This window comes from Burkholderia sp. GW821-FHT14F03, from assembly GCF_058803765.1.
Genome location: NZ_JBXAPG010000011.1, coordinates 1 through 57,671, shown reverse-complemented (window position 1 = coordinate 57,671; position 57,671 = coordinate 1). Strand labels below are relative to the sequence as shown.

Sequence of the window (57,671 nt, the reverse complement as noted above, 5' to 3'; positions counted from 1 at the left end):
CTACCTGATCGACGACGACGCGATCATTCGCGATGCGCTGGGCGCGCTGTTCCGTTCGCGCGGGCTCGCGGTGCGCGGTTTCGCCGACGCGGCCCTGTTCCTCGACAGCTGGCGCGACGAGGGGCTCGCCGCCGCGCCCGCGTGCCTGCTGATCGACGTGAGGATGCCCGGCATGAGCGGCTTCGAGCTGTTCGCGCAACTGCGCGACGCGGGCCTGGGCGCGCATCACGCGGTGGTGTTCCTGACCGGCCACGGCGATATCCCGATGGCGGTCGACGCCTTGCGCGCCGGCGCGTACGACTTCCTCGAGAAGCCGTTCTCCGACAACCGGCTGGTCGACCGCGTGGTCGCCGGGCTCGAATACGCGCAGGCGCAGGCGGGGCCGCCCGAGACGACGCCGGACCAGCGCCTGGCGAGCCTGACGCCGCGCGAGCGCGCGATCGCCGGGCAGATCGTGGCCGGCCGCACGAACCGCGAGATCGCCGATGCGCTGGGCATCAGCGTGCGGACGGTGGAGGTGCATCGGGCGCGCGTGTTCGAGAAGCTCGACGTGAAGAACGCGGTCGGGCTCGCGCAGCTGAGCGCGCGCGAGACGCCGGCTTCCTCGGCGTGATGCTTCGATTGCGGATATCGAGGGGGCGGCCGGGTCGACCCGGCCCGGAGCATGCCGCCGTGCGGCTCAGCGCGGCGCGACCGTGAAAGTCAGCAGCACCGCCGCGCTGGTAAGCGGCGCGCCCATGAAATACACCACCGTATAAAGGTTTCCCGCGGCCAGGGTCACGCCGTCGATCGACACGGTGTCGTCGGTCACGTCCTGCGCGATCCGCAGCCGCGCGAGCGGCGCCGGCGCGTTATACGGGCTCGCGCGTCCGCGCCACAGACCGATCCAGTTCTTCTCGGTGGCGGGACGATAGCCGGACAGCGTGTGGTAGCGAAGCGAGATCGTATTGGGCCCTGACGAGACGAGTTCGAGCGACACCGCGTCGACGATGCCCGTCGAGCCGTCGGGCGCGAGCAACGCCGATGCGCACGCATCGCTCACCGCGGGCCCGACGCCATATGCCACGGTATAGGGCAGGCGGCTGATCGATACGCCCGTGAGCACCACGCTTCCCATCTCGCCGTCGGTCGGGATGGCGAGCCGGGCGGCGGGCGCGGCCGTCCACGGCACGACGCTGTTCGGCCAGAGCGCCACGAAGTCGCCGTAGCGCCCGGGCTGGTTCCCCGGGAGCCCGGCGTAGTCGAGCGCGACCGTCGTGCCGGACGACTCCGTGATGACGACGGAACAGCGCGCAACCGTGGGCGCGCCGGGCGTCTGCCCGCCGGCGTGGCCGGCAAGCAGGAGCCCGAGGAGCGGCGGCGTCGCCCACCGGGCCCAGGCGGGCGCCCACGCGCGGCCTCGCGCTAGCGGCACGGCAGCGGCGGAGCCACCTGCCCGATCGGCAACTTCAGCCGGCGCAGCCGCAGCAGCGGCATCGGTTCGTCGGTGAGCGTCGACATCAGCGTCAGGTCCAGCCACAGCGTCCCGCCGCCTGCCGGCAGGTAAGCCGAGAACCACGCGCCGATCGCGTCCGCCCAGGCGCTCGTCATCCCGTCCGGCGCACCCGCGCCCGTTCCCGTCACCTTGCCCCTCAACGGCGCCTGCATCAGCACCGGCAGCACGATGGGTTCGAACGCGTCGTTCAGCGTGTAAGCGTAGGTCGCCTCGACCTGCACCGCGATCTGCGGCTGGGTGTCGTGCGGCAGCAGTGCGGCGAACAACGCGTCCAGGTGCGCCTGCAGGGGTCGCATCTCCGGCTTGCCGGTGGGCACCTTCGAGACGTCCACTTCGGCGGCGGCGTCGTTCGTCGGGTACAGCGGGTTCGCGAAACGAACCTCCGGCGTGGTGTAGACGAACGCATCGGCCGACGGCCTGCCGGGCACCAGTTCGCGGTTGCGTTCGACCCAGACGGTGGACCACGCATCCTGCCGCTCCAGGATGTCGAGCGCGGGGAGCCGTACGGTGCGCTCGGCGATGGCCTGCCCGTCGGCGGCCGTGAGGTACGCGCCGTCGGGCCCCGGGCCGGCCTTGCGTCTGTACACGTAATGGAAGCGGTCGGTCTCGCCGGCGGCCCCGTCGGTGGGCGTCCAGGGTTCGGCCGCGTAGCGCGCCGGATCGACCTCGACCACCGGCGCGCCCATCCCTTCGGGCACGGCGCCTGACAGCGACACCACCAGCGCGCGTTCGGTATCGCCCACCCGGGCCGAGCGTTCCTCGACGATGAACGCGTAGGTGAGCAGCGGGTCGCCCGCGCGCGCGCGCGGCTGCGGCGCGAAGCGCAGGCCGGGGCCGGCGGATTCGTGCGCGCCGCCCGCTGCCCGGACCAGGTCGTCGACGAGCCGGATGAACGACTGCAACGCCACGGCGGCATCGTCGATCTTCTGCTGGTCTTTGGCGGGCTCGACCGTCGCGTCGATGTCGGCGAGGAGGGTTTGCAGATCGCGGCTCACCTGGGGGAAGACGGTAACGAACTCGGCAAGCTGCGCGAATGCGTCGGGGAAGCCCGCCCGCAGCGCCGACCGCTTGCGCAGATTGAACTCGACCGTGCCGGACACGCTGTCTTGCGGGTAGTGGAACGGGAGCGAGTAGGTCAGCGCGTAGTCCCACCGCTTGAGGTCGGACAGCGCCGCCTCGTCGGGATCATGGGTGGGCGTGCCTTCCTGGGCGGTCATGCCGGGGCTTGCCGGGAACGCGCGCAGCACCATCGGCACGGCAAAGCCGCCGAGTTCGGCGGTGAGCGGTTGATCGGAATCGGGGGCGACGAAGCTGAGCCAGGTGGAGGCCTGATAGCCGTCGATGCCGGGAAGCGCGCCGATCTGATGCTCGATCTGGTCGCCCCGATAGGCCATGTCCAGTTCCACGTACGACACCAGTTCGCCGCCCGCGCCGCGCACCGATGCCGGCGCATTCAGCAGGTACGTCAGGTTGCGCGCGGGACCGGTTTGCAGCGTGAGTTTCGGCGCGCTGAAGGTGAGCGTCCTCGCCGGGAGATCCGCGGAACCCGTGGTGACGGTGCGGGTGAGCGGCGCACGGAGCGGCCGCTTCTGCGTATCCCGGAGCTTGCCGACGGTGACCGTCGTTTGCCCCGGCTGCACCGCCCGCGTCAGCGTCAGCGTGACGGTCGCGTCGGCGACCGCGGCCGACACCACGCCGATGCCGTCGCTCAGCGCGTAGTTGGCCGCATCGCCCGCGGCGGCGGGATCGAGCGGATCGCTGAACAGCAGGAGGACGGTGGCGAGCGTATCGATCGCGACGGTGGCGGCTTCGAACGTCGGCCCGAGCCGCACCACCGGCCCGAACAGGCGCGGCGGAAAATCGGCCCCGGCCCCGGCCACGTCGGCCGTGACGTTCGCGTGGAACTCCACGGCCGCGCGCGTCGTGTAAGCGGCCGACAACTGCACCAGCAGTTGCTGATAGAACGCTTCGCGCGCGGCGCTCGGATCGGCCTGCTCGCCCGCGAAGACGGGGATCATCCACAGCTTCGCGAGTCGCGCGAGGCTTTTCTTGCCCGCCAGGATTTTCCGCAGGTAGTCGTCGGACTTCAGTTCGCCGACGATCTGGATCGGCGCGGTGAAGGGCGGCGTGAGCACCTCGTCGACCGCCGCGAACAGTTGCGCGCACCACGTGTCCAGGTCCACGTCCGTGAAGTCGGCGCGCCGCGACGGCGTGGCGCTGATGCCCTTGCCGGTCGCGTAATCGTAGAGGGGCACGTCGGTACGGCTGATGAGCCGATTGCTCGCGGGTTGCGGGGCGAACACGGCCGGCTTGCCCGCATCGGTCACCGCGTACGAGATCGCCTGTCCGGCCGCGAGCCCGAGCCGCACGGCCCAGAGCGCGCCGCCGCCGCCCGTTGCGGGCGACGCGGTGCGGTCCACGCCGGTGGCGACCTTCAGCCGGAAGCGGCCGGCGGCCGACAGCGCCTGCTCGAACCCGGTGGCGAACGTGACGAGTCCCAGCGCGCCGCCGCCCGCGCCGATCGCATCCTGCAGCGGCGCGATCCGCGTGCTGGCGCTGCGTATGCCGTCGGTCGCCTCGAGGCCGGCCAGCACCGCGCCTCCGCTGCGCGCGAGCGTGAACGACGTCCACAGCGGGAACACCTGGGCCGGATTCAGGGCCGCGGGCGGCACGGCCAGATCGAGCGCGAGCGCCGCGGCGGGCGGCGCGCTGCCCGTCCCGAAGCGCGAACGGTCGAGCACGAACGCAAAGATGCTCGCCGCTCCGCCCGTACCGAACAGCCAGTTCGTCAGCCGGTCGACGTCGCCCGATGGAAGCGGCAGGCTGCCGGGCTGCCCGTCGGCGCCGGCAAGCAGCGTCGACTGAACGGAGAACGCGATCCTCGCCGGATCGGTCAACTGATAATAGAGCCGCGTGTAGACGTGCAGATCCTGCGCGGCGTTCTGCTGCACCGTGCTGGTGGACGTGGCGGGATGGTCGGGCCAGTCGAACGCGGCCTGCCCGCTGTAGCGCGTCTCGCCGTTCTTCGCCTTGACGTCGGTGACGACCAGCGTGTGACGCGTGTCCCGCGCGAGCGGCGAGACCGTGAGCGTGACGGTCTTGCCATCGGCCCCGGGCACGGCGGCGATCACCGTCCCCTGCGCCAGCCGCCAGTGCGCGGGCTCGCTCGCCGAGGCGGCGTCGAGCGCATCGGTGAAGACGACGACGACGGTGGTGCCCGCGTTCGCCGTCGCCCGCAGGAGCCCCTGGTAGCGGCCCGGATCGAAGCCCAGCCCGATGCGCAGTCGCGGCGCGCCCGCCTCGCCGCCGGGCGTCACGCGCCAGCTGGCCGCGACCGACGGCCATTGCGAGAGCGCGATGAGCGGGTCGGTGTAGCCGGTGAGGAGCGGGGCGTCGTTGAGCGGCGGCGGGTCGCCGGCCTTCGGGTCCGACAGCCGCGTCGCGAGCACGTTGCCGTAGTAGTCCTGCCACGAGAACGAGACCTGCAGGATGCCGCCCACCCCGAGGTACGGGCTGTCCTTCGCCGGCGGCAGCCCGGCGCGGTCGAACGCCGGAACCTGCTTCGCGAACCGGGCATACGGCAGCGCCTGCCCGAAATTCCATGTCTCGACCTGTTCCACCGGCGTCGCGACGCGCATCTTGTCGTCGCCGTTGGCGGCCAGCGGCCGGGTCGTGGGGCCGGCCGGCAGGCCGGGCGGAAGACTGGCCCGGAAGTCGACGTTGCCGTGCACCTGCTGGTTGAGCAGGCTGAAATTGTTCAGCAGCAACGCGGTGCCATAGGCGGACGAGGCGCCGTCCACCGGCGGCGGCGCGGGGCGCGACGCGGCGAGCGCCTGCACGCCGGGCTGCACGCTGGCGGTGCGCACGCGCGGCCCGCCCGGGATCGCGAGCGCACCGCCGGCCGCAAACAGGCCCGCCGTCAGGCGGTTGTGCGCGCCGAGCGCCGCCACGGGTTCGCCGTACCAACCGGACACGTCGGCGAGCGACGCGGTGTGCGCGTGCGCACCGGCCGTGAGCATCAGATCCGGCACGCGGATCGCGGCCGGGTGCGGCAGCGGATCGGGCAGTCCGCCCCACCGCGGATTGGCCTGGTTCAGCATCGGCACGGTGATCCCGAAGCGCTGCGCCAGATCCCGCAGCGCGATGCCGCCCGGCGGCGCCTGATAGACGCCTTCGCTCACGCGCAGCGTCACGCCCGCGCGGAGCGCGGCGTGCGCGTTGGCCTCGGCGAGCTCGGCCGGATCGCAGAACCATTGCCGCGCCAGGTCCGCGAGCGTCTGCGCGCCGGCCGCGACCGTCGTCGGCACCGGCGCCGCTTCCGCGAACAGCACCGCGTTGCCGCCGTCGAAGCGGTCCGCCGTGGCGACCGCGTTCATGTAGCCGGCGACGCGATCCTGGTCGGACTCATGCGCGGGTTTCGCATACAGGACGACGAGCGTGAGCGCCGCTTCGCCGCGATCGTTGAACAGGTGATCCGGCAGTCCGCGCTGCGCGGCGCGATCGTAGTAGTACAGGAAGAAGCCGCCCGAACGGGTGATGCTGGCTTCCCACAGCAGCCGCACGAATTCGGACGGCGGATTGAGCAGCGTGAGTGCCGGCTGCGCCCGGGCCTGGTCGAGCAGGTCCGCCGTCGCGCGTGCCGCGCCCGGGCGTGTTTCGGTCGACAGGTTGGCCTGCGCGATGCCCAGGGTCACGCTGGCCGCGCCGTCCGTCTGCACGCCCGGGCCCGCGCCTGTCGCGCCGTCGGGCGCGTAGCCCACGCGCAACTGGCCGTAGGCGCCGTCGTTCGCCTGCAACTGGCTCAGCAGGCGCTCCAGCAGCACGATCGCCGCGCCTCCCGCGCCGATCACCTCGTAGGTGGCGGCCGACGCGGGACTCTCCGCCACCGGCGGGATGCGACGCACCGTGAAATCGATCGTCGACGCCCAGCCGTATGCGGCCACCGGGCGCGTATCGGTCGCGCCGGTGGCCTCGTCGTAGCGCGCCACCCGCAGCGCGAAGCGCGGATTCACCGCGCGCACGGCGGGGTCGGGTAGCGCCGCGAGCGCGTCCGGCAGACGCCACAGGCGCAGCGACTGCCCGCCGGCCGGCGGCGCGCCGTACGGCAGCGACGCCGGTTCCGCGCTGAGCCACGGCAACGCCGAGGTGAACGGATAGGTCGCGAGCGCCGCGTGGAACATCTCGCCCGCGCCGAGCGCGTCGAGCGGCACGTCGAGGCGGGTCCGCGCCGCCTGTTCGACCTGCGCGATGCGAACGGCGTCGGCGGAGCCGGGCGTCACGCTCAGGGTGAGGTGGTCGACCGGCGCATGCTGCGCATCGGCGAAGCGCAGCCACGCCGTATCGACGCCGTCGACACGGTCGAAGCGGGCGGCGAACGGATGGGTGTCGAGCGTGGGCAGCGGGATCTGCTGTCCCGTCAGCGCGTAGAGTCCGGCTTGCGGCGGGAGCGTCAGCTGGCCGTCGGGGCCGCGCACCCACATGCCGCGCGCTTGCGGCACGATGGACCAGGTTTTGCCGGCGTCGGTGCGGCCCGACGTGGGGAAGCGCATGCCATGCATCGTGTAGCTGCTCGCCATGCCCGACAGGTGTTGCAGCGCGCCCGTGCGTTGCGCTTCGGCCAGCAGTTCGCCGACCGGGAATTGCGGCAGATGCGGCAGATCCAGCGGCGCGTCGGCCGCGAACAGGCCCACGACGCCGCCGTTGGCGGACTGGTCCGCCAGCACGTCGAGCGTCGCGCCGAAACGCGCCGCCACCCCGGCGAGGGTGTCGCCCGGCCGGGTCGCGTACCGGAACGGCGGCAGGGCGAGCGAGGCGACGGGCGCGAGCAACCCGGTCTGCGTCAGCACGGCGCTCTTCGCCACCAGGTCCGCCAGCCTCACGCCGAGCGCGTTCGCGACGTCGCCGAGCGTGTCGCGCGGCTGGACCACGTAGGCCGTCTTGTCCGGGTACGCGACCTTGGCGCCGGCGAGCAGCACGCTGCGTCCCGCGTTCGCGAGGGCCAGGTCGATCGCGTTGAACGCGCCCGCGTAGACGGGCGCCGCCGCGACGGACGCGAACGTATCGGTCGCGAGCGCGGGGCGGGTCAGGAAGGGGAAGCGCACCTGCGCGCCGTCGGCCAGCAGGCCGTCGGCGGCCAGCACGCTCGAGCCGGCCAGCAGGTCGTTGAACGTGACCGCATAGTGCGCGGCGATGCCGACGAGCGTGTCGCTCGCGACCACCGTATAGGGCGCGTGCGGCGCGAACACGATCGTCGCGCCGCCGCGCAGCAGCGTCGGATCGGCCGCGTTGGCGCCGGCCAGCGCGCTGGCGGAAAAGGCATCGTCGAAGCGCGTGGCGAGCGCGGCGAAGCTCGTCCCCGTGCGGGCCGCGTCGACCGCGACCGTCACGCCAAGCGCCAGCGCCTTCCCCGCGGCGAGCGTGTGCTGCGGATTCGACGCGAAGACGTCGTGCAGGGTGTAGGCGCCGTCGAGCTGTCCCGTGCGGTTGACCCACTGCACGATCCCGTCCACCTGCTCGCTGCCGTTCAGCGGATATTTGTAGTCGCGCAGCGCCTCCTGCGCGGCCTTCACCATCTGGCGGGCCAGCAGCAGGAAGTAGTCGGCGAACATCCATCCCGCCATCGAGAGCGGCGCCTCCGCGGCGCGCATCCGGGGCCGCGCGCCGCCCGCCTTCTGCTCGCGCTCCACCTGCACGGCCAGTTGATCGAACCACGCGCGCAATTCGACGAGCGTGTCCGCGCCGAGCGCGTTATAGCTGCCCAGCGTGTACGACGCGCCCGGATAGTGCGCGCCGTACTCGGGAAGCGTCACGCGCAGCTGCGGCGGCGCGGGAAAGTACGCGGCATCCGCCGTCGCATCCCGATCGGTCGGCGGGACCCGCAGATTGAAGCGGAACTGCGTCGCCAGGAAGGCCTGCACCGCATCGAGCGGTATCGGCGCGGGCCGGTCGTCGGTGCTGACCAGGACGTCGCCGGCCAGCCAGTCGAGCACGGCGGCGGGCACCACGTACCGGTCGACTTCCGCCGCCGTCATGTCGCCGCGCGCCGCGGCGACCACCCAGCGCAGCACCATTTTTGCGAGCGCTTCGAACGAGGTGTCGGGCGCGCTGCCCGACGCCTTGCGTGCGCCCGCGTCGCCGTCCTGGCCGGCGGGCGGCGCGGCCTCGATCAGCAGCAACGCGACCCAGCAAGGCAGCTGGCTCGCCGGTGCGCCTTCGGGCGTCCACTCGTCGCGCGCCGCGGTCAGCCCGGGCGCCAGATAGCCCCACAGGTCCGTGACGGCGCCCGGCTGCAGGCGGCGCCAGTCGAGCGCGGCGCCGCCGAGCCGGACGGGCGGCGACAGCCGGCGCGCCACGGGCGCGCGCAGCATGCCGCGCGCGGACCGGCCGTCGTCGAGCCAGGGCGCGGTGCCGGCGTTCTCGATCGCGAAGGTTTCCTTGAGCCGCATCGAGAACGAAAACGACAGCGTGATCTTGAAGAGCCCCAGGTTGATGCGCACCTTGACCGCGACGTCGACCGACGCGATGACGGTGATCGTGATCGACACGTAGGATTCGTAGGTCAGCTGCAGCAGCAGCTTGACGGTGACGTTGACGTCGGCCTTGACGATGGCGAAGTCCACCGAGCCGTAGATCTTGCCGACGATGCCGACCGTGCCGCGCAGCCAGAAATAGTAGTCGCCCTGCAGCTGGGTGGACGGTTCGCGGCCGGCGTCGGTCAGCCGGTACGGGTTCCACTTGGCGAGCACGCCCTCCAGGATGCCGACGGCCGTGATGCTGAAACCGGCGGACAGGATGCCGTATTCGATCGATTTGCCGAAACCCACCTGCATGCCGAAGCCGAACACGAGCACCGGATTGAAGGTGCCGCGCGGTGAAACCGGCACGCGGTTCGTGCTCGCGCTGGAGAGCTTGCCGAAGTAGAAGCCGGCCGAGCCGATCACCGGGATGCCGGGCGGAATGATGGCCTCGATCGTGAAGGAGCGGGAGAAATTCTCGTTCCACGGAAAGCCGATGTCCGCCTGGAAATCGCCGTTGGTATAGATCGCGATCCCGAACGTGGGCAGGGTGATCGAGTACGCGCCGACGGTGAGATGGCGCATGCGGTCGGGGAGGGTGATCTCCGCCTGGTACACGCCGACCGCATCGCTCACCTGCCGGTACATGATCTGGAAGTCGAGGCCCTTGAACACCTTGGCTGCGGGGCCGTCGAGCGCCACCCGCAGCCCGTACAGATGCGGATCGTTGAACACGGCCTGCAGCGTCAGCGCATAGCCGGGCGCAGCGCCGTTGCCCGCGCCCGATTCGCCGGCATCGATCTTCAGCACGCCGAAGTGGGTGCCGATGAGCCAGGCGCTCTGCGGATCGAAGACCACGGGCGGCACTTCGCCGGGCCTGGGCAGGGGCAGCGTCTCCATGAGGGCGATGGCTTTCTGCACCGTGTCGGCCGCGGCAAAGCCGGGTAGCGTGATGTGCTGTCCCATCGCCAGCAGGCGCAGGTCGAGATACTTGTTGCCGTTCCCCGGCGGCGTGGGCGCCGCGCCCGGCTCGCTCGCGTCCCACGCGAGCGGTTCGTTCGGGTTCGACTGCCAGAAGAACGCGCCCTTGAGCGACACCCTCACGCCACGGTCATCCCCGGTGGACGCGTACTTCACGTCGATGCCGTCGATCCGCGCGAAGCCGAGGTCGATCGGCCCGAGCAGGACGGAGAACGCGACCGTGTTGCGGTTCTGATCATTCTTGTTGAACGTGTACTTGAGCGCGAGGCCCGACAGCGGCACCGCGTTCAGGAGATCCCACGGGGATTCGAGCCCGAACCTCGAGCCGGTCGCCCACGACACCATGGTTTCGATGAGCGAGCCGAGCGTCGTGCTTTCCGTGAAGCGGAGCGTGGCGGTCCAGTCCTGCGTGTCGGGATCGGGACCGCGGACGATGCCTTCCAGCATGCCCCACGTGATGCCGTACTGCCTGACGCCGGGGCGGTAGTCGAACCAGACGGCGAGATCGATGTTGTGCCAGTTCCACTGGGTCTCGACCCGGCCGACATAGCCGCCCTTGGCGGAGGCGTCGGCCTGCGACGGGCTGAGGTAGCCCGCGCGCAGCGAGGCCGAGACGTTCAGGCCGGAAATGAACGGCACGGCCCAGGGCGACGCGGTGCGCCCGCTGATGAGGTAGGCGCGGCTGGCGGTGGGAATCAGGATGCTGAAGTCCGCGATTTCCAGCGACTGCGTGATCTTCCACTCGGCGGGAAGAAACTGGTTGAAGAGCACGGCCAGGTCGAAGGTCGTGCCTTGCTGCTGCAACGCGCCGAAGGTCCACGAGGTCTGCGGATCGTAGCTGGCGGAAACCGTCAGCAGGAACGGATGGTCGGCGCTCCCCAGCGCGATCTGCCCGGACAGGTTGCCCGTCACGCGCCCGGCGTTGCGGCTCGCGTTCAGCGTCAGGCTGCGGATCTCGATCGTCGGCCCCGGGAAGGTCAGCGTCCAGCCGACGTTCAGGTCGCAGCGCATCGTGTATTGGCCGGTGGCGGGCGTCACGCTCGCCTCGAACCCGGTGATCACCGGGATGCCCTGCGGGTCGAGCTTGACCCCGGGCAGGAAGATCGCCAGCAGGTCCGTCAGGCGGATCAGCCCGGATGCAAGCTGGCCGCGCAGCACCAACCCGGGGCCGTTCGCGCCCAGCGTCACCACGCCCGCATCGGGCCCGGAGCCGATCCGGAACGTTCCTTGAACCGACCAGTCGACGCGCCGCGCGGCCAGCGCGGCCGGGTCCTGCACGGTCACCTGCGCGCCGATGTCCTGCATCGTGAGCCCCGGGAGCAGGGACACGCTCTCCTGGGTCGTCGCGGTGATGCCCACGTACTGAATCTTGCCGGCGGCGGCATCGTAGGCGAGCTGCGCCGTGCTCACCCCGAATCCGGCGAGCGCGCCGAACGGCGCCGGCAGCGTGGCCAGCAGGTTCACGCCGCCGGCCATCTGGTAGAACTTCGCGATGCTGGGATAGGGGCGCGGGAAGTGTCCTTCCAGTTCCCAGATCGCGTCGCTGACCGGGAGCTTGAACGCCACCTCGACGCCGGCCGAGTCGAGCGTGCCGCCGACCGCGCCGACCGACGGCAGATCCGCGTCCGTCGTGTACAGCTCCACGAACGGGCGCGAGAAGCGCAGCCAGGGGAGTTCCGGCGGCGACCAGGCATCGTCGTGCGTGAAGCGGCCGTTCCCGACCACCGCGCCCTGCGGCGCGGTGAATGTGTAGACGGTCGCCATCCGAAAGCCGAGCGCGGCCGACGCGCCCCGCACCTCGATCGACACCAGGACGCCGTCGCCGTCGCGCTCCGGCGTGATGGTGCTGGCCTCGATCAGGAGCCGCTTCCCGGCGCCGAGCAGCTCCGTGTAGAAGCGGCGGAAGCTGCCGTCGGAAAACGCGCCGGGGACCAGATTCAGCGCCCCGTCCGCGCCGCGGTTGTCCTGGAGGCGCGCGAGCAGCGCTTCGAGTGCGGCGGAATCGTCCGTGACGGGGGCGTGTGGCCGCGCGTCGAGGGCGCGCGGCGGCATCGGTCCCGACGGCGCGGCGCAGGCGAGCGCCCGTTGCCGCGCGCGCGCCGCCGCCGGCTGCTGCTGGGACACGATGTATTGAAGAAACGCGGCGCCGTAGCGCAGCTTGTCGTTGTTGACGTCCCGGTAGAAATTCCGGATCGTGTCGAAATACCGCCGGTAGGGGCCGTCCGCGCCTTGTGCGGCGTAGTCCCTGATGTAGCCACCGACCTGTTCGGCCGGGTTCTCGGCGGCGCGCGCCGGCCACAGTTCCAGCGGCCAGTTGAGCTGGTTCGCGATGGCTTGAAGCTGGCTCGGCAGCAGCGGAACGAACACCCACGGCATCATCGGCGCGTCGGTGAGGACCTCGCGATACTCCGCGTAATTCACCACGGTGGACGGATACTGCACGCTCGTCGAAGCGGGACGCGCGACATGCAGATAGTTGCCGCCCAGGTTCAGCATGGTGTTGGCGGTATTCTGCCCCTCGAATACGGGAGGCAGGCTGGCGTTCTGCAACAGGTAGTTGAAGAGCGGCTCGGGGATGCTGCCAAGCTGCACGAAGACGACGCGGTCCGGGGCCGCCGCCAGCCACGCTTGCCTGGCCCGGATATCCTCCAGCGTGGGGTTGATCAGCCACGCGAAGCGGCCGGCCGCACCGATGCCTTCGAGGTAGGCGCGGCGAAACGCATGGCCGCGCAGCTGTTGCTGCAGGTCGGCGCGCTCCTTGTCGGTCATCTTCCTGGTCGTGCTTTTGCCGAAGACTTCGACGATCTGTGTCTCGCCTCGCTCCAGTTGCTCCTGCCACCCCAGTTCCACGTCGGTCGGGCCGCCTTTGATCAGCCGGTCGAGCGCGTCGACCGCGGCGGCGTCGAAGGTGTCGCAACTCAGCACGAAGGCCGACGCGGCGCCGGGGCGCGGCAACGCCCCGGCGCGCTGCGACGCGAACACGGCGGTCACGACTTCGAACATCCGCGCTTGCGGCGGCGGGCTGAACTGCAGATTGCCGCTGGTGCGAATACTGTAGACCGGCATGAAGGCCAGCGCGTCCATCGCCGGTGCGGTCGTGAGCCATTGCACGATCTCCGCCGCCCGCTGCTTGGACGGGTCGCCCGCATAGACCGCCCAGTCCGGGACGGGGAACGGGGTGCGGACATAGTAGGCGCGCTGCCGGAAGCTCTGCATGCCGAGCACGCGCTCGTCGGTGAGCGTGATGGGCGAACGGGCGTCGCTCGCGAACTGGATCTGCTCCGAAGCGGGCCAGCGGTAGGGCTGCAGCCGGAGCAGGTAATCGACCCCGATCTTCCGGGCGTAGTTCGGCGAGATAGTCTTGCCCTCTTCGACGACGTCGTCCGCGCCGCCGGTGAAGCCCAGCTGGACCCGGTCGGCGGCGTGCTCGGTCCATTCGATCAGGTCCACCTGGGCATTGCCGACCCGTCCGCGCGGTGCGTTTCCGAGTTCGGGCAGAAGCATGTAAAGCTTCGCCAGCGTATCGTTCGCGCGATTGTAGTAAACCTCGATGAGGCCCGTGTATCCGAAGCCGGGGGGCGCGCCGACGAGCTGGCGCAGGATGCCCACGGTGGAGGTCTGGTGCCCCGAGCCGGGCGTCCCGTCCACCCACATGCGGATGGTCGTGTTGCCGTCGCCGTTCAGCAGCCGGGTGAAGGCCTCCAGCGACTGCGCCATCTGGAAGTCCCAGCGGACATGCTGGCGCAGGTGGGTAAAAAGGTCGCCGAAAAGGGTCATGTCCGTTCGTGTTTCCCGGTGGGATTCAGTGAGGGGCGTGCGCGCAAGGCGCGCGCGGCCGCGGCGTCCTTCTCCTGCTCCTGCGGCTGCTGGTACATGGCGTACCAGCCCAGTCCCGACGCCTTGCCTTCGTTGTTCGGATTGCCGAACAGGTAGAAGCGGGTGGAACCGCTCGGCGGAATCTTGAGCAGTCCCATGAAGCGCAGCGCGATCTCGGTGAGCATCAGGAGGAACGCGTCCTTGCTGCGGTCGTAGGTCAATCGGATCTGGCCGATCGACAATCGCAGCACGTTCTGCAGGCTGATCACCTTGGCGCCGCCGCCGGTGCCGGGCAGGCGGATCCCCAGCATCGCGCGGTGAGCACCGGCGCCGGGGCTGTCCGGCGCCCAGGCGGTCAGCAGCCCCGCGGTCAGCCCGACCGTGCCCGCCAGATTTCCGGGCGTCCCCATGTTCAACTGATAGGACAGTCCATACCACGCGTTTCCGTCGACGCCGGCGAGGGGCGCGTCGGTGACCACGTTCAGGAAGCCGGCGGCGCCGGGCGAGGACTCGGCCGTCCCTTGCGTCAGCCCCTCCAGGCTCAGCGCGAAGTTCACGAACAGGCTGCCCGGACGCGGCGTGCTCGTCTGCATGTCGAAGCGCACCTCGGACGCCGAGAATTCGAGCGTCACGGCCGTCGGATCGGCGACCGGGAAGGTCATCAGCAGTCCGAGGTTCGCGTAGGCGAGCCCTTGCCGCAATTGACCGGGCTGCCCCGCCGGGCTGCCGAAGGAGAAGATGTCGAACGGCTCGTCCTTGCTCGCGCTGTCGCGGTTCGCCCGCACCACGGCGAAATCGAGAAAGCCGGACAACGCGAACCACGACGCGACCTTGCCGCTCGCGCCCGCGTCGCGCGTCGACATCTGCGCGCCGTCCAGCTCGATCTTGTTGAACAGCGGATGGGCGAAATGGAAGGTGCTGGTGGCCGTGGTGCCGAGGCTGTAGACCGCGCGGCCGCCGTTGTCCTGGTAGCGTCCCCGCAGCACGACGGTGGCGTACGGATTGCCGCCGGCGCCCATGCCGGTGACCGGCATGCCCAGAAGCTGCCCCAGCGTCAGCTGCGCGTGGCTCTGGAAGCGCTGGACCGCGGTGTTCTCGAACAGCGCCTTGAGCGTGAGGACGCGGAACTGATAGAGGTTGCCGGGCGCGGGCGGTATCGGCTGCGGCTGCGCGCCCGGGGGCGGCGCGACGTAGTCGGGGTCCACGTAATAGATCAGGCCGAACATCGAGCTGCTCGTCTCCAGCTCGATGGATTTCGCGGTGGGCCGGTTCGCCACCGGGCTGATCTCGATGCCGAGGTGATGCGCGTTGAAGCGGTCGCGCGCCTGTACGCCGGCCACGAGCCCGACCAGGTCGCGCGGGAGCTCGGCGATCTTCATCCGCAGGAACAGGATGCCCGTCCACGCCGGATTGCGTGCGATGGCGTTGAACTTCGCGAAGTACTCGGGCTCGGCCTGGTCGAGCGCGTTCTGGAAGTAGCGCTGCAGCCAGGACGAGAGCGCCGCCAGTTCGCCCGGGTTCGGCTCGCCGACGATCTCGCCGGGCGGCGGCGCGGGATTGGGCGCGCGGTCGGTCGGGGCGGCGAAGACGTCCTTCTGGGTCCACAGCGCGGGGTTGGCGACGAGGCTGCCCGCTGGATCGTCCGGATCCCACAGCGCGCCGCGCCGACCTTTCACGATCATCACGTCGGTGTAGTCGTCGTAGCGGTTGTTCTGCCCCACGTCGGCCTCGAACACCCAGTCGCCGACGTTGATCCGGTTCGAGAACGTCGACGGCGCATTACTCCGGCCGCTGCCGTCCGGGGAGAACGCGCCCAGAGACTTCGCGTTGGCCACCACCAGGAACAGGCTGCTGGTCGCGAAGGCCTGTTGAAGCGCCGCGCCGGGACGGCGGAAGCGCATCTGCAGCAGCGTGGACGACTGGTTCCGGGCGAGCAGGATCTGGTCCCAGCTGCCGTCCGCCTTGACGCTCACGAGCAAGCCGGCCGGCGTCGTCGTGTTGTAGCACGCCGCGTCCGCGGTGCCCGGCAGGTTCAGCGCATGCGCCTTGCTGGCGGCGCACTCAGGCTTCGCGCCGGCGATGCATTGCCGGCGCGCGGGGGAGAGCACCTCGCGCTCGAACTGCGCCATCTGGTCCGCGGAAAACGACGTGATGCCGTTGCCCGGCACGGCGCCCGAGTAGGGGACGATGGGAAACGGGTTCTCGGGCAGCATCACGGCGGGCGTCATCGGGCCGAACAGCGTCTGCTGCCGCAGCGGATGGATCAGCGTGTCGCGTCCATACAGCGCGGCCCCTCGGGGCTGCGCCACGTAGGCGGCCTTGCCCGTCGCGCCCGGACCGCGCACGACGGTCGCCCACGACGTGGTGTAGGTCCTATCCAGCAAGGGCGCGTTCACGTCCACGGGCGGGCCGACGGGCGAGATCTCCGTGAACGGATAGCGCGCGGCGTACGCGGGGGCGCGGGCGGTGAAGCGCAGGCGGTCGCCGGCGTGCGCGCCTTCGACGAACGGCATGAAAGACACGAACTCGGTGCCCTGCAGGCCGCAGATCAGATCGTGCGCGACGCCCGGCGCCGCGCCATCCGTGTGGAGGACGAAATCGCCTTCGGGCGCCAGCTGGAAATCGCGGTTGCCCTTGTCGTTGGGCGCGCCGCGATTGAACAGGAAGCGGGCCGCGTGCGGCTGCGCGTCGAGCGGCCCGGCGACCGGCGCGAGCGAGAGCTGCTGGCCGTGGGCGGTGGCGTAGTGCGACGCCAGCACCGTCGGGGCGCCGTTCTGGTTCTGTCCGGTAAACACCAGCACGCTCCGGTTTGCCTGGGCGGCGATCCTGTTCCACGGATCGCTCGGGTCGTACGAGACCGCGAAGCCCAGCATCTCGCCCGCGTCGGGCAGATAGCCGAACGCCAGGGGCAACCATTCGCCGAGCGCGGTGCGCACCGGATCGTCGTGGGGAATCTGAAACTGGAAGCCCCAGTTCCAGCCGTCGTGCAGGAACTGCCGTTGCAGGAACACGGTAAAGCCGAGGCAGCCTCGCGCCGCGCCGGACAGCGGCAGGCTGCCCGCGGCCACCTGGCTCGCCTGGGTGACGCCGGGCGCCGATGCGCCGCTGAAGAAAATACCGTTCGCGCTGCCCAGTTGCAGCGTGTCGCCGTCCAGCGTCAGCGTCACGCCGGCGCGCACGCTGAGCGTCAACGTGTCGGCGATGGGCGCGTCGAGTCGGTTCGAGACGTAGGCGCCGTTGTCGGAGATGCCCATCAGCGCCGTGCCGGCGGGCGTCGGCGCGTCAGGCTGGGTGAGCCACAGGAATCCTCGATCGGCCGGCGAGCGCGCGATGATCGTGTCCACCGCGCCGATGAAGGCGTCGAGCGCGGCGGCGGCGGCGAGGTCGGGCGGGCTGGCCGAGAAGAGGAAAGAGCCCGGCCGTTGCGTCAGCGCGGGTTCGAGGTCGATGCCCGGCACGGCCGGTAGGGCGGCGGGAAGCAGATAGGCCAGCCAGCCGGTCTCGGTCGATGCCCTGGCGGCGATATACAGCCGGCTTTCCTGGTACTGCGTGAAAAAGCTCATCCTTCCGCTCCCGACGGCAGATCCAGCGTTGAATTCGGGTTCCGGGAGGGCGAGGGGGTCTCCTCGGAGTCGATCGATGCGGGGAAGGGCGTCCGGGCCGCATGGCCCGGACGCGGCTCCTCGCTCAACCCGTGAAGGTCGTGCTGGCGGCGAGCGTGGCCTGCTTCGGATTGCTCTGCGCGTAACCGCCCTTGAAGTAACCCAGGGTGTACATGGTCCCGCGCTGGATGTTCCCGCTGGAGAGATTGAGGCCCCAGGAACCCTGGTTGGCGTTGCTGCCGATCGGCGCGAACCAGGTGGGCGGCAGGGTGTAGAGCACCGATTCCCCTTGCCCTTGCCACAGCCCGACCCAGTCGCCGTCGTTTTGCGGCGTCATGCCGATCGGCGTGGCGTAGCGGAACGAAACCGAGGTCGAGCCGTGGCCGGTGGTCTCGAGCAGCGGCGCCTGCACGGGCTCGACCGGCTTCGCGGGCCCGCCGTTGGACGGCGGGATGAAGATCGCGGCCACGATGTTCTTGACGGTGTTCCCCGTCGCAAAGGCGACCAGATAGGATTCGGCGCTCACGGAGATGCCCATGAACACGTTCGAACCGTTGGGCTGGTTGCCGCTGATGAGTTGCGAGTTGTAGGGCGCGGTGTTGACGGGAATGGCCGCCTGGGACGTTTGCCACAGAAACACGGTGTTGCCGTAGGTGTTCGGCTGATTCCCGGGCATCGAGTCGTAGTGGAAGGTGATCTGCGTCCCGGTGATGTCCTCCGGCTTGATGATGAAGCCGGTGGCCAGGGTGTTTTGCGAAGCGATATGGGTCTCTTTCGGCATGATTTCCTCGTAGTGCGAGAGGTTTTGTGGAACAACTCAAAAATCGAGAGCGAGGCGGGCGTTAAGTGTTTTTATGGGTTCACATTCTATCGATTCACTTTAATCAAAGGATTTGGATTAATCAAAGAGTATTGGTGCGGTATCCAATGGGGCCTACAAGATCTGGTAGGTTTCGACGTGGCGATATTAATCAGGCATGTGCTTAATAACACTGCGCATCCTTGATATTTCTGGATTTATTCTCGATTGACGCGCCGGCCAGGCGGGTTGGGCTGGGGATGATTCTTAATTCGTTTTTGTCATTTTCAGTAATTGGATTTATTTGGCTTCACGTGAGAATTTGTTGTTTGCGAATGAATCTGGTATTTTCAATCCGAATTCTTTCGATTCTGTCGTGCGCGTAAAGACGATTGAAAATATGCGGGATCGATTCACGCGGGCAGGGCTCCGTCGGCATCCCCGCTTCGCGTGCGCTGTGCGACCGGATCAAGGCCCGGCGGACCCGGGACGCCGCGGCGTCGCCCGGGACCGTTGAAAGGCGCAACGCCGAGGCCGCCTCAAAACGACAGGCGCGTCGTTCATCGATGCGCCGGATGCCTCGTCGATCGTGCCGCGGCCGCCGCATTCGACGCCCTGCGTGCAATGACGCGGCGCGCAGCGGGCGCGCGTCGCGCTCGAGCGCGACGACGGCCATAGGCGTGGCCTATGCCCGGCACATGCAATCGGTATTTCCAGCCGCCGCGCGATTCGCCTACAGTGTGTGCCCGAGCGCGCCCGCTTAAGCAAAACCGAAGGCGCGATTCGTGAAAGCGGAGTGCGCGGGACGCGCGCGCGCTCATAGTGCAGGCATATAGCGGATGCGAGGAGACGGACGATGACGGACGGGCAGCGATTCGAGGCGTGGGTGGACCGCACGGAGACCGCGGAAGACGACCTGAGCGCGTTCGGCCCGCACGCGCTCGCCGCCGCGCTCGGCAGCCCGCTGCGCTGCGCGGCGCTGCCGCCGCTGTGGCACTGGCTGTATTTCCTGCCGGTGTCGCCGCTCGCCGAAGCGGGCGCGGACGGCCTGCCGCGCCGGGGCGAATTCCTGCCGCCGATCGACCTGCCGCGCCGGATGTGGGCGGGCGGCCGGCTCAGCTTCGCCGCGCCGCTCGCGCTCGGCGAACGCGCGCGCCGCACCTCGACGATCACCGCGATCGAGGACAAGACGGGCCGCTCGGGCCGCCTCGTGTTCGTCACGGTGCGGCATACGATCGAGGTCGGCGGCGCGCCGCGCCTCGACGAGGAGCAGGATTTCGTCTACCGGGCCGCACCCGCGCCGGGCGAGACCGGCCCCGCGCCCGTCCGCGCGCCCGACGGCGCGCTCTGGCGGCGCACGGTCGAGGCCGATCCGGTGCTGCTGTTCCGCTATTCGGCGCTGACCTTCAACAGCCACCGCATTCATTACGATGCGCCCTATGTGACGCAGGAAGAAGGCTATCCCGCGCTCGTCGTGCACGGCCCGCTGCTCGCCACGCTGCTGGCGGACCTGGTGGGCCGCGAGTGCCCGACACGCCGGCTCGCCGAATTCTCGTATCGCGCGGTGCGGCCGACCTTCGCCGGCCAGCCGTTCACGTTGTGCGGCATACCGTCGGCCGATGGTTCGCAGGTCGAGCTGTGGGCGCAGGATCACGAGGGCTGGCTGACGATGCAGGCGACGGCGGCGCTCGACTGATCGACGCCCGCACGCAGCCATGCGGTTCACCGATGCCACCTTGCCGACCCTTGATCAGGAGCGTGCGCACGCGGCGCGATCCGAGGAGACCCCATGACCGATTGCCTGGAACACCCGAGCCGCGCGCTCGCGCACTTCGCGGCCGGGCTGCGCTTCGACGCGCTTCCCGTCGAGGTGGCCGAACGCGCGGTGAATCTCTACGTCGACTGGCTGGGTTCGGCGCTGGCCGGGCGCGGCGCGCGTCCGGTCGAGACGATCGCGGCGTTCGCGCGCCGCGCAGGCGGCAGCCCGCGGGGGGCCGGCACGGCCGACGTGCTGATCGACCGCACCCGCGCCGCGCCGTATTTCGCCGCGATGATCAATGGCGCGGCCTCGCATTTCGCCGAGCAGGACGACGTGCACAACGGCGCGGTGTTTCATCCGGCCGCCGTGGTGTTTCCCGCCGCGCTCGCGCTCGCCCAGGCGCGCGGCGCGAGCGGCCGTGAATTCATCACGGCCGTGGTGGCGGGCTATGAGGTCGGCATCCGCGTCGGGGAATTCCTGGGGCGCAGTCACTACAAGGTGTTCCACACCACCGGCACCGCGGGCACGCTCGCGGCGGCTGCGGCGGCCGGCCGCCTGCTCGGTCTGTCGGGCGCGCAGATGCTCGATGCGTTCGGCTCCGCCGGCACGCAGGCGAGCGGCCTGTGGGCGTTCCTGCGCGATGCGGCGGATTCGAAGCAGCTGCATACGGCGATGGCCGCGGCGAACGGCGTGATGGCGGCCGAGCTGGCGCGCGACGGCTTCAAGGGCGCGACGCGGATCCTCGAGGGCGCGCAGGGGATGGGCGCGGCGATGTCGTCCGATGCCGATCCGGCGCGTCTGGTGGACCGTCTCGGCGCGCGCTGGGCGATCGGGGAAACGTCGTTCAAGTATCACGCGTCGTGCCGGCACACGCATCCGGCCGCCGACGCGCTGCGCGCGGTGATGGCGCGCGAGGGCCTGAAGGCGGCCGACATCGAGGCCGTGACCGCGCACGTGCACCAGAGCGCGCTCGACGTGCTGGGCGCCGTCGCGGCGCCCGGCAGCGTCCATCAGGCCAAGTTCAGCATGGGCACCGTGCTCGGGCTGATCGCGTTGCGCGGCGACGCCGGCGTCGACACGTTCGCGCGCGACTACGCGGCGCCCGATGTCGCGGCGTTTCGCGAGCGGGTGCGGATGGTGCTCGACGACGAGGTGGAGCGCGCGTATCCGGCGCGCTGGATCGGCAAGGTCAGCGTGACGACCCGCGACGGCCGGGTGCGGACGGGGCGCGTCGACGAACCGAAGGGCGATCCGGGCAATACGCTGTCGCGCGACGAGATCGAGGCGAAGGTGCGGCGGCTCGCGGCGTTCTCGGGGGCGGCGTCGGATGCGGAGGCCGCGGCGCTCGTCGCACGCGCGTGGACGGTGGCCGCGCACACCACGATGGAGACCGTGTTGACGGAGACCCTCGCATGATGGCCGCATCACCGCGCGCGTGGCTGTTCGCACCGGGCCATCGCGCCGACCGTTTCGAGAAAGCGCGTGCATCGGGCGCCGACGTCGTGGTGTTCGACCTGGAGGATGCGGTGCCGCCGGACGGCAAGCCGGCCGCGCGCGCGGCCGTGGCGGCGCACCTCGATCCGGCGCGACCCGCCTGGGTGCGCGTGAATGCGCCCGAGACCGGCTGGTTCGCCGACGATCTCGCGGCGCTCGCCGCGCATCCGGGCGTGGCCGGCCTGCTGGTGCCGAAATGCGAGACGCGCGCGCCGCTGGCCGCGGCGCTCGAGCGCGCGCACGACGGTCTCGCGCTGATGCCGCTGATCGAGACCGCGCGCGGGATCGCGCGTCTCGACGTGATCTGCGGCGCGCCGCGCGTCGCGCGGGTGGCGTTCGGCACGCTCGATTTCCAGGTCGACCTGGGCATCGACGGCGACGGCGAGGAACTGGATCTGTTCCGCTCGCAGATCGTGCTGGCTTCGCGACTGGCCGGCATCGCCGCGCCGCTCGACGGCATTGCGACGGTCATCGACGATCCGGCGGAAATCGAGCGGCATGCGCGCCGTGCGCGCCGCTTCGGCTTCGGCGGCAAGCTGTGCATTCATCCGAGGCAGCTCGACGCGGTGCACCGCGCCTACGCGTGGAGCGAGGCCGAGCAGGCGTGGGCCGCGCGCGTGCTGGCGGCGCTGGCGGCGAGCGGCGGCGCGGCGGTCGCGGTCGACGGCAGGATGGTCGATCTGCCGGTCATTCTGAAAGCGCGCCGGATGCTCGGGCGCTGAGGCGGGGCGCGCCACGCGCCTTGCCCGCGGTGCGGGCGGAGAGGAAGGGCGCCTGTCGATATACCGCGCGGGGATGCGTGACGGCCGGTTTCGCCGACGCGCGGACCGGATGCGCGGGCGCCGTTTGACCGCATCCGATTCGTGGGTGACCGTTCCCGAAGCCGCTCGGTTGGTTCTCGCCTTGCCTGATGAGCGCGCTGGCGTCGCGCGCGCTCAGGCGTCATCGATCCGCATCCCGCAGCCGCGCCGACGAACGCGGCATGCTTCCGGATGCTTTCCGCCCATCCCGGGCAATCCCCCGAATTGACGCCGGTCGCCGACAGTTGCAGGATAAGCGGCGCATCCGGCGCGAAGCAGTCCTGCGCGTTCGCGCGTGCATGTGACGGCCGCATGTCAAGCCGACATGCCGCGTCGGGCTTGAAAGCCATCCGTCAAATCGTGAAGCGTTCCGCACCGGGGGGGCCGCACACGCACAGCCGCCGGGCCGATCGGCTCGCACGGCCGCCGCGCGGCGGTTCGTCAATTAGATAGTTTGCTATCGAATAATATTGCGATATCATCCCGCCCATGTCGAACCTGCATAACCTCCGTCGCACCGTCAGCAGCGAGCTGGTGCTGTCCGCGCGCAAATGGCGTCGCGTGAGCGACGGCGTGCTCGCGGCGTACAACGTGTCGGAAGCCTGCGCGGTGCCGCTCATCGTGGCGGGGCGGCTCGGCGCGGCGGTCAGGCAGGTCGAGCTGGCCGAGCAGGTGGGCATCGAGGGGCCGTCGCTCGTCCGGCTGCTCGACCAGCTGTGCGCGGCCGGCCTGATGCGGCGCGAGGCGGATCCCGACGACCGCCGCGCGAAGATCGTGGCGTTGACCGATGCCGGACGCGCGCTGACCGAACGCATGGAGGAAGACCTGCGGATGCTGCGCGCACGCGTGCTGAAGGGCGTGAGCCGGGCGGATCTCGAAGCGACGCTGCGCGTGCTGAACGCGTTCCGCGAAGCCGATCCCGTCGGCGTGGCGAATCTGCCGGCGCGCCCGTGACGCGCGATGGCTTATCCCACCCTCCGCGACTGGCTGTTCTCCGGCAAGACATTTGCCGCCGCGATGCTCGCGCTCTACCTCGCCCTGTATTTCCAGTTGCCGCGCCCGTACTGGGCGATGGCGAGCGTCTACATCGTTTCCAATCCGTTCGTCGGCGCGACGCGCTCGAAGGCGCTGTACCGCGCGCTGGGCACGGCGCTCGGCGCGTCCGCGGCGGTCTTCCTGGTGCCGCCGTTCGTCGAGACGCCGTTCCTGTTCAGCGCGATCGTCGCGCTGTGGTCCGCGACGCTGCTGTATCTCGCGATCTCGGACCGCACCGCGCGCAGCTACGTGTTCATGCTCGCCGGCTACACGATGCCGCTCATCGCGCTGCCGACCGTCACGGATCCGACCACGGTCTTCGACGTCGCGATCGCGCGCACCGAGGAGATCGTGCTCGGCATCGTCTGCGCGAGCGTGGTCGGCAGCGTCGTGCTGCCGAGCCGGCTCGCGCCGGCGCTGCTCGAACAGGCCGACGCCTGGTTCCGCGACGCGGCCTTCTATGGGCGCGAGACGCTGTCCGGGCGTCTCGCGGGCAAGGCCCTGTCGGCGTGTCGGCAACGCATGGCCGCCACCGTCAACGGGCTGGAGATGCTGCTGAGCCAGCTGGACTACGATCACGCGCCGTCGGAACTGCTCGCGCGCGCGGGCGCGCTGCGCGGCCGCATGCAGCTGTTTCTGCCGGTCGTCTCCGCGCTGGCCGATCCGTTGATCGCGCTGATGCGCCATCCGCGCTCGGGGCCGGCGGAGCTCGACGCGCTGCTCGCCGACGCCGCGCGCTGGTTCGACGCGCCGCTGCCGGCGCGCGCCGACGCCGATCGCGAGGATCAGGGCGACCCGGTCGCCGACGGCCTGCGCGCGCGGATCGCCGCGTTGCAGCCGGATTCCGCCGCGCTGGCGGACTGGGACGGCGCGCTGTTGTCGAACGCGCTGTGGCGTCTCCAGCAGATGATCGACGTCTGGCAGGACTGCCGGGCGCTGCGCGCGCTGATCGCCCGCGAATCGGGCGTCTGGCTGCCGCGTTACCGCCATTGGCGGCTGGGCGGCACCGAGCGCTTCTTCGATCGCGGCATGATGGCGTTCTCGACGCTCACGGTGGCCGCCGCGATCGTCGTCTCGTCCGCGCTGTGGATCGTGTCGGGCTGGCACGACGGCGCGGCCGCGGTCACGATGGTCGCGATCGCGTGCAGCTTCTTCGCCGCGCTCGACGAGCCCGCGCCGATGGTGTTCCGGTTCTTCGCGGCCACCTGCGTGAGCGTGCTGCTGGCCGGCCTCTATGTCTTCGTGGTGCTGCCGAACGTGCATGACTTCGCGATGCTGGTGCTGCTGTTCCTCGTGCCGTTCCTGGTGGCCGGCACGCTGATCGCCCGGCCGCGCTTCAACATGGTGGCGATGCTCGTCGCGGTCAACACGGCCACCTTCATCAGCATCCAGAGCGCCTACGAGGCGGATTTCTTCGTGTTCCTCAACAGCAATCTCGCGAGCCTCGCCGGCCTCGTGTTCGCGTACCTGTGGACGCGCACGACGCGTCCGTTCGGCGCCGAGCTGGCGGCGCGCCGCCTGCTGCATTCGAGCTGGGCGGACGTCGCGCGCGCGGCGCTGACGCCGCAGCTCGACGGACAGCGCGATCTCGCGTCGCGGATGGTCGACCGCGTCATGCAGCTGCTGCGGCGTCTCGCCGCGTCGGACGACCACCGCCATCCGTCGATCGACAGCTTTCGCGATCTGCGCGTCGCGTTCAACGCGCTCGACCTGCGCCGTACGCGCCGCAAGTTGCCGGACGACGTGACGGCCGCGCTCGACCGCGTGCTCGCGGGCGTGGGCGGGCACTTCCAGCGCTGCGCCGACAGCCGGACGCGCGAGCCCGCGCCCACCACCCTGCTCGACGACATCGACAGCGCGATGCGGCAGGTCGCGCGCGGCGCGCGCGCGGCCGGGACGGAGCCGGGCGCGGATCCTTCGGCGACGCCGGAGGCGCCGCCGCGGCGTTCGACCGTGAAGCAGCGCTGGCTGCGCGATACCCAGCACGCGCTGGTCGGCCTGCGGCTGTCGCTGTTTCCGGCGATGTCCGGCATCGGGCCGCAGGCGACGGAGGAGGCCGGAGCATGAGCACACGCGCCATGACACCACGCGGAGGCGGGCATGATCGGTGAAGTCGATGTGTTCGGCGTGTTCGTGCCCGCGCCGCTGTTCCTGATGCTGATCGCCTATCTGATCAACCTCGCGATCGGGCGCCTGCTCACCTGGGTCGGCTTCTATCGGCTGGTCTGGCATCGCTCCGTCTTCGATCTCGGCATCTACGTGTTCGTGCTGGCCGCGGTCATTTTCATTTCGCATCGCATGGTGGTGAGCTAACGTGAACGTCAAGCGCAGCGCAGTCTCCGTCGGCAAGATCCTGCTGACCCTGATCGTCGTCGCGGCGGCGGCGGTCGTCCTGTGGCGGATCGTCGACTACTACATGTTCTCGCCCTGGACGCGCGACGGCCACGTCCGCGCGGACGTGATCCAGGTCGCCCCCGATGTGTCGGGGCTCATCACCGCGGTCGAGGTCAAGGACGACCAGCCGGTCACGCGCGGCCAGGTGCTGTTCGTGATCGACCAGGCGCGTTACGCGCTCGCCGAGCGCCTCGCGCAGGCCGCGCTGCGGCAGCGTCAGGCGACGCTCGCGCAGGCGCGCCGCGAATACGCGCGCAACCTCGCGCTCGGCAACCTGGTCGCGCGCGAGGGGGTCGAGGAAAGCCGCACGCGCGTCGAGCAGGGCGAGGCCGCCGTCGCGGACGCGCAGGTCAGCGTCGACACCGCGCAGCTGAACCTGCAGCGCACGACCATCGTGAGCCCCGTCGACGGCTACCTGAACGATCGCGCGCCGCGCCGCGGCGAATACGTGAGCGCGGGGCGGCCGGTGCTGTCGGTGGTCGATCTGCACTCGTTCCGCGTCGACGGCTATTTCGAGGAAACCAAGCTGCGCGGCATCCATCTCGGCCAGCCGGTCGAGATCACCGTGATGGGCGAGCCGCGCCCGCTGCGCGGCCACGTGCAGAGCATCGTCGCCGCGATCGAGGATCGCGACCGCACGCAGGGCGCGAACCTGCTGCCCAACGTGAACCCGGCGTTCAGCTGGGTGCGGCTGGCCCAGCGGATTCCGGTGCGGGTCGCGCTCGACGAGGTGCCGGACGACTTCCGCATGATCGCGGGCCGCACCGCCACCGTCGCGATGCGCGAGCCGGCGTATGCCGGGAAGGCGGCGCCCGCTTCCGCGGGGGCCGCCCATGCGGGGGCCGTCCATACGGGGGCCGCTTCGGCGGCGCGCGCCGCCGGAGCCTCGCAATGACGCGCCGCCGGATCGCGCGCGCGTGCGCGCTGCTGCCGCTCGTCGCGGCGCTTGGCGCGTGCGTCACGGTGGGGCCGGACTATCGCACGCCGGACGGCGCGCTGATTCACGCGCCGCTCGCGCAGGGCGCCATCGCGGGCGCCGACCGTGCGCCGGTGTCGCAGCGCGCGCTGCCGGCGGACTGGTGGCGGCTGTACGACGATCCGCTGCTCGACACGCTCGTCAGGCAGGCCTTGCAGTCGAATACCGATCTGCGCGTCGCGGCCGCGAACCTCGCGCGGTCGCGCGCCGCGCTGGCGGTGGCCGATGCGCAGGGCGGGTTCTCGGGCGGCGCGTCGGCGGCGTTCCAGCGCGCGCAGGAATCGGCCGAGCAGTATCTGCTGTCGAGCAAGCTGCCGGTGGAGACCGAGGGCAGCCTGGGGCTCAGCGTGTCCTATGAGCTGGATCTGTTCGGCACGCTGCGGCGCGGCGTCGAGGCGGCGCGCGCGGACACCGAGGCCGTCGCGGCGGCGGGCGACCTCGCGCGGATCGCCGTGGTGGCCGACGTGGTGCGCGCGTATGTCGAATCGTGTTCCGCCGCCGAGGAGCTGGCCATCGCGCGGGATTCGGTCGCCCTGCAGCAGAAGCGCGTCGCGCTCACGCGGCAGTTGCGCGATGCCGGGCGCGGCAGCCAGTCGGAGGTGACGCGCGGCGTGACCCAGGTCCAGACGCTGGCCGCCGAGCCGCCGCGCTTCGAGGGGCGGCGGCGGGTCGCGCAGTACCAGCTCGCCGCGTTGCTCGCGCGCGCGCCGGCCGATCTGCCGGCGGGCGTCTTGCGTTGCGCCGCGCTGCCGACGCTGCGCCAGCCGATCCCGGTCGGCGACGGCGCGGCGCTGCTCAGGCGTCGTCCGGACGTGCGGCAGGCCGAGCGGCAGCTGGCGGCCGCGACCGCGCGCATCGGCGTTGCCGTGGGCGAACTGTATCCGTCGATCAGCTTCGGCGCGGGTGTCGGGTCGGTCGGCATCGCGGGCGATCTGCTGTCGTCGAAGACCAACCGCTGGTCGTTCGGACCGCTGATCAGCTGGAATTTCCCGGTGAACGGCCAGCGCGCGCGCGTGCGCGAGGCGGAGGCGGCGACGCGCGGCGCGCTCGCGAATTTCGACGGCGTGGTGCTGCGCGCGCTGCGCGAGACCGAGACGAGCCTCGCGACCTATGCGGCCGACACGCAGCGCGCGGATGCGCTGCGCGTCGCCTATGAATCCGCCCGACAGTCGGCCGACGAGACGCACCGGCTCTATCGGGCCGGGCGCGCGTCCTTCCTCGACGATCTCGATGCGACCCGCACGCTGACGAGCGTGCAGGCGCAAGTGGCGGCGGCGGACGGGCAGGTGGCCGTCGATCAGGTTCAGCTGTTTCGCGCGCTGGGAGGCGGGTGGGAGGGGGAGACATCCGGCGTGGCGACGCCCGGCGTGGCGACGCCCGGCGTAGCGACGCCCGGCCCGGCCGCATCCGGCGTGGGTGGGCCTGCCGCGGCGGCCGGGCGCGCGGACTGAGGCGCGCGTGCCGCGGCGGCGTCGATGGCCGCCGGCCCGAGCGTCGCGATGAGACGCTGGATGGTGCGCGGGCTGGTCAGGCCGAGCGCCGCGCCGACCGCATCGCCGGGTTCGCCGGCTTGCAGCGCGCGGCGCGCGCAGGTGTTGCGCAGCACGCGCGGGCTCATGTCCGGCAGACGGATGTCGAGCGCGCCCAGCGCGTCGCGGACGATCAGGCCGAGGGTGGCGTCGTTCATCGCGCCGCCGCGGGGCGCGGGGAACAGTCGCGCCGTCGCATCGGCCGCCGTGCTCGCCAGCCATTGACGCAAGGCCGGCAGCGCGAACGCCGCGAGCGCGACCTGACGCGCGGGCCGTGCGCCATGCGCGGGGATCTCGATGTACGGCGCGGAACCCGCCGGCACGAGGTGCGCGCGCCGCGCGACGCGCAATTCGTGGGCGGTGATGCCGGTCGCGAGCAGCAGCGCGGTGATCGCGCGGTTGCGTAGCGCGCGCGGCGCCAGCGCATCGAGTTCGCCGACGTGCTGCTGCAAACGCCGGTCGTCGTCGCTGGACAGGAACAGCGGATCGGGCTCCGAATCGGGCCAGCATGCGGCGAGCAGGTACGGCGCGACCGGATTGGCGTCGCGCACGTCCGTCTCGACCAGATGGCGGCACAGGCGGTCGAGCAGCTTCAGATAACGCAGGCGGGTGGTGGTGCCTGGCGCGCAGCGCGGCGCGAGGCTGTCGAAGAAGGCGTCGAGATGCACGGCCCCGAAGGTCGCGAGCGAGACGCGCTGCGCGCCGAGATGCCGATGGAAGTGCTCGAACATCGCCCGGTGCTGGATCACCGAGCGCGCGGCGAACGGCCGTCGGTGCGCGCCGACGGCGGCGGTTTCCTGCCAGCGCTGGTAGGCGTCGAGGGGCGTATGGAGCCAGGCATGTCGATCGGGCATCGCTACTTTATATACTGATTTCACGATGACGCAACCGAAACGCGAATCTTCGATTCGCGCGACCTTCCATGCCGGCAGGCGGCGCGTTGCTCGGGCCCGCCGCTTTCGTGCTAAGATGCATCACATTTGTAATGCACGAGGTGCGTGATGAAGACTGCCACCATGCCGGCGCTGCGTGTCGATCCGGAACTGCGCCAGGCGGCCGAAGCCGAACTGGCCGAGCATGAAACGCTGTCCGCGTTCATGGAAGAGGCGTTGCGCGATGGCATCGCGCGGCGTCGCCTGCAGCGCGAATTCGTGGCCCGCGGGCTGGCGGCGCGCGAGGAAGCGCGCCGCACGGGCGTCTACCATGACGCCGACGACGTGCACGACGAACTCGACGCGATGTTGCAGGCCGCCCGCGCCGCGAAGGCGGCCGGTTGAGCTATCGCGTCCGCTATACCCGCGCGGCGCGCGAGGACCTGGTCCGCTTGTACCGCTTCTGGCTCGACGAGGATCTCGACACCGCGGAACGGGCGCTCGCGACCATCCGCCAGAGCCTGACGATCCTGCAGACCTTTCCCTTCACCTGCCGCAAGGTCGATGCGCGCAATCCGTTCCTGCGCGAGTTGATCGTCTCGTTCGGCGCGTCGGGCTACGTCGCGCTGTTCGAGATCGAGGATGACCGGCAGGTCACGATCCTCGCGATCCGTCATCAGCGCGAAGACGATTACCACTAACCCCCCGAGTCACGGAATCGCTCACCGAGGCGGTCTCACCGAGGCAGGTCGCGGCGGCGCGTTCAGGCCGCCGGCACGCGCACGCTCATCGTCGTGCCGGCGCCCGGCGCGCTGCGCACGCTGAGCGTGCCGCCGTGCGCCTCGATGATCTTGCGGGCGAGCAGGAAGCCGAGCCCCGTGCCGGCGCTCGCCGTCGCATGCGCGCGGAAGTACGGCGTGCCGAGCCGGGCCAGCTCGGCCTCGTTCATGCCGACGCCCTGGTCGATGATGTCGATCACGCACGCGTGCGCGTCGCGCGTCGCGGTGACGGCCACGGGATGATGCTCGGGCGAGTAGCGCAGGCCGTTGACGACGAGATTGCCGATCGCGAGGCCGAACAGGGTCGGGTCCACGCGGCACGCGGTGTCGGGCGGTTCGATCCGGCAGCGGATGCGCGCGAGCGCGCGGCCGTCGTCGAGCGCGTCGAGCGTGTGGTGCAGGAACGCCTGCAGCCCGACCGGTTCGCGCGACAGGGCCGCCATCCGATAATCGAGCGCCTCCGAGACGAGGAACTTGTCCACCAGCGCGAACAGGCCGTCGGCCCGCGTGCGGATCTGGGCGAGGCGCTCGCGATCGGGGTCCGCGAGCGGCGCGAGCTTGAGGCCGAGCCACTGCGCCGCGCGCGAGATCGCGGCGAGCGGCGTGCGGAATTCGTGCGACAGCATCGCAACCAGTTGCCGTTGTTCGCCCGCGCGTTGCGCGGCGGCGAGCGCCGCCTGTTCGGCGCGCAGCTTGTCGTGCTGGATCTGCTTGACGCGCCAGGCAAGCGCGAGATTGAGCAGCAGCACGTGCACGAGCGAGCCGACCTGATAGCCGTTGAGGGTGATCCAGTTGAGCGGCACCGCCCCGACCGCCATGCCCGCCTGCAGGCCCGCGCTCAGCATGGCGCAGATGAACGCGAGGAAGTACAGGTACAGCAGCGGCTGCCGGGGTTCGCGCGCGATGCGCCACAGCACGATGCCCGGCAGCACCGCGAGCGTGAGCAGCGCCGCGGAACCGTTCGAGACATTGGCGAAGACCCGATAGGCCGGTGACACGACGCTGAACATGCCGGGAATCAGCAGGCCGGCCCAGACCATCATCGTGCGGTGCACGCGGGGCATGTGGCGGCCCAGGTCGAGGAAGCGGTCCCACATCAGGATCGCGGTCAGGGTGCCGGTCATCGAGCCGAGCCCCGTCAGCGCGACCAGCCAGCGCGGATCGTCGGGCGCGAACACGACGGCCGCATAGCCGTTCAGCGTCAGGTACGACACGAACAGCGTGACCACGTACATGGCGTAGGCGAGCAGCGACGCGTCGCGCAGCCAGCTGCCCAGCAACGCATACATGACGATCGACAGCAGCAGCATGCCGAAGTAGCCGCCGTAGGCGAAATTGCCGCGCGTTTCCTTGCCGATGAATGCGTCGGGATCCCACACCTCGCCGAAGAACGACAGCGTGCTGATCGAGGCGACGCGCACGTAGAGCGTGCGCGGCTGCGTGTCCGGCAGATGCAGCCGCAGCGTGTGCAGGCGGGTCGGCAGCGGCCGTTGCGCATAGGGCACCGTGCGTCCCAGCCGGACTTCGCTGAAGCCGCCCGCCGCTTGCGGCAGATAGACGCGGACGTCGTCGAGGTAGGCCTGCCCGAGTTCCAGGACCCAATCCGCGCGCGCCTGCGCCGTGCGCGCGACGGTGACGCGATACCACTGGGCGGCGGCGCTGTAGCCGCCGGTGCTGAAGCCGGGCAGTGGCGCGAAGGCGGCCGTGCGGGCGATCTCGTCCACGCCGAGGCGGCCGTCCGGATCGATGTGGCGCGCGAGGTGGCCGGCGAGCGTGGCCTGTCTGGTGTCGGCCGTGAGCACGAGCGGCGGCGCGACGGCCGCGGCGCGGCACGCCGCGGCCGGGAGCAGCAGGCACAGCGCGAGCCATCCGACGCACTGCGCGAGCGATCGGACGGCGCGTGAGCGCGCGCCGCGCATCACGCCGGTCCCGGCATCGGGACCACGCTGCCCGGCGCCGCGAACAGGTAGCCGAGCCCGTAGCTCGGCCGGATCGGGAATTCGAGCCCGGCCGCGTGGCGGACCTTGCCGCGCAGGCGGCGCACGCAGTTGTCGAGGTTGCGCAGGCTGGACAGGGTTTCCTGCTTGCCCATGCTCGCGAGGAGATCGCTGCGCTCGACCGGCGTGCCCGCGCGCTCGAACAGCGGCCGCAGGAAGGCCGCTTCCGCCGGCGTGATCGCGATGCGCGTGCCGGCCGGCGTGGTGAGCAGGCAGACGTGCGGCGTCAGCGTCCAGTGGTCGGCCGCGGGCGCGGCGGCTACCGGTGCGCCGGCCGCCGGTGCGCCGGCCGCCGGATCGCCGGCCGCCGGTGCGTGCATCGCGTCGCGCCGCCGCAGCACGGCGCGGCAGGTCGCCTCGATCACGTCGAGCGAGGCGTTCTTGGCAAGATAGGCGTCGGCGCCGGCCGTGAGGCTGTCGACCTGGGTGTGCGTCGAGTCGAGGCTCGTCAGCATCACGATGCCGATGTCGGGTCGGGTGCGATGCAGCCAGCGCGCCGTCTCCACGCCGTCCGCGCCGGGCAGCAGCACGTCGAGCACGACGAGATCGAGGCGCGCGGTCGTCACGCCGAGTTGTAATGCTTCGGCGCTATGGTAGCCGCGCGCGTCGAAACCCCGGCTGCACAGGAAATCCACCAGGTCGTCGCACAGTCCCACGTCGTCTTCCACGACGGCAAGGCCGGGCGCATGGATGCGGCTCGTCAAGATCGACTCCTGGAGAGGTGGTGGAAGGGGGGCGAAATGTAGCAAGATCCGGCCGGCTCGTGGGGAAAAGCCGCTGCGGCGAAGCCGCGGGCGCACCGGTCGAGCGGCGGGGCGCGGCGCGGCCGCGACGGGGCACGATACGGCGCCCGGCGCGCGCGACGGATAGGCGCGGCGGCGCGCGAACGCGCCGCCGCAATCCGCGCCCGGGCGGGCGCCGGCTGGCCGACGACAGGCCCGTTGCCCAAGGCGGGCCGAGCAGGATGACACCTCTCGCGCAGCGTCATACGATGTCCTTCGTCCCCATAGCGACCCGTCTCGGCGGGCCGTTCGCCGTCGGCGGTGGTGGCCGACAGAATTGGACAGAATTTAGCAAAAAAAGAAGCTCGCGGATCGCGATTGTTGACGTTAATTTATGCGGCCGTTGTGAACGACCAAGGATACAGATGACGCGGACAGGACGATGGGCAGTGACGCTGACGACGCTCGCGCTGAGCATGGCGCTGAGCGCGTGCGACGGCGGAGAGGGCGTGCGCGCCGCGACCGCGTCGCGGGCGGCGGACGCGCCGTCGCCGTCGCCGTCGTCGTCGCGCCGTCTCGCGCCGTGGGATGCGCGTGCGCCCGTCTGGCCCGACGAGCACTGCCGCCGCTGCACGGTCGCGGCGGCGATCCGGTCGCGCTATGCGCCGGCGGCGGGCGCCGCTGCGCCGGGCGTGGGGCCCATGCGCTCGCCGCTGCCCGGGGGGCGCGCCGGCGTGTTGCGCGCGCAGGCGCAGTGGGAGACATGATCGGGTACGCGTCCGAGCTTGGGCGCGATGGGTGGCGTGAGCGCGTCCCACGGGGCAGGCCGACGATAAATGCCGGTCGACATCCATGCGCTGGTGCAACACCCGGATCACGTCCAGCGAGTGCGCCGTTTCACGATGGAACACCCGATGCGAACCGACCGGGTAGCGCCGATAGCGCGCCGGGATTACAGCGAGAGCCGGCCTCACGCTGTTCTCGAAGCGTCGGCGCCAGCGGAATTCGCCCGGCAACCGGGGATTTCGGTGGGGCCGGCTGGCGCTGAAACGCCGCAAAACTCACCCTGGATCAGATCCAGGATTCCTAAAGCGGATCAGCCAGGCGCAATTCGTGAATCAGGCCGATGAGCGCACGCAGGCGCGCTGGCACGAAGCGATGTCCCGAGTAGTACAGCCTCAGTCCGCCGAACGACGGACACCACGGAACCAGCAAGGGCACCAGCGCGCCGGTCGTCAACTCTTCCTCGATCAACCATTCGGAGAGGAAGCCGACACCCAGTCCCAGTAGTACGGACTGCTTGATGGCCGACAGCTCGTTGAGCGCGAAGCGCACGGGTAAATCCATCTGCAGTTTCTGGCCGCTCTTCTCCAGTTCCCAGCGGTAGATGCCGCCGTGCGACATGTGCATGCCGATGCTCTGGTGCTGGAGCAGGTCGCGCGGGTGCATCGGGATGCCGTGGCGATCGAGGTAGTCGGGCGTGGCGACGACCAGCATGCGGAGGTCGCGCGACAGCGGCACGGCGATCATGTCCTGCGGAACTGACTCGGCCAGACGAATGCCGGCGTCGAAGCCATCGGCCACGATGTCGATCATGCGTGATTCGCTCACGATGTCGATGCGTATCCCGGGATAGCGCTGCGCGTACGCCAGGAAAAGCGGCTCCAGCAGCAGGGTGGCCACACCCTGCGGGGCGTTGATGCGCAACGTGCCGCTGGGCAGATCCGGGCCGGTGCCGGCTTCTTCCCCCGCGCTCTGGATTTCGGCGAGCGCCGGCGCAATACGCTCCACATAGCGCTGCCCCGCGTCGGTGAGGGCCACGCTGCGCGTCGAGCGGTTGAAGAGGCGCACCTTCAGGCGCGCCTCCAGCCCGGCCACGGCGCTGCTGACGGCGGTGGTGGACATGCCCAGCGCTTGCGCCGCGCCTCGAAAGCTGCGGCGACGCGCGACGGCCAGCACCGCTTCCAGTTCGGTCATGCCGGTTCGGTGCATGGATTGTCCTGATTTTCCGGATACATCATCAACAATAAGGCGTCTTTTCAGAACAGTAACACTTTCCTAGACTGCGTTGCATTCCCCCTCTCGAAGAGATCCGCCATGCAACGTGTTGAGCACCTCTACATCAACGGCGAATTCGTCAAGCCGCACGGCCAGGAATGGTTCGACCTGCACAACCCGAGCACCGAGGAAGTCATCGGCCAGGTGCGGCTGGGCGACGCGCAGGACGCGCAGCGCGCCATCGCGGCGGCCCAGGCCGCCTTTCCCGCCTGGTCGCGCACCACGCGCGAAGCGCGCATCGCAGCCTTGCGGCGCATGCACCGGGCCGTGGCGGCACGCGAAGAGGAACTGATGGAAGTCATCCTGATGGAATACGGCGCGCCGACGACGCGCGGGCGCTGGATGGCAACCTATCCGGCCGCGGTCATCTCCGAGGCCATCGACGCACTGGCGTCCTTCGCGTTCGAGGAGCAGGCCGGCGAAGCCACGGTGATCCATACGCCCGTGGGCGTCGCGGGCCTGATCACGCCCTGGAACAGCAATGCGGGCTTCATCTGCAACAAGCTGGCCACCGCGCTGGCGGCGGGCTGCACCGCCGTCATCAAACCCAGCGAGATGAGCGCCTTGCAGACGCAGGTCGTGGCCGAGGCCTTGCACGAAGCGGGCCTGCCCCCGGGCGTTTTCAACATCGTCAATGGCCGTGGCGATGTCGTCGGCGAGGAGATCGCGCGCCACCCCGGCGTGGCCAAGATCTCGTTCACGGGTTCATCCGCGGTGGGGCAGCATCTGGTGGGCGCCGGCGCCGCCACGATGAAGCGCGTGACGCTGGAGTTGGGCGGCAAGTCGCCGACCGTGGTGCTGGACGATGCGGATTTTGCCGCCGCCATGCCGCTGGTGCTGATGGCGGGCTTCATGAACAGCGGCCAGGCTTGCATCGCGGGCACGCGCATCCTCGTGCCGCGCGGCCGCCTGGCCGAGTTCGAGCAGGTCGCAAAGGAGGCGGTCTCGCACGTCCGCTCCGGCGACCCACGCCTGCCCGACACCGACATCGGCCCGATGGTGAGCAAGAAGCAATGGGAACGGGTGCAGCGCTACATTCGCATCGGGCAGGAAGAAGGCGCGACGCTGCTGGCCGGCGGCGAAGGTCGGCCCGAGGGGCTGCACGCCGGATGGTTCGTGAGGCCCACGCTCTTTACCCGAGCCACGAACCAGATGCGCATCGCGCGCGAGGAAATCTTCGGACCCGTGCTGACCATCATCCCCTACGCGGACGACGCCGATGCGATCGCCATGGCCAACGACACGCGTTATGGTTTGAGCGCCCTGGTGCTGGGCACGAACCCCGAACGGTGCGAGCGTGTGGCACGCCAGATCGATGCGGGCCGAGTGCTCGTCAACACCTTGACCCACGAGCCGCGCGCACCCTTCGGCGGTTTCAAGCATTCGGGGCTCGGGCGCGAAATGGGGCGCTGGGGCATGAGTGCGTACTTGGAACCCAAGGCCCTGCTGATGAGCGCGGGCCGAGTTTAGCAAGCAAGCGTTTTGCCCGACGCGCTCGCGGGACATCCGTGCATGTCTCGTGCGGCGCCGCGCTATCGGGCTTCTCTACCGGGTGCCGCGGCTGCCACGCCTGAATTCATCGGCCCCAGTGGCGAAACGCCGGGGCCGATTGACCCTGATCCAAGCGTCGGTCAAGGGTTCAAGGGGTCCAGCGCCTGCGACTATCAATGAAACACGCATCATGCCCGGCGTGTTTTGTAATCTTTTGTCTTCCACGGACCTTCTTATTCCGTTGCAAAAGATTACGAAGTATATTCGGCGATAGATTGCGCCGGTGCCGAACCGGATCGCAATCCAGTGTGCTGCAGGCGTTGACACAGGGCAGATCGATCGGACGGTCTCGATGGGATCAGGCGAATTGCCTTCCCGCGCGGATTGATCTGGACGACTGACTGTCGCGACGGCGACCGTGGACGAGCATGTGTCGAAGAACACAGCTTGTTTATCGACGATCCATAAACAACAGGGCCATCCACCATGACTTTCTTCACATAGCACGCCGTCGTTTCTCCCCGTCAAAAATTACGATTTTCCGCTGAACTCGATCGGCGAGGGAATGCTGTTGCCGTTCGCATGAACGCGAGCGCACATGGCAGTCGCGCATCGAATAGGTCGGCGGAGGGATCTCGCCGTCTATCGAGCCGATGATCGGCTCCGGTATGGATTGCCGTCCAGCAACGGTCACGTCGAGCAAAGTCCGTCCGGGAATCGCTCGGGACGCCGTTTCCGGCGCGGCGGCGCGCGTCTGAGCGTCGCGCACGGGCTGCCGATACGTGCGCGAACGGTCTACCGCGCCTGATCAGCCAGGCCGAGCGTCTCCGAAAATCGCCATGCCTTCATCAACGATATCGCTTCAAATAAAATAGGAATCCTCAGCATGAAAAATATTATCTTGACGTGCGCAGTCCTGGCGGCATGGGGCTGTGCGTCGCTCGCCCAGGCGGCCGACACGGCCGGATTCTGGCACGAGGTCCCTGCGTCGGCGTCGGCGGCGCTGGCGGGGCGCGGTGCGACGTCATCCGTGCCGTCTTCCTATCGCGCGGTGACGCTGGACCTGGGTCATCTCAAGACCGAACTGTCGGCGCGCGCCGCGACGACGACGGCGCTCGGGCAGGGCAGCGTCCTCGCGCTGCCGCTGCCGGAAGGCGGGATGACTTATTTCACGCTGACCGAGTCGGACGTGCTGCCGCCCGCGCTGGCGAAGCGCTATCCAAGCCTGAAGAGCTACAAGGGCGTGGACGACAAGGGCCGCCGCGCCCGTGTCGACATCACGCCGCAGGGCCTGCAAGCGGCGGTCTATGGCGACAAGGACGGCGTATGGCTGGTGCAGCCGGCCGTGCAATTGTCGGGGCGGGCGAACAAGGCCAGCGACAGCGGCGACGTGTATTGGTCCTTCCGGCGCGCAGCCTTGCCGGGCGTCTCGCCGTTCAATGAGGACGGCTTCGACAAGAACCTGCTCAACGGCGCCCGTGTACAGAAGCGGACGAGCCGAGCAGCGCCCGGCAGCGCGACCGGCGCGCGCGCGGGCGGCAACGTGATGTACGAATACCGCCTGGCGATGGCCGCGACCAGCACCTACACCAAGAGTTTCGGCGGAACGGTCGTCGATGGTCTTGCCGCGGTCGCGACCATGGTCAACCGGATCAACGAAATCTACGAGAACGACCTGGGCGTGCATCTGGCGCTGGTCCCGAGCGAGGACAAGATCATCTACACGGAAACGCGCACCGATCCATACGCGGGATTGTCTCCCGGCACCGACGCGATCAACGACAAGAACGTGAAGAACCTCGCCAAGGTGATCGGCAACAAGAACTTCGACGTCGGTCACGTGGTGGCGGGGGACGGCACCGGCGGCATGGCGTCGATCGCCAGCACCTGCCAGGACGACAGCAAGGCCGCGGGAAGCACCGGCCGTCTCGATCCTGTCGGCGACGCGTTCGCGGTCGACTACGTCGCGCATGAACTCGGCCATTCGTTCGGCTCGTATCACTCGTTCAACGCCAGGCGCAGCACGCCGGAAGAGGATGCGGTCGAACCCGGGGAAGGGTCCACGATCATGGGTTACGCAGGCGTGTATGGCGGCATCATTTCCTATCAACCGCATACCGATCCGTATTTCAACAGCAGCAGCGTCGGCATGATCCACGATTGGATCGCGAGCGCGGGCGGCAGCTGTGCGAAACGCACGCTCAACAAGAGCGGCGCGCCGTGGCTCGATCCGGAATCGCTGGTGCCGCCGGACGCGTTCACGACGGGGCGCGCGCATTACTCGGTGCCGGCGCGGACGCCATTCACGTTGAAGGCGAAGGCCGCCAAGGGCAGCGGCGCCAGCGTCCTGACCTATACCTGGGAGCAGTTCGATTTCGGCCCCGAGCAATTTGGCGAGCTGAAGGACGACGGCCAGGGACCGATCTTCCGTTCGTTCAAGCCGCACGCCGAACCCGAGCAGACTTTCCCGCACCTCGCGGCCGTGCTGGGCGACGAGCCGCTCGGCAATGGCGAGGTTTATCCGGTGACCAATCGCAAGCTCAGTTTCCGCGTCACGGTCCGGGACAACGTCGCGATGTCGCAACCGCTCGGTGTGGGACCGAATACCGCCACCGGCAACATGTACCTGAACGTGGTCGATACCGGCGGCGCTTTCGCGGTCACCGCGCCGAGAGCGAAAGTGAAATGGGCGGCCGGCTCCGGTCAGACCATCGCGTGGAACGTGGCGAAGACCGACGCCGCGCCGATCGCTTGCGCGAATGTCCGATTGGATCTTTCGCTCGATGGCGGCTACAGTTATCTGCCCGATCCGCTGCTGGCCAGCGTACCCAACAACGGCGCGGCCAAGGTCACGTTGCCGACGGTCGCGTCGAACAAGGCGCGTGTCCGGGTAAGTTGCACGGACAACGTGTTCTTCGCGGTCACGCCGACGGTTTTCACCATCGCCAAGTAACGCCCATGCAGGGTGGCGGGGTTGCGCGCGCGGCGGCGCCCCGCCAATGTTTCGCCGCGTTCGACGGACCGGGCCGATGGCCCGAGCGCGGTCCGTGCGCCGTAGCATGGGCGTTCGACGCGCGCATCGAGCCGGGCGCCGGAGCGGTTCCCGGCGCGCATGAGGCGCCGCCGAGGCGTCGCCCGCATGCGCGGCGCGGGTGGCGTCGCGCCAACCCGGAAAGCGCGGTTCGAACGCGCACATCAGTCCGTCGTTCCAGTCCGTCGTTCAGCTTGCCGAGCGCGGCGAGCAGCAGAAGCGCGCCGAACACCAGATCGGGGCGGCCGGTTTCCCGTCTGTCGCTCAGCGGGAAGCCGAGGCCGTGCGCCGCGGCGAGGCAGCGGCGGGCCGGACGGCCGCTGCGTGGGCGGCGATCGGGGCAGGGGCGAAGGATGGGCATCGCCGCGCGGTCGCCGCTTGCGGCGCAGCGGCCTGCAAGGGCGCGACGGCCGTGCCGTCGGCATGGCGTCCGCGATGCATGCAGGCGCAACGGCGAACGGCGCGCGCGTCGGGTCGCTGCGCGAACGCGTCGCGCGCGGCTCAGTCCGGGTAGGCCGGATCGATGCTGAAGTTGGCCAGCTTGAGTATCGTCCGCAAGGTTCTCGGATTGATCTCCCGCCGCGCGGCCAGCGACGACAGGATGAAATCGAGCACCTTGGCGTACTTGAGCAGCGCAAGCCAGTTGTCGAAGCTCGCCGTGTCGGCTCGCATCTGTTCCGCGATGCGCAGCATTTCCGACGACAGCGCGCGGGCCGTATCGAGTTCGATCTGTTGCTTCTCATTCCAGCTGGCCTGAGGCTGCTCGAGCAGCTTCGCCAGGAAGGCCTGGAATCGTGCGTCGGACTGGTTCGGGAGCGCGTCCATGGTTGCTCCGTTGGTCGGTTGGGCCAGGCATCGCGCCGGCGACGCCTGAGGGTTCGAATCGGCCCGTCGATCATGCCGGCGGGTCTCCGCCTCTAGCGCCGCAAAAACCGTACCCGCGAGCCGGGCGCGGGGCCGAGCGCGGCCTCGATCGGGCGCTCAGGCCCGCCGGGCGGTGCGTGTTCGAAGGAGGGCGCGGCCCGGTCGCGCGCGGCCCGAAGCCCGGCGCGCGCAAACCGCAGCAAAAGCGTTCATGGATGTAACGTGACAAAGGCGGGCGGGGCGGAACACGACCGGGGGGCGAGGTGTGGCAAGCGCATTCCGCGCCCCCGCGTCTAGGTATCTGCCCGAGGTAGCGTGAGGCGCGTCGCATACGCCCCGCGCAAGAAACCTCCCCTCGGCGTCGTGGAGGCGGGATCCGCGTTTTCATGCTGCGCGGCGAATCAAAGCGCAAGAAATGACGTCCCCCGCCGCCGCGCGCTCGCGGATTCGCACCGCCCCGCGTGCGCTCGCGTCGACGGCCTCAGAACTTGTAGGTCGTCCCCACCTGCGCGAAGCGCCCGACATCGCTGTAGAGCGAGGTGTCGTCACCCGTCGGCAGCGCCATCCACACCGGATCGAACGGCGGCTTGCGGTTGAACAGGTTGTCGATGCCCGCGTACAGCGTCCAGTGCTTGAAGCCCGTGTAGGTGAGCGTCAGGTTGAACGGGCCGTACGACGCCACGTCGCCCGCCATGCCCCGGTAGGCGTTGGGCACCAGGATCGCCTGCGCGTACGGGCCGACATACGGCCAGCTCAGGCGCGCAGTTCAGCGCCGGTCGTTCCAGTCCAGATTCGTATTGCCCTTCCAGCGCGGCGAACTGCCGCCGAACGGCTGGTTGAGCGCGCCGTTGTTGCCGGCGAAGTCGCGCGTCACGCCGCCGACCGGCATCTTGAAATGCCAGACGTGCGCCCAGTCGCCGGACAGCGTGAAGGTGCCGATGCGGGTCGCGACGGGCTGGCGGAAGGTCGCCTCGAAGCCGTCCGTGTCGAGGTACGACAGGTTCCGATCAGGCCGCAACACATAGGCGATCGAGCCGTTCGCGTTGCGGATCACCGTGGACGGATCGTTCCGGTTGACGACGGCCTGCACGTCGTCCGTGCCGATCACGTTGTCGATGTGGATCTTGTACCAGTCGAAGCCGAAGTCGAAGCCGATGTCGATGTCGCGGGTCGGCGACGCCAGGAAGCCCAGGTTGCAGTGCTTCGTGCGTTCCGGCGGCAGGCTGCGCTTGCCGGCGCGGATCTCCTCGACCACGTGGTACGCGCCCGGATTGGCCGGGTCCTGCGCATCGACCACGTCCTGCGGGCCGAAGGTGCGCGACGCGGTGTTCTCGATCAGGGGCGGCGCGCGGAGGCCGCGCGTGTAGGAGCCGTACATCGTCAGCGTGCGCACCGGCTGGAAGCGCGGCGAGAACGCGCCGCCGAAATCGCTGTAGCGGTCGTAGCGGCCCGACTGGCTGAAGGTGAGGCTTTTCAGGAGCGGGACGTCGATCTGGTCGTACACGGCGGCGACATTGCGCTCGCCGTCGACCGGCTGGATCGACGGCGAGACCAGCTGGCCGCCCGCCCAGTCCGCGCTCATGCCGACGTACCGGCTCTGGTGCAGGAACTGCGCGCCGAGACCGAGGCCCACGTTGCCCGTGGGCAGCGTGAACAGGTTCGGCGTGTGCCCCGGGCGTGCAACCCGCGTGCATCCGGCCCGCCGGCCGCATGCGCATCCGGCCGGACCCGGCAACCCGGCATGTCTCCTCGCATCGCTCCCCTGTCCCCTTATTCACGTGACGACCGCGTGACGCGCTGTCCGCAGCCCGCGCGGCGCTATCCGCGGCGCTATCGTTTACCAGTCCAACCGCCTCAAACGCTTGACGAACGACCCTGCGTCCCCTAGAAAATCCCACAGACCGATATCCCTGTCCCGAACTCGCTAAAGTCGGCCCGAACGCGGCCGATCATACCCAAGGGCGGATCGGGCGCACGGCGAGACTGCATCGCGGCGCACCGAAACGCTTTGATATTGAAATCACAGGAAATTCGTCGATGTTGGTCGGTCACTACAATCCGCAGATCGTTCTGTTTTCTCTATTGGTTGCCATTGCCGCGTCCTATACGGCGCTGGATATGGCCGGCCGCATCTCGACGGCCCAGGGAAGCGCCGCGAAATGGTGGTTGGCCGGCGGCGCATCCGCGATGGGGGCGGGCATCTGGTCGATGCACTTCATCGGAATGCTGGCCTTTTCCCTGCCGATTCCGCTGGGCTACGACCCGGGGATCACGCTGTTGTCGCTGTTGATCGGGATCGCGCTGTCGGCCTTCGCGCTCTGGCTGATCCGGCACGACACCTTGCCGGGCGCGCACCTGTGCGTCGGCGCCCTGCTGATGGGCCTCGGCATCGCCGGCCTGCATTACACCGGCATGGCCGCCATGAAGATGGCGCCGTCGATCCAGTACGCGCCGTCGCTCGTCGCGCTGTCCGTGCTGATCGCCGTGATCGCCTCGGGCGCGGTGCTGTGGATCGCGTTCAGGCTGCGCCACCACTCGTCGCGCGTCTGGCAGCTGCGCCTCGGGGCGGCGGTCGTGATGGGCGGCGCCATCGTCGGCATGCACTACACGGGCATGGCCGCCGCGCGGTTCCCGTACGGCAGCGTGTGCGGCGCCGCGGCCGACGGCCTCGACAACGGCTGGCTGGCGCTCGTCGTCGGCATCCTGACGCTGGCCGTGCTGGGCGTCGCGTTGATCATCTCGGTGCTCGATCTGCGCCTGGAATCGCGCACGCTGGTGCTGGCGACGTCACTCGCCGCCGCCAATGAGAAGCTGACCTACCTCGCCCTGCACGACAACCTGACCAAGCTGCCGAACCGCCTGCTGCTCGAGGATCGCATCGATCAGGCGATCCAGGCGGTGGACCGCAGCGGCAGCATGTGTTCGCTGATGTTCCTGGACCTCGATGGCTTCAAGGCCGTCAACGATGCTTATGGCCACTACGTCGGCGATCAGCTGCTGACCGAGGTCGCCCAGCGGATCCGCGCGCGCGTGCGCGCCAAGGATACGATCGCGCGGGTGGGCGGCGACGAGTTCGTGCTGGTCGCCGAAGTCAGCGATCCGTCGGATGCCGCCACCCTGGCCGGCAACCTGCTCGAGGCGATCCAGCAGCCGTTCCAGGCGGCGAGCCACGAGCTGCGCGTGTCGACCAGCATCGGCATCGCGATGTATCCGGGCGACGGCGCGCACCAGCGCGAGCTGCTCGCGCATGCCGACGCGGCCATGTATCACGCGAAGTCGCTGGGGCGCAATGCGTACTGCTTCTTCGAGGCGTCGATGAACGTCAACGTGCACGAGCAGCTGCAACTGACGCAGGACCTGCGCGCCGCCCTCAAGCGGCACGAGCTGGTGCTGTATTACCAGCCCAAGTTCGATGCGCCCAAGGGGCCGGTCATCGGCGTGGAGGCGCTGGTGCGCTGGGCGCACCCGACGCGCGGGATCATCGGGCCCGACCAGTTCATCCCGCTCGCGGAAAAAGCCGGCCTGATCATTCCGCTCGGCGCGTGGGTGCTGGACGAAGCGTGCCGGCAGATGCGCGCGTGGCACGACGCCGGGTACAGCCACTGGAGCATCGCGGTCAATCTGTCCGCCTCGCAATTCGCCCACGTCCACCTCGTGCAGAGCGTGCGCGAGACGCTCGAACGCCACGGCCTCGCGCCGCATTACCTGATCCTGGAGGTCACGGAATCGACCGCGATGCGCAACGCCGAGGAGAGCGTGCGGATCCTGCATCAGCTGAGCGACATGGGCGTGCGCATCTCGATCGACGACTTCGGCACGGGCTATTCGAGCCTGCTGTATCTCAAGCGCCTGCCGGCCAGCGAACTGAAGATCGACCGCGGCTTCATCCGCGATCTCGAACACGACACCGAGGACGCGGCGATCGTGTCCGCGATCGTGGCCCTGGGCCGCACGCTCAACCTCGAGATCGTCGCCGAGGGCGTGGAGACGTCGGAGCAGCAGCAGTTCCTCACGCAGCTCGGCTGCAACGCCCTGCAAGGCTATCTGCTGGGCCGGCCGATGCCCGCGGACCGGCTGATGGCGTCGGTGGCGCAGATCGAGGTGTCGGGCAGCGCGGCGTGACGGGAAGCGCTGCACCGTCGATGGTTTCGGTGCCCGGGCGCCACCCGGGGCGCGGAGGACGGAACCCCGGCGTGCCGGCCGCAGCCGGCACGGGTCGAACGCTGACGGCGTGCGTCGCCGGGCGTCGCGGCGATGCCGACGCGGCCGGGCGCGCGCCCGTCATGCCTCGCTCGCGTCCTCCGACGGTTCGGCGAGCGGCGCCCAGCTCGCCCGCTTCGACAGTCCGATGCATACCGCCACCAGCAGGACCAGCGCGCCGCTGCCGGCGAACAGCGCGTCGAGACGCGTCTGCGCGAGCCAGCCGCCCACCGCGAGCGACAGCGGCGCGACCCCGGTGGAGGCGAATGCGAGCACGCTCATCACGCGGCCCAGCATGTCCTTCCTCACCACCGCCTGCAGCCACGACAAGGCCCGCACGTTGATATAGCCGCCCGTCACGCCGAGCATGAACGTGACCGCGAGCACCGGCCAGAACGGCAGGCGGATCGCCAGCACCGCCAGCGCCGTCCCGAGCGCAAGGCAGGCCGCGAACACGGTTTCGCGCATGTTCACCACGCGCCGGCTCACGCCGGCGCCGATCATGCCGACGAACGATCCCAGGCCGGCCGCCACGAGCAGCATGCCATAGTCGGTGGATGAGCCGAAACGCTGGTGCGCCAGCGTGACCAGCCCGATCTGGGTTGCCCCGGCGGCGCTGAAATTCACGCAGGTGATGGCGATGATCAGCAAGCGCAACGAGGTTTCCCGTTGCACATACCGCAGGCCGTCGACGATCGCGCGGGCGAGGCCGCGCTCCTGCACGGGCCGGCCCCCCGTGGCGGGCAGCCGCCACAGCACCGGGGCGAGGCAGGCGAAGCTCGCGGCCACCACGCCGAGCGTCGGCGCGGCGCCCCAGCGATCGAGCGCGACGCCGATGAACGCCGCCCCGCCGAGCATGCTGACCTGTGCCGTGGATTGCGTGAGCGCGTTGGCGGCCGGGATCTGCTCGCGCTCCACCAGTTCGGGCAACAGGACCCGGATGGCCGGCGACCCGAACGCATCGGCCATGCCGAAGCAGAACACGAGCGCGTAGAGCGCCGGCAGCGGCAACGCGTGCCGCACGGTCAGCACGGCGAGCGTCGCCACGCACGCGAGCTGGACGAGGCTCGCAACCAGCAGCACGCTGCGCGCGGAGTAGCGGTCGCTGAACGCGCCGCCCACCAGCAGGAGCGCGGCGCGCGGCACCGCCAGCGTCGTCAGCACCGACCCGAGGACCACGCCCGAATGGTTCATCTGTAGCAGGAGCCAGGGCAGGGTGACCATGAAGCAGGTATCGCCGAACTGCGACATCGCGCTGGCGAGCCAGACGTTGCGAAAGCGGGTGCGTTTCAGCAGGGCCTTGATCGAGTGGTCGGGTGCGGCGGCGGTCGCGTCCTGCGCGACCTCGAGCGGGTTGGATTCCATGCAGGTACTCCCCGGTCAGAAAACGAAAGTCTGGCAGCCATGCAGGCGCTCGGCTTCGAGCCCCGCGTCCCGGCATCGTGCCACGAAGCGGTCGGACTCGACGATCTGTTTGCTCTCGGGCGTGTACTCCAGGCCCGCGACGAAGCGCAGCCACGGCTCCTGCCCCATCGCGTAGACATACGCGTGCCGGCAGCCGAACTCCTCGACGATCGACCACGCGTGTTCGCAGTCGGAGCCGGACAGGCGGCGCGAGTCGTCGTCCTTGCGGTTGATCGGCGTGCTGAGGTACGGGCCGTACAGCCAGGTCAGCGGCGCGCCGTCGCATTCCATGCCGATGAACAGCCGGTCGATCTGACCGACATGGCGCGCGATCCGGCGATACAGGATCCGGTCCTTGCAGTCGGAGTCGGCGAGGAACAGCATCCGGCGTCCTTTCAGGTCGAGGCACATGCCGTGCTTGCTCGCGATGCTGAGGTCGGCGTGCTCGCCGTAGAACGGCAGGCTCGTGAGCCAGCCGCCCGGCAGTTCGATCCGTTCGAGCGGGTCCATCACCCGCACCCGGTGATGGCCGATCGCGCGCAGCGCGAGCTTCATCGACGGGTCGGCGAGATTGTTGACGTTGTTGCGCGGCACGAGGACGGCGCCGATCCGGTTGCGCAGCTGCAGCAGCGCCTCCACGCTGAAGTGGTCCTGGTGGTTGTGCGTGAGGAACACGTAGTCGATATGGTCGGGCAGGTCGTGGAAGGTCAGGCGCGCGTTCGCGTCGTCGTGGTCCCAGGTCACGAACGGATCGATCAGCACGCTGACGTCCGCGCTCTGCACCAGCACGCACGCGTGGCCGAAGTATCGCACCCGCACCGCGTCCTCCGTGTATTCGGGGGCGTCGCGGCGCGGCGGCGTCGCGCTGAAGTAGCTGCGCAGGCGCGTGCGGGCCTCGGGGTCCGCGACGCCGAGCGCCTCGGCGATCGTCTCGAACGGCACCGGCGCGATCCGGCTTTCCGACAGCAGGTCGAAGCGCGTATCGGCGAACGGCGCGGGGATCACGAAGCGCTGTTCGGTGTCGAGGCGCGGCGTGTTGATGAAGAAGTTGCGCGCCTCGTCGCGCGTGCGGCTGAAGGCGATTTCCTGCGCGTCGGCGTGGGCCGGCCCGTCGAGGTAGACGAGATCCTCGACGATGCGCAGCGACGGATGGTTGTTCAGGTCGTAGCCGGCTTCGACGAGCCCGGCCAGCGAGGCGGGCAGGTCGGCGTACAGGTGGTCGAGGCTGAAGCCGCTTTCGTGCTTCTGCAGCCGGCGATCGAGATCGAGCAGGTCCTGCGCGAAGCCGAGCAGGTTCGCGCCGCGTTCCAGGATGTCCTGCAGCAGCGCGCGCACGCTCGCGACGTCGCGCTGGGTCAGTTCGAGGAACGCGCCGCCCAGCATCTTGGGATTGCGCGAGGCCGCCTCGTGCACGCCGGGGTTCGCGATGAAGGACTTGAGCGCCGGCAGCTGCCGGAACGCGAGATTGAGCGCCTGCTGCACCGGCGAGACAAGGTGGCCCCAGGCGTACCAGCGAAACACGAGCGGCTCGATTTTGGTGTCGCTGTCGAGAAAAACGGGCGCGGCCAGATCAGTTGCGTTCATGGATCCTCGGAGGTCGTGGATAAAGTGGCGCGGCGGCCGCGCACGCCGGGCGGCCGCCGCGTGGTTTCAGGGCAGGCGCGCGCCCGGCTCGGCATGGGCGCGCAGGCGCGGGTTCAGGACTCGCGCGATCGACGCGCGGAACGGTTCGGCCAGCATATCGAAGTGATGTGTCGGCAGGTCGTGCACCTCGAACGCGCCCGTCACGTAGGGCGCCCATGCGCGCGCCGACAACACCGGCAGCCCCTCGGCCAGCTGGCCGGCGCGGAAGAACACCAGGTCGCCGTCGAACGGCGTCGGGGCGAAAGCGTCGGCGAGCGCGTCGCTGTGCGCGAACGCGGCCAGCATCGCCGCGACGGTGCGCGTGTCGTTGACCGACAACGCGCCGCGCTCGACCAGCGCCGCCAGCATCTGCTCGCGATTCGCGGACGCGGGCCAGACGGGCGCGTCGATGCCGAAGCCGGCCAGCACGTGCGCGAGCGCCGCCTGTTCGCGCGCCGGCGCGGACGACGGATCGGCCGCGGCCCCCGCGTGCGGATACGCGTCGATCAGCGCGAGCAATGAGACCGTCGCGCCGAGCGCCTGCAGGCGCGTGGCGAGCGCGTGCGCGATCAGGCCGCCGATCGACCAGCCGAGCAGCCGATAGGGGCCGTCCGGTTGCACGCGGCGCAGCGCGGCGAGGTGGTGCTCGACCACCGCGTCGAGCGTCGGCGGCGCGCTGTCCGGCGAGGGCTCGACGGGCATCTGAAGCCCGTAGACCGGGCAGTGCGCGTCGAGGTGGCGCACGAGGCCCGCATAGCACCACGACAGGCTGCTCGCGGGCGGCAGGCAGAACAGCGGCGCGCGCGCGCCGGTGACGCGCAGCGGCAGGAGCGGCGGCAGCGGGCCCGCGTCGGCGGCGTGGTCGAGCCGGCGGGCGAGGCCCGCCGCCGTCGGCGCTTCGTACAGCGCGCGGATCGGTACGCCGGTGTTGAGCGTCGCGCGGATCCGGCCGGCCAGCCGGACGGCGCGCAGCGAATCGCCGCCGAGATCGAAGAAATTGTCGTCGACGCCGAGGTGGTCCAGGCCCAGCACTTCGGCGAACAAGCCGGCGAGCACGGTCTCGCGCGGCGTGCCCGGCGCGCGGCCCACCGCCGCGCGCCCGGGCGCGGGCAGCGCGCGCCGGTCCAGCTTGCCGTTGGGCGTGAGCGGGATGGCGTCGAGCACGACGAACGCGGCCGGCACCATGTAGTCGGGCAGCCGCTCGGCCGCCGCGCGGCGCAGCGCGGCGGCGTCGAGCGCGGCCTCGGCGCGCGCGCCGACCACGTAGCCGACGAGCGAGCGATGGCCGCCCTCCGTCTCGTGCACGTTCACGCGCGCCTGCGCGACGCCGGGCAGCGCGGCGAGCACGGTCTCGACGTCGTCGAGCTCGATGCGGAAGCCGCGGATCTTGACCTGGGCGTCGGTGCGGCCGACGTAGTCGAGCCGGCCGTCGTCGCGCCAGCGGACGAGGTCGCCCGTGCGGTACATGCGCGCGCCGGGCTCGAACGGGTTGGCGACGAAGCGCGCGGCGCTCAGGCCCGCGTGCGCGAGATAGCCGCGCGCGAGCCCGGGGCCGGCGAGATACAGTTCGCCGACGACGCCGGGCAGGACCGGCCGCAGCCGCGCGTCGAGCACGTAGGCGTGCGTGTTCCAGAGCGGCCGGCCGATCGACGGCGGGCCGTCGCCCGCGATCGCGGCGAAGCAGGCGTCGATCGTGGTCTCGGTCGGGCCGTAGAAGTTGTAGCCGCGAATGCGTTCGAAGCGCTGCAGCGCGCGCCACTGCGCGGCGCCGATCGCCTCGCCGCCGAGCATGACGTTGGTCGGATAGGGGCTGTCCGGATGCAGCAGGCCGTTGTCGAGCAACTGCTCGAAGTAGCTGGGCGTCAGGTCGACGCAGTGGATCCGCTCGTCCTGCACGTAGCGGGCGAGCGCCTCGCCGTCGCGGCGCAGCGCGTCGTCGACGACGTGGACCTCGTGGCCCGCGGCGAGCCACAGCAGGCTTTCGATCGACGTGTCGAACGCGAACGGCGCGGTCAGCGCGAAGCGCAGCCGCGTCGCGCCCGCCGCGATCCGCTCCGCCTCGAAGAACGCGTCGCGATTGTGGTGGAACAGGTGGCCGATCGCCGCATGCGGGATCATCACGCCCTTCGGCTTGCCGGTCGAACCCGACGTGTAGATCACGTAGGCGAGCTGTTCCGGGCGCACGCGCACGGCGGACAGCGGCGCGTCGGGCGGGGCCGCGCGCCATTGCGCCGCGGTGGCGGGGGCGTCGAGCGCGAGCTGCGGGACGCCGGCCGGCAGGCGGCCGCCCAGTTCGGCGAGCGTGACGAGCAGCACGGGACGCGCGTCGTCGACGAGGTCCGCGAGGCGGCGCGCCGGATAGTCGACGTCGAGCGGCAGGAACGCCGCGCCCGCCTTCAGGACGGCCAGTTCGGCCACGATCATGTCGTCCGAGCGCGGCAGCGCGAGCGCGACCCGTTGCTCCGGTTCCACGCCCTGCGCGAGCAGCACGTACGCGAGGCGGTTGGCGCGCGCGTCGAGTTCGGCGTAGTCGAGCCGGCGCTCGCGATGCACGAGCGCGACCGCCTCGGGCGTGCGCGCCGCCTGCCGCGCGAACGACGCGTGCAGCAGCGTGTCCGGCACCGCGTGCGCGGTGGCGTTCCAGTCGCGCAGCACCGTGTGCTGTTCGTCGGCCGTGAGCAGGTCGGGGAGCCGCACGGGCGCATCGGCGTCCTGCGCGAGCACGCGCAGGACCTCGCCGTAGCAGCGCGCGTAGCGTTCGAGCGTCGCGCGCGAGTAGGCCGCCTGATGGCCGGTGATCTGGCCGTGCAGATCGGCGCCGTCGGGCTGGAAATCGACGCCGAGGCTGAAGCTCGTGTCGCCCGCCGCGCCGAGGTTGTCGCGCGCGTGGGCGGCCAGCTCCCCGAGCGCCTCGTACGCATGGAAGTGCGTGTAGTTGAACAGCACCTTCAGGCACGCCGGGTCGTCCGCGTCGCGCAGGATGCTCGGGAGCGGGTAGTGCCGGTGCGGAAACAGCGCGCGCTCGGCGTCGACGACGCGTTCGAGCAGCGCGGCCCAGCTCGGCGCGTCGACGCGCAGCCGCAGCGGCACGGAGTTCAGGAACAGCCCGATCTGCCGGTCGCCGTCGGCGGCCTCCGGCCGGCCGTTCGTCACCAGCGCCGTCGCGACGTCGACGCCGCCCGTCAGCACGCTCAGCGCGGCCAGGTGGGCCGTCAGCAGCACCGACTTGAGCGTGGTCTTCGCGTGGCGGGCGAGCCGGTTCAGTCCGTCGGCCGTGCCGCGCGCGATCGTGATGGGCACCTGCGTTTCCACGGAGCCGGCGGGCGCGGCCGAGGGCGAGGCCGAGGCCGAGGGTCGGCTGCCGTCCGCGCGGCCCTGCGGCTCGCGGCCCTGGAAATCGCGCAGATGATCGAGCCAGAACGCGCGGCTCGGCGCGGACGCGAGCGCCGCGCGTTCGAGCGCGATGTAGTCGCGGTAGTGGGCCGCGAGCGGCGCGCTGTCGAGCCGCTCGCCGTCCAGTTCGGCCTGGTAGCGCTGCAACAGTTCGGTGACGAGGTTCGCGTGGCTCCAGCCATCGAGGATCGCGTGATGGAAGTCGAGCGTGAGACAGAACTGCGCGTCGGACAGCCAGTGCACCTGCGCCGCGAGGAGCGGCGCGGCGGTCTTGTCGATCGCGCGGCCGGCCGCTGCGCGCAGCCAGTCGTCGAGCCGGGCGGCCTGGGCGTCGGGCGGCATGCCGCGCAGGTCCTGCACCGCGAGCGGAATGACGGCGCTTTGCTGCACGAGTTGCAGCGGCGCGCTGTAGGCGTCGAGATCGAAGCGCGTGCGCAGCATCTCGTGGCGGCGGCACAGCGCGCCCAGCGAGTGTTCGAGCGCCGGCCGCGAGAAGCGCAGCGGAATCCGCGCCGGAAACACCTCGTGGTACAGCGTCGAGCCCGCCTCGTAGTCGCTGTGGAAGATCATGCCCGCCTGCAGCTGGCTCAGCGGATAGGCGTCCTCGATGTCGTCCGGCAACTTGCGCCGGTCCTCGTCCGAGATCAGCGCGAAGCGCTCGACGCGGTCCGCGGCCGCGCCCGTCGCGCCGGCGGCGATCCGGGCGAGCGCCGCGACGCTCTGGTGGTCGAACAGGTGCGAGACGTCGAAGACGAAGCCGCGCGCCTGCGCGCGCGACTTGAGCTGGATGGCGAGGATCGAATCGCCGCCCAGATCGAAAAAGCTGTCGTGCACGCCGACCTGCTCGAGGCCGAGCACGTCGCAGAACAGGTCGGCGAGCGCGCTTTCCGCCTCGGTGCGCGGCGCGCGATCCGTCGACGCGCCGAAGTTCGGCGCGGGCAGCGCCTTGCGGTCCAGCTTGCCGTTGGGCGTGAGCGGCAGGCGCTCCAGCAGCACGATCGACGCGGGCAGCATGTGGTCCGGCAGCGTCTCGGCCAGATGGCGCTTCAGTTCCTGGATGAACGCGCGCGCATCGCCGTTGACGTCCGGGTGGTTGCTGAACGTCGACAGGCGCGCGTGGGCGGGGCCCGTCGCCCGGTAGTGGCCGATGGGGATCGCGCCGTCCAGCGCGGTCGGCGCGATCAGCAGCAGGTCGAAATCGCTGCCGTCCGTCTGGGTCGACCAGGTGGGGATCGCGACATAGCCGAGCGCCTCGCCGAGCCGGCAGGCGGTTTCCGGATCGAGCCCGATCTGGGCTGCGGCGTCGGCGTCCGTCCCGGGATGCGGATCGGCGAGCGCGCCGTCGCGCAGCGCGCGCATCGCGTCGAGTTCGCCCAGCACGCGGCGGTTCGGGATGCCGCTCACCCGCAGCAGGCGCGGACGGTCCGCGCGCAGGCGGCCGTCGAGCGCGTCGGCGTCGGCCAGTCCGGGGCCCCAGGCGAGCGTCGGGGCGTCCGCGAGCGACAACGGCTGCGCCGGCCGCTTGTGCAGCACGACCTCGTACCGGTAGCGCGACAGCTCGTTGTGATGCGCGCCCCGCTTGAACTGGATGTCGATGCCGACCGGCTCCTCGAAACGCTCGCGCAGCTGCAGGAAGAAGCGCGGGTCGAGCAGCAGCTCGCGCTCGTTCAGCAGCAACTGGGCGATGAGTTGCCGCACGCGGGCCGGATCGGCGTCGCGTCCCGACCTGCAAAGCGCGACGGCGGACGCGAAGCAGGGCAGCAGCTGCAGATTGCGCAGATCGCCGAGGAAGATCCGGCCGCCCGGCGCGAGGAGGCGCATCGCCTGTTCGATGACGTCGGTCAGGTAGGCCGCGTTCGGGAAATACTGGACGATCGAATTGAGGACGATCGTGTCGAAATAGCCCGCCGGCAGCCCCGTGAAATCGTGGGCCGGCTGGTGCCGCAGCGTGACGCGCGAGTGCAGCGCGTGGCCCGCGAGCGTGTCGCCGAGCCGGGCGATGGTCGGCGCGGAGAAGTCGGTGCCCCAGTACGCCTCGCAGCGCGGCGCGAGCTTCCACATCAGCAGGCCCGAGCCGACGCCGATCTCGAGCACGCGCGACGCGCGCAGCGCATCGATCCGCCGGACCGTCGCGGCAAGCCACTCGCGCATCTGCTCGACGGGAATCGGCTGGCTGTCGTAGCTGCTGTTCCAGCCGCGGAAATCCTCCTCGTCGTCGCGCGCCGACGGGGCCGCGTAGAGCGTGTCGTACAGCGATTGCCAGCCGCTCAGCTGCGCGCCGTCGCGGCGCGCGTCGGGCGCGTCGCCGAGGTCGTCGCGCACCACGTAGGCGACCAGCTGCTTGCGGCCCGGCTGGTCCTCGCGCGCGATCACGGCGGCCTGGCCGACCTGGGGATGGCGCGTGAGCCGCGCCTCGATCTCGCCCAGTTCGATGCGCAGGCCGCGAATCTTGACCTGATGATCGGTGCGGCCGAGGAAGTCCAGCTGGCCGTCGCTGCGCCAGCGCACGAGGTCGCCCGTCCGATAGAGGCGCTCGCCCGGCGCGCCGTGCGGATGCGCGACGAAGCGCTCGGCCGTCAGCGCGGGCCGCCCCAGGTAGCCGCGCGCGAGCCCGGGCCCGCCGATGTACAGCTCGCCCGGCACGCAGGCCGGCACCGGCTGCAGCGCGGCGTCCAGCACGTAGACGCGCGTGTTGTCCATCGGCGCGCCGATCGGCACCCGCGCATCGACGTCGAACGGCGCGCGCATCGGATAGCAGGCGGCGAAGGTCGTGGTCTCGGTCGGGCCGTAGACGTGCACCACCTCCGTCTCGGGGCACTGGTCGAGCACGCGCTGGAAGGCGGCGGGCGAGGCGGCCTCGCCGCCCGTCCAGACGGTGCGCACGCGCGCGAAGCAGGCGGGCCGCTCGTCGGCCAGGAGGCGGAACAGCGCGGTCGTCAGGAACAGCGCCGTGACCGCGCGGCGTTCGATCACGTCGGACAGTACGTGGATGTCCGCCCGGCCCGGCGGCGCGATCACGATCTCGCCGCCGTGCAGCAGCGGCACCCAGATCTCGTAGGTGGAGGCGTCGAACACCTGCGGCGAATGCAGCAGCACGCGCTGCTGGTCGCCCGTGCGCCAGCGGCGGTCGAGCGCCAGCTCCGCGACGTTGCGGTGGCTGATCGCGATGCCCTTGGGCTTGCCGGTGGAGCCGGACGTGTACATCACGTAGGCCAGGTGGTCCGGGTCGACGGCGACCTCGGGCGCGTGAGCCGGCTGGCAGCGCAGCGCGATGTCGGCGTCGAGCGCGACGGCGGCCCGCGTGCGCGCGGGCAGGCGTTTCGCGAGCGCCTGCTGCGTGACCACCACCGAGGTGGCGGTTTCGTCGAGCATGTAGGCGAGGCGCTCCGGCGGATTGTCCGGATCGAGCGGCAGGTACGCGGCGCCCGCCTTGAGGATGCCCAGGAGGCCGACGAGCAGGTCGAACGAGCGCTCCACGCACAGGCCCACCAGCGTGTCGGGGCCGACGCCGTAGCCTTGCAGATGATGGGCGAGCCGGTTCGCGCGCGCATCGAGTTCGGCGTAGGTGAGGGCGGCGTCGCCGACGCGCGCGGCGCATGCGTGCGGCGCGCGCGCGACCTGGTCCGCGAACAGGTCGATCAGGGTGCGCGGCGCGCCGGGGCGCGCGGTCGCGTTCCAGTCGACCAGCAGGCGGCGTCGTTCCGCGGCGTCGAGCAGCGCGATGTCGGCGACCGGCCGTTCCGGCGCGCGCGCGACGCCGTCGAGCAGGCGCGTGAAGCCGGCCGCGATGCGCGCGAGGGTCGTCGCGTCGAACAGGTCGGCCGCGTATTCGATCACGCCGTGCAGGCCGTCCGGCGCACCGTCCTCGCGCGCGGTCTCGGTCAGCGCGAAGAACAGGTCGAACTTCGCGGTGCCGGTCAGGATCTCGCGTTGCTCGACGTGCAGTCCGGGCAGCGCGAAGCTCGGCCGGCCGGCGTTCTGCAAGGTCAGGTTGACCTGGAACAGCGGATGGTAGGCGCGCGAGCGCGTCGGATTGAGCGCGTCCACCAGCCGCTCGAACGGCAGGTCCTGGTTCGCATAGGCCGCGAGCGCACGCTCCCGCACCTGCTCCAGCAGCGTCAGGAAATCCGGGCGGCCGGCCGTGTCGACCCGCAGTACCCAGACGTTCACGAAGAAGCCGATCAAGTCGTGCAGCGCGTCGTCGGTGCGGCCGGCGTTCGCGCAGCCGAGCGGGATGTCGGCGCCGGCGCCGAGCCGCGTCAGCAGCGCCGCGAGCGCGGCCTGCAGCGCCATCGACAACGTCGCGCCGCGTTCGCGCGCGAGCGCGAGCAGGCGCGCGTGGGTGGCGGCGTCGATCTGGAACGCGTGGTAGCCGCCCCGATAGCGGGCGATGGCCGGACGGGGCCGGTCGAACGGCAGTTCCAGGTAGTCCGGCAGGCCGGCCAGCGCGTCGCGCCAGTAGGCCAGCTGGCGCGCGCCCGTGCTCTCCGGATCGCGTTCGTCGCCGAGCAGCTCGCGCTGCCACAGCGCGTAGTCGCCATATTGGATCTCGAGCGGCTGCCAGTCCGGCGCCCGGCCGTCGCGGCGCGCGGTGTAGGCCGCGACCAGGTCGCGCGCGAGGATCGACAGCGAATAGCCGTCGCTCGCGATGTGGTGCATCAGCAGCAGCAGCGTCGCGTCGTCGGGGGCGCGGCGCAACAGCGCCGTGCGGAACGGCAGGTCGTCGGCCAGCGCGAAGCAGTACCCGGCCGCCTCGTGCAGCCGCGCCTCCCGCTCGACGTCGTCGGCGACGGTCGAATCGGTATGGATGAAGCGCGCGCGCGCGTCGTCCGGGTCGAGCACGTGCTGGATCGGCTCGCCGTCGTCGGCCGCCGCGATCAGCGTGCGCAGGCTTTCGTGGCGCGCGATCACGTCGTGCAGCGCGGCGTGGAGCGCCGCCGCGTCGAGCGCGCCGCGCAGCCGCAGCACGAGCGGCATGTTGTAGGTCGGGCTCGGGCCTTCGTAGCGGTCGATGAACCATAGACGCTGCTGGGCGTGCGAGAGCGGCAGCGTGTCGAACTCAGTCGTGCTCATGACGAACTCCGTGTCCGGGGGTCGGGCGGGCGCGGCGGGCGCGCAGCGCCGGCCGGTGCGTGGCGCCGTGCTTCGCGAGGCGGGGCGCGAGCGCGGCGATGGTCGGGTTTTCGAACAGCGTGCGGATCGGCAGTTCGAGGTCGAGCGTCGCCCGGATGCGGGCGATCAGCCGCACGGCCAGCAGCGAGTGGCCGCCGAGATCGAAGAACGAATCGTCGAGGCCGACGCGCGGCAGGTCGAGCACCTCGGCGTAGAGCGCGGCGAGCGTCCGTTCGTGCGGCGTGTCCGGCGCGCGGAACGCGCGCGCCGTGAAATCCGGCGCGGGCAGCGCGCGGCGATCGAGCTTGCCGTTCGGCGTCAGCGGCCAGGCGTCGAGCACGACGATCGCGGCGGGCACCATGTAGTCGGGCAGCGGCACCGCGAGCGCGCGGCGCAAGGCGGCCTCGTCGAGCGCGGCGCCGTCGTGCGGGAACGCGTAGCCGATCAGCCGGCGCTGGCCCGGCGCATCCTCGCGCACGACGACCGCGCCGCGGGCGACGCCGGGCTGCCGCGCGAGCATGGCCTCGATCTCGCCCAGCTCGACGCGGAAGCCGCGCAGCTTGACCTGGTGGTCGGTGCGGCCGAGATAGTCGAGTTGTCCGTCGCGCCGCCAGCGCGCGAGGTCGCCCGTGCGATACATGCGCTCGCCGCGCGTGAACGGATTGGCGATGAAGCGTTCGGCGGTGACGCCGGGGCGATCGAGGTAGCCGCGGGCGAGCCCGTCGCCGGCGAGGTACAGCTCGCCGGCGACGCCGACGGGCACGGGTTGCAGCGCCGCGTCGAGCACGTAGGCGCGGGTGTTGCCGATCGGCTTGCCGATGGGCGCGGAGGCGTCGTCGACATCGGCGCACAGCGACCAGATGGTGGTTTCCGTCGGGCCGTAGAGGTTCAGGGGCGGCGTCGCGTCGTGTCGCAGGAACGCGGCCAGATCGGGCGACAGCGCCTCGCCGCCGCACAGGATGCGCAGCCCGGGCGACGGCTGCCAGCCGGCCTCGCGCAGCATTTGCCAGGTGGCCGGGGTGGCCTGCATGACCTGCGGCCGGGCCGTTTCGACCAGCGTGCGCAGGGCCGGGCCGTCGACGCTCGTGTCGCGCGGGACGAGTTGGACGCGGGCGCCCTGCACGAGGGGCAGGTACAGCTCCAGCGCCGAGATGTCGAACGAGACCGGCGTGCAGGCGAGCCAGAGGCCGGGCTCGGCCAGGCCCGGCTGCCGCTGCATGGCGTGCAGGAAGTTGCCGAGGCCGTGGTGGCGGACGACGATGCCTTTCGGGCGCCCGGTGGAGCCGGAGGTGTAGATCACGTAGGCCGGGTTCTCCGCGAGCAGCGGGCTCGTGCGCTCGTCGTCGCGCGGGTTGGAGGCGTCGTTGCCGGAGGCCGGCAGCTGATCCATCAGCCATTGCGCGAGCGAGAGCGGGCGCTGGGGCGCAGCAGTGCTGTGGGTGAGCAGCAGCGCCGGGCCGGCGTCGTCGAGCATGTAGGCGAGGCGCTCGGGCGGGTAGTCGGGATCGAGCGGCAGGTAGGCCGCGCCGGATTTGAGCACGGCAAGCAGCGCGACGACGAGGTCGAGCGAGCGCGGCAGCGCGACGGCGACGCGTTGTTCGGGGCCGAGGCCGGCGTCGATCAGCTGGTGGGCGAGCCGGTTGGCGGCCGCGTTGAGCTGCGCGTAGGTCATCGAGGCGTCGCCGCAGACGATCGCGACGGCGTCGGGGGTGCGGGCGACCTGTTGCTCGAAGAGATGCGGCAGCGTGGCGTCCGGAACGGGCTGCGCGGTGTCGTTCCAGTCGATCAGCAATTGCCGGCGTTCCTGCGCGTCGAGCAGGTCGATCTCGCCGAGCGGTTGATCGGGCCGGGCGACGATGGCGCGCAGCAACTGCTGCAGGCGGCGGGCCAAGGTGTCGATCGTGGCGCGGTCGAACAGGTCGGCGGCGAAC

The 57,671-nt window shown here is 70.4% G+C and carries 31 protein-coding genes and 2 pseudogenes (2 of these 33 only partly in view); 16 read left to right on the top strand and 17 right to left on the bottom strand.

The genetic code is table 11. The features are described 5' to 3' along the window. A protein-coding gene (locus AC1RQF_RS09620) for a PAS domain S-box protein (protein WP_273995201.1) crosses the window boundary here: on the top strand, window positions 1-8 show its final stretch. It extends 1,978 nt beyond the left edge of the window; 8 of the gene's 1,986 nt are visible here — the last part of the coding sequence; the start codon falls outside the window, past its left edge; its stop codon occupies window positions 6-8. Continuing rightward, window positions 1-613, top strand: the 3' portion of a protein-coding gene (locus AC1RQF_RS09615; protein ID WP_273995200.1) for a response regulator transcription factor. It extends 11 nt beyond the left edge of the window; the window shows 613 of its 624 coding nt (coding positions 12-624); the start codon falls outside the window, past its left edge; the stop codon is at window positions 611-613. The genes AC1RQF_RS09620 and AC1RQF_RS09615 overlap by 19 nt, the downstream gene beginning before the upstream one ends. Window positions 614-679: 66 nt before the next feature. On the opposite strand, the gene AC1RQF_RS09610 is transcribed toward AC1RQF_RS09615, so the two are convergent. The 5 genes from AC1RQF_RS09610 to AC1RQF_RS09590 all read right to left on the bottom strand — a co-directional run bounded on the left by AC1RQF_RS09610 (window position 680) and on the right by AC1RQF_RS09590 (window position 18,883). Beyond that, window positions 680-1,414, bottom strand: coding sequence for a hypothetical protein (locus AC1RQF_RS09610; protein WP_273995199.1), 735 nt, complete (start codon window positions 1,412-1,414; stop codon window positions 680-682). Further along, on the bottom strand, window positions 1,405-13,767 hold the full coding sequence (locus AC1RQF_RS09605; protein ID WP_492871893.1) for a LysM peptidoglycan-binding domain-containing protein: 12,363 nt from the start codon (window positions 13,765-13,767) through the stop codon (window positions 1,405-1,407). Before AC1RQF_RS09605 ends, AC1RQF_RS09610 begins: the two co-directional genes overlap by 10 nt. Further along, window positions 13,764-17,369, bottom strand: a complete 3,606-nt coding sequence (locus AC1RQF_RS09600; RefSeq protein ID WP_492871892.1) for a hypothetical protein — start codon at window positions 17,367-17,369, stop codon at window positions 13,764-13,766. The genes AC1RQF_RS09605 and AC1RQF_RS09600 overlap by 4 nt, the downstream gene beginning before the upstream one ends. A gap of 124 nt (window positions 17,370-17,493) precedes the next feature. Continuing rightward, window positions 17,494-18,189, bottom strand: coding sequence for a hypothetical protein (locus AC1RQF_RS09595; protein WP_273995196.1), 696 nt, complete (start codon window positions 18,187-18,189; stop codon window positions 17,494-17,496). A gap of 328 nt (window positions 18,190-18,517) precedes the next feature. Beyond that, window positions 18,518-18,883 carry a hypothetical protein gene (locus tag AC1RQF_RS09590; protein WP_273995195.1) on the bottom strand — a complete coding sequence of 122 codons (366 nt, stop codon included), beginning with the start codon at window positions 18,881-18,883 and terminating at the stop codon, window positions 18,518-18,520. Between the two features lie 180 nt (window positions 18,884-19,063). Here AC1RQF_RS09590 and AC1RQF_RS09585 point away from each other — a divergent pair, with 180 nt between their 5' ends. The 8 genes from AC1RQF_RS09585 to AC1RQF_RS09550 all read left to right on the top strand — a co-directional run bounded on the left by AC1RQF_RS09585 (window position 19,064) and on the right by AC1RQF_RS09550 (window position 28,116). Further along, window positions 19,064-19,903 carry an HTD2 family dehydratase gene (locus tag AC1RQF_RS09585; protein ID WP_492871891.1) on the top strand — a complete coding sequence of 280 codons (840 nt, stop codon included), beginning with the start codon at window positions 19,064-19,066 and terminating at the stop codon, window positions 19,901-19,903. 93 nt (window positions 19,904-19,996) lie between these two features. Then, window positions 19,997-21,382 carry an MmgE/PrpD family protein gene (locus AC1RQF_RS09580; protein WP_492871890.1) on the top strand — a complete coding sequence of 462 codons (1,386 nt, stop codon included), beginning with the start codon at window positions 19,997-19,999 and terminating at the stop codon, window positions 21,380-21,382. Then, window positions 21,379-22,182, top strand: coding sequence for an HpcH/HpaI aldolase/citrate lyase family protein (locus AC1RQF_RS09575; RefSeq protein WP_273995192.1), 804 nt, complete (start codon window positions 21,379-21,381; stop codon window positions 22,180-22,182). The genes AC1RQF_RS09580 and AC1RQF_RS09575 overlap by 4 nt, the downstream gene beginning before the upstream one ends. Before the next feature lie 567 nt (window positions 22,183-22,749). Continuing rightward, complete coding sequence (locus AC1RQF_RS09570; RefSeq protein ID WP_492871889.1) at window positions 22,750-23,214, top strand: MarR family winged helix-turn-helix transcriptional regulator; 465 nt, start codon at window positions 22,750-22,752, stop codon at window positions 23,212-23,214. A gap of 6 nt (window positions 23,215-23,220) precedes the next feature. Continuing rightward, on the top strand, window positions 23,221-25,362 hold the full coding sequence (locus AC1RQF_RS09565; RefSeq protein WP_492871888.1) for an FUSC family protein: 2,142 nt from the start codon (window positions 23,221-23,223) through the stop codon (window positions 25,360-25,362). Between the two features lie 33 nt (window positions 25,363-25,395). Continuing rightward, the gene (locus tag AC1RQF_RS09560; protein ID WP_273995188.1) at window positions 25,396-25,608 is read left to right on the top strand and encodes a DUF1656 domain-containing protein; all 213 of its coding nucleotides are present in this window, start codon (window positions 25,396-25,398) and stop codon (window positions 25,606-25,608) included. Between the two features lies 1 nt (window position 25,609). Beyond that, entirely contained in the window at window positions 25,610-26,584 is a 975-nt protein-coding gene (locus tag AC1RQF_RS09555; protein ID WP_492871887.1) for an efflux RND transporter periplasmic adaptor subunit, read from the top strand. Then, window positions 26,581-28,116, top strand: coding sequence for an efflux transporter outer membrane subunit (locus tag AC1RQF_RS09550; protein WP_492871886.1), 1,536 nt, complete (start codon window positions 26,581-26,583; stop codon window positions 28,114-28,116). The genes AC1RQF_RS09555 and AC1RQF_RS09550 overlap by 4 nt, the downstream gene beginning before the upstream one ends. Window positions 28,117-28,181: 65 nt before the next feature. Here AC1RQF_RS09550 and AC1RQF_RS09545 read toward each other — a convergent pair. Further along, window positions 28,182-28,925 (bottom strand): annotated as a pseudogene (locus tag AC1RQF_RS09545) (tyrosine-type recombinase/integrase); the annotation flags it as partial. A 270-nt stretch (window positions 28,926-29,195) separates the two neighbouring features. Here AC1RQF_RS09545 and AC1RQF_RS09540 point away from each other — a divergent pair. Further along, on the top strand, window positions 29,196-29,471 hold the full coding sequence (locus tag AC1RQF_RS09540; protein ID WP_252987571.1) for a YlcI/YnfO family protein: 276 nt from the start codon (window positions 29,196-29,198) through the stop codon (window positions 29,469-29,471). Beyond that, window positions 29,468-29,767 (top strand): type II toxin-antitoxin system RelE/ParE family toxin, encoded by a 300-nt coding sequence (locus tag AC1RQF_RS09535; RefSeq protein ID WP_252987572.1) that lies wholly within the window; start codon window positions 29,468-29,470, stop codon window positions 29,765-29,767. Before AC1RQF_RS09540 ends, AC1RQF_RS09535 begins: the two co-directional genes overlap by 4 nt. A 62-nt stretch (window positions 29,768-29,829) precedes the next feature. Here the strand turns inward: AC1RQF_RS09535 and AC1RQF_RS09530 are convergent, their stop codons facing one another. Both AC1RQF_RS09530 and AC1RQF_RS09525 read right to left on the bottom strand, forming a co-directional pair. Then, entirely contained in the window at window positions 29,830-31,764 is a 1,935-nt protein-coding gene (locus tag AC1RQF_RS09530; RefSeq protein ID WP_273995179.1) for a sensor histidine kinase, read from the bottom strand. After that, window positions 31,764-32,546, bottom strand: coding sequence for a response regulator transcription factor (locus AC1RQF_RS09525; protein ID WP_273995178.1), 783 nt, complete (start codon window positions 32,544-32,546; stop codon window positions 31,764-31,766). The genes AC1RQF_RS09530 and AC1RQF_RS09525 overlap by 1 nt, the downstream gene beginning before the upstream one ends. Window positions 32,547-33,013: 467 nt before the next feature. Here AC1RQF_RS09525 and AC1RQF_RS09520 point away from each other — a divergent pair, with 467 nt between their 5' ends. Then, window positions 33,014-33,331, top strand: coding sequence for a hypothetical protein (locus AC1RQF_RS09520; RefSeq protein WP_492871885.1), 318 nt, complete (start codon window positions 33,014-33,016; stop codon window positions 33,329-33,331). Window positions 33,332-33,650: 319 nt separating this feature from the next. Here the strand turns inward: AC1RQF_RS09520 and AC1RQF_RS09515 are convergent, their stop codons facing one another. Next, a complete protein-coding gene (locus AC1RQF_RS09515) occupies window positions 33,651-34,541 on the bottom strand; it encodes a LysR family transcriptional regulator (protein ID WP_492871884.1) in 891 nt (296 codons plus the stop codon). A gap of 120 nt (window positions 34,542-34,661) precedes the next feature. On the opposite strand from AC1RQF_RS09515, the gene AC1RQF_RS09510 reads away from it, so the two are divergent. Together AC1RQF_RS09510 and AC1RQF_RS09505 are read left to right on the top strand one after the other, a co-directional pair. Further along, complete coding sequence (locus AC1RQF_RS09510) at window positions 34,662-36,092, top strand: aldehyde dehydrogenase family protein (protein ID WP_492871883.1); 1,431 nt, start codon at window positions 34,662-34,664, stop codon at window positions 36,090-36,092. A 907-nt stretch (window positions 36,093-36,999) separates the two neighbouring features. Further along, a complete protein-coding gene (locus AC1RQF_RS09505; RefSeq protein ID WP_492871882.1) occupies window positions 37,000-39,066 on the top strand; it encodes a reprolysin-like metallopeptidase in 2,067 nt (688 codons plus the stop codon). Between the two features lie 205 nt (window positions 39,067-39,271). Here the strand turns inward: AC1RQF_RS09505 and AC1RQF_RS09500 are convergent. From AC1RQF_RS09500 to AC1RQF_RS09485, 4 genes and pseudogenes are all read right to left on the bottom strand, one after another. Next, window positions 39,272-39,454 (bottom strand): annotated as a pseudogene (locus AC1RQF_RS09500) (ABC transporter permease); the annotation flags it as partial. A gap of 191 nt (window positions 39,455-39,645) precedes the next feature. Beyond that, window positions 39,646-39,969 carry a DNA-binding protein gene (locus tag AC1RQF_RS09495; protein ID WP_273995172.1) on the bottom strand — a complete coding sequence of 108 codons (324 nt, stop codon included), beginning with the start codon at window positions 39,967-39,969 and terminating at the stop codon, window positions 39,646-39,648. 520 nt (window positions 39,970-40,489) lie between these two features. Further along, on the bottom strand, window positions 40,490-40,723 hold the full coding sequence (locus tag AC1RQF_RS09490; protein ID WP_337995244.1) for a hypothetical protein: 234 nt from the start codon (window positions 40,721-40,723) through the stop codon (window positions 40,490-40,492). A 51-nt stretch (window positions 40,724-40,774) separates the two neighbouring features. Then, the gene (locus AC1RQF_RS09485) at window positions 40,775-41,743 is read right to left on the bottom strand and encodes a TonB-dependent receptor domain-containing protein (RefSeq protein WP_492871880.1); all 969 of its coding nucleotides are present in this window, start codon (window positions 41,741-41,743) and stop codon (window positions 40,775-40,777) included. A 302-nt stretch (window positions 41,744-42,045) separates the two neighbouring features. Here AC1RQF_RS09485 and AC1RQF_RS09480 point away from each other — a divergent pair, with 302 nt between their 5' ends. Next, window positions 42,046-44,130: a putative bifunctional diguanylate cyclase/phosphodiesterase gene (locus AC1RQF_RS09480; RefSeq protein WP_273995171.1), complete on the top strand. Its 2,085-nt coding sequence runs from the start codon at window positions 42,046-42,048 to the stop codon at window positions 44,128-44,130. Window positions 44,131-44,289: 159 nt separating this feature from the next. On the opposite strand, the gene AC1RQF_RS09475 is transcribed toward AC1RQF_RS09480, so the two are convergent. From AC1RQF_RS09475 to AC1RQF_RS09460, 4 genes are all read right to left on the bottom strand, one after another. Beyond that, window positions 44,290-45,573 carry an MFS transporter gene (locus tag AC1RQF_RS09475; protein ID WP_492871878.1) on the bottom strand — a complete coding sequence of 428 codons (1,284 nt, stop codon included), beginning with the start codon at window positions 45,571-45,573 and terminating at the stop codon, window positions 44,290-44,292. Between the two features lie 15 nt (window positions 45,574-45,588). Next, window positions 45,589-47,196, bottom strand: coding sequence for an MBL fold metallo-hydrolase (locus tag AC1RQF_RS09470; RefSeq protein WP_492871877.1), 1,608 nt, complete (start codon window positions 47,194-47,196; stop codon window positions 45,589-45,591). 66 nt (window positions 47,197-47,262) lie between these two features. After that, window positions 47,263-55,701 carry an amino acid adenylation domain-containing protein gene (locus AC1RQF_RS09465; protein ID WP_492871876.1) on the bottom strand — a complete coding sequence of 2,813 codons (8,439 nt, stop codon included), beginning with the start codon at window positions 55,699-55,701 and terminating at the stop codon, window positions 47,263-47,265. After that, the coding region (locus AC1RQF_RS09460) for a non-ribosomal peptide synthetase (protein ID WP_492871875.1) at window positions 55,688-57,671 on the bottom strand (1,984 nt) is incomplete at its 5' end. The genes AC1RQF_RS09460 and AC1RQF_RS09465, both read right to left, overlap by 14 nt.

Excerpts from the sequence above, each read along its gene's own strand:
- AC1RQF_RS09595 (WP_273995196.1), bottom strand. The coding sequence starts at position 18,189 with ATGCCGAAAGAGACCCATATCGCTTCGCAAAACACCCTGGCCACCGGC.
- AC1RQF_RS09480 (WP_273995171.1), top strand. The coding sequence starts at position 42,046 with ATGTTGGTCGGTCACTACAATCCGCAGATCGTTCTGTTTTCTCTATTG.
- AC1RQF_RS09580 (WP_492871890.1), top strand. The coding sequence starts at position 19,997 with ATGACCGATTGCCTGGAACACCCGAGCCGCGCGCTCGCGCACTTCGCG.
- AC1RQF_RS09585 (WP_492871891.1), top strand. The coding sequence starts at position 19,064 with ATGACGGACGGGCAGCGATTCGAGGCGTGGGTGGACCGCACGGAGACC.
- AC1RQF_RS09570 (WP_492871889.1), top strand. The coding sequence starts at position 22,750 with ATGTCGAACCTGCATAACCTCCGTCGCACCGTCAGCAGCGAGCTGGTG.
- AC1RQF_RS09495 (WP_273995172.1), bottom strand. The coding sequence starts at position 39,969 with ATGGACGCGCTCCCGAACCAGTCCGACGCACGATTCCAGGCCTTCCTG.
- AC1RQF_RS09565 (WP_492871888.1), top strand. The coding sequence starts at position 23,221 with ATGGCTTATCCCACCCTCCGCGACTGGCTGTTCTCCGGCAAGACATTT.
- AC1RQF_RS09530 (WP_273995179.1), bottom strand. The coding sequence starts at position 31,764 with ATGCGCGGCGCGCGCTCACGCGCCGTCCGATCGCTCGCGCAGTGCGTC.
- AC1RQF_RS09475 (WP_492871878.1), bottom strand. The coding sequence starts at position 45,573 with ATGGAATCCAACCCGCTCGAGGTCGCGCAGGACGCGACCGCCGCCGCA.
- AC1RQF_RS09590 (WP_273995195.1), bottom strand. The coding sequence starts at position 18,883 with ATGGCCGTCGTCGCGCTCGAGCGCGACGCGCGCCCGCTGCGCGCCGCG.
- AC1RQF_RS09575 (WP_273995192.1), top strand. The coding sequence starts at position 21,379 with ATGATGGCCGCATCACCGCGCGCGTGGCTGTTCGCACCGGGCCATCGC.
- AC1RQF_RS09470 (WP_492871877.1), bottom strand. The coding sequence starts at position 47,196 with ATGAACGCAACTGATCTGGCCGCGCCCGTTTTTCTCGACAGCGACACC.
- AC1RQF_RS09605 (WP_492871893.1), bottom strand. The coding sequence starts at position 13,767 with ATGACCCTTTTCGGCGACCTTTTTACCCACCTGCGCCAGCATGTCCGC.
- AC1RQF_RS09465 (WP_492871876.1), bottom strand. The coding sequence starts at position 55,701 with ATGAGCACGACTGAGTTCGACACGCTGCCGCTCTCGCACGCCCAGCAG.
- AC1RQF_RS09515 (WP_492871884.1), bottom strand. The coding sequence starts at position 34,541 with ATGACCGAACTGGAAGCGGTGCTGGCCGTCGCGCGTCGCCGCAGCTTT.
- AC1RQF_RS09550 (WP_492871886.1), top strand. The coding sequence starts at position 26,581 with ATGACGCGCCGCCGGATCGCGCGCGCGTGCGCGCTGCTGCCGCTCGTC.
- AC1RQF_RS09505 (WP_492871882.1), top strand. The coding sequence starts at position 37,000 with ATGAAAAATATTATCTTGACGTGCGCAGTCCTGGCGGCATGGGGCTGT.
- AC1RQF_RS09560 (WP_273995188.1), top strand. The coding sequence starts at position 25,396 with ATGATCGGTGAAGTCGATGTGTTCGGCGTGTTCGTGCCCGCGCCGCTG.
- AC1RQF_RS09600 (WP_492871892.1), bottom strand. The coding sequence starts at position 17,369 with ATGAGCTTTTTCACGCAGTACCAGGAAAGCCGGCTGTATATCGCCGCC.
- AC1RQF_RS09540 (WP_252987571.1), top strand. The coding sequence starts at position 29,196 with ATGAAGACTGCCACCATGCCGGCGCTGCGTGTCGATCCGGAACTGCGC.
- AC1RQF_RS09510 (WP_492871883.1), top strand. The coding sequence starts at position 34,662 with ATGCAACGTGTTGAGCACCTCTACATCAACGGCGAATTCGTCAAGCCG.